The organism is Herbaspirillum sp. SJZ106 (genome assembly GCF_006715495.1).
Classification (GTDB): domain Bacteria; phylum Pseudomonadota; class Gammaproteobacteria; order Burkholderiales; family Burkholderiaceae_D; genus Herbaspirillum.
In genome coordinates, this window is sequence record NZ_VFNI01000004.1 from 1 (window position 1) to 57,221 (window position 57,221).

Annotated in this window: 48 protein-coding genes, 1 tRNA gene and 1 pseudogene (1 of these 50 running past the window's edge); 28 read left to right on the forward strand and 22 right to left on the reverse strand. The window is 58.5% G+C overall.

Going from position 1 to position 57,221, the window contains the following annotated elements; genetic code table 11:
* Window positions 1-313: 313 nt before the first annotated feature.
* Window positions 314-607, forward strand: coding sequence for a hypothetical protein (locus tag FB598_RS13105; RefSeq protein ID WP_141916013.1), 294 nt, complete (start codon window positions 314-316; stop codon window positions 605-607).
* 4 nt (window positions 608-611) lie between these two features.
* On the opposite strand, the gene FB598_RS13110 is transcribed toward FB598_RS13105, so the two are convergent.
* The 7 genes from FB598_RS13110 to FB598_RS13140 form a co-directional block, all read right to left on the reverse strand.
* On the reverse strand, window positions 612-920 hold the full coding sequence (locus FB598_RS13110; protein ID WP_141916011.1) for a hypothetical protein: 309 nt from the start codon (window positions 918-920) through the stop codon (window positions 612-614).
* A 165-nt stretch (window positions 921-1,085) separates the two neighbouring features.
* Window positions 1,086-1,343: a helix-turn-helix domain-containing protein gene (locus FB598_RS13115; protein ID WP_255464022.1), complete on the reverse strand. Its 258-nt coding sequence runs from the start codon at window positions 1,341-1,343 to the stop codon at window positions 1,086-1,088.
* 556 nt (window positions 1,344-1,899) lie between these two features.
* Complete coding sequence (locus tag FB598_RS13120; protein ID WP_141916008.1) at window positions 1,900-3,561, reverse strand: lipopolysaccharide assembly protein LapB; 1,662 nt, start codon at window positions 3,559-3,561, stop codon at window positions 1,900-1,902.
* Window positions 3,558-4,691, reverse strand: coding sequence for a protein kinase (locus FB598_RS13125; protein ID WP_141916006.1), 1,134 nt, complete (start codon window positions 4,689-4,691; stop codon window positions 3,558-3,560). Before FB598_RS13125 ends, FB598_RS13120 begins: the two co-directional genes overlap by 4 nt.
* Before the next feature lie 189 nt (window positions 4,692-4,880).
* Complete coding sequence (locus FB598_RS13130) at window positions 4,881-6,263, reverse strand: hypothetical protein (protein ID WP_141916003.1); 1,383 nt, start codon at window positions 6,261-6,263, stop codon at window positions 4,881-4,883.
* Between the two features lie 267 nt (window positions 6,264-6,530).
* The gene (locus tag FB598_RS13135; RefSeq protein WP_141916001.1) at window positions 6,531-7,943 is read right to left on the reverse strand and encodes a hypothetical protein; all 1,413 of its coding nucleotides are present in this window, start codon (window positions 7,941-7,943) and stop codon (window positions 6,531-6,533) included.
* The gene (locus tag FB598_RS13140; protein WP_141915998.1) at window positions 7,940-9,589 is read right to left on the reverse strand and encodes a VPA1262 family N-terminal domain-containing protein; all 1,650 of its coding nucleotides are present in this window, start codon (window positions 9,587-9,589) and stop codon (window positions 7,940-7,942) included. Before FB598_RS13140 ends, FB598_RS13135 begins: the two co-directional genes overlap by 4 nt.
* Window positions 9,590-9,727: 138 nt before the next feature.
* Between FB598_RS13140 and FB598_RS13145 the strand changes: the two genes are divergently transcribed.
* Entirely contained in the window at window positions 9,728-10,879 is a 1,152-nt protein-coding gene (locus FB598_RS13145) for a GNAT family N-acetyltransferase (RefSeq protein ID WP_141915996.1), read from the forward strand.
* Here the strand turns inward: FB598_RS13145 and FB598_RS13150 are convergent.
* From FB598_RS13150 to FB598_RS13170, 5 genes and pseudogenes are all read right to left on the reverse strand, one after another.
* Entirely contained in the window at window positions 10,869-12,263 is a 1,395-nt protein-coding gene (locus FB598_RS13150; RefSeq protein ID WP_141915994.1) for a hypothetical protein, read from the reverse strand. The genes FB598_RS13145 and FB598_RS13150 overlap by 11 nt on opposite strands.
* A gap of 5 nt (window positions 12,264-12,268) precedes the next feature.
* A complete protein-coding gene (locus FB598_RS13155; RefSeq protein ID WP_141915992.1) occupies window positions 12,269-12,892 on the reverse strand; it encodes a hypothetical protein in 624 nt (207 codons plus the stop codon).
* Window positions 12,889-15,231, reverse strand: a complete 2,343-nt coding sequence (locus tag FB598_RS13160) for a hypothetical protein (protein WP_141915989.1) — start codon at window positions 15,229-15,231, stop codon at window positions 12,889-12,891. Before FB598_RS13160 ends, FB598_RS13155 begins: the two co-directional genes overlap by 4 nt.
* Entirely contained in the window at window positions 15,228-17,234 is a 2,007-nt protein-coding gene (locus FB598_RS13165) for a hypothetical protein (protein WP_141915987.1), read from the reverse strand. The genes FB598_RS13160 and FB598_RS13165 overlap by 4 nt, the downstream gene beginning before the upstream one ends.
* A gap of 48 nt (window positions 17,235-17,282) precedes the next feature.
* A pseudogene (locus FB598_RS13170) lies at window positions 17,283-17,531 on the reverse strand (peptidogalycan biosysnthesis protein); the annotation flags it as partial.
* 146 nt (window positions 17,532-17,677) lie between these two features.
* Here FB598_RS13170 and FB598_RS13175 point away from each other — a divergent pair.
* The 5 genes from FB598_RS13175 (at window position 17,678) to FB598_RS13195 (ending at window position 23,925) form a co-directional block, all read left to right on the forward strand.
* Complete coding sequence (locus FB598_RS13175; protein WP_141915985.1) at window positions 17,678-19,735, forward strand: NAD(+) synthase; 2,058 nt, start codon at window positions 17,678-17,680, stop codon at window positions 19,733-19,735.
* A 262-nt stretch (window positions 19,736-19,997) separates the two neighbouring features.
* On the forward strand, window positions 19,998-20,336 hold the full coding sequence (locus FB598_RS13180) for a P-II family nitrogen regulator (protein WP_050466307.1): 339 nt from the start codon (window positions 19,998-20,000) through the stop codon (window positions 20,334-20,336).
* A 95-nt stretch (window positions 20,337-20,431) separates the two neighbouring features.
* Window positions 20,432-21,649 (forward strand): ABC transporter substrate-binding protein, encoded by a 1,218-nt coding sequence (locus tag FB598_RS13185; protein ID WP_141915983.1) that lies wholly within the window; start codon window positions 20,432-20,434, stop codon window positions 21,647-21,649.
* A gap of 302 nt (window positions 21,650-21,951) precedes the next feature.
* A complete protein-coding gene (gene adh, locus FB598_RS13190) occupies window positions 21,952-23,472 on the forward strand; it encodes an aldehyde dehydrogenase (RefSeq protein WP_141915981.1) in 1,521 nt (506 codons plus the stop codon).
* A gap of 78 nt (window positions 23,473-23,550) precedes the next feature.
* Entirely contained in the window at window positions 23,551-23,925 is a 375-nt protein-coding gene (locus FB598_RS13195; protein WP_141915979.1) for a DUF779 domain-containing protein, read from the forward strand.
* A gap of 5 nt (window positions 23,926-23,930) precedes the next feature.
* Here FB598_RS13195 and FB598_RS13200 read toward each other — a convergent pair whose 3' ends face one another.
* Window positions 23,931-25,934, reverse strand: coding sequence for a sigma-54-dependent Fis family transcriptional regulator (locus FB598_RS13200; protein WP_141915977.1), 2,004 nt, complete (start codon window positions 25,932-25,934; stop codon window positions 23,931-23,933).
* A gap of 219 nt (window positions 25,935-26,153) precedes the next feature.
* Here FB598_RS13200 and FB598_RS13205 point away from each other — a divergent pair, with 219 nt between their 5' ends.
* Window positions 26,154-27,419, forward strand: coding sequence for a PA0069 family radical SAM protein (locus FB598_RS13205; RefSeq protein WP_141915975.1), 1,266 nt, complete (start codon window positions 26,154-26,156; stop codon window positions 27,417-27,419).
* A 144-nt stretch (window positions 27,420-27,563) separates the two neighbouring features.
* Window positions 27,564-28,910 carry a leucine-rich repeat-containing protein kinase family protein gene (locus FB598_RS13210; RefSeq protein WP_141916102.1) on the forward strand — a complete coding sequence of 449 codons (1,347 nt, stop codon included), beginning with the start codon at window positions 27,564-27,566 and terminating at the stop codon, window positions 28,908-28,910.
* Here the strand turns inward: FB598_RS13210 and FB598_RS13215 are convergent.
* From FB598_RS13215 to trxB, 3 genes are all read right to left on the reverse strand, one after another.
* Window positions 28,907-29,566 carry a Smr/MutS family protein gene (locus tag FB598_RS13215; protein ID WP_141915972.1) on the reverse strand — a complete coding sequence of 220 codons (660 nt, stop codon included), beginning with the start codon at window positions 29,564-29,566 and terminating at the stop codon, window positions 28,907-28,909. The genes FB598_RS13210 and FB598_RS13215 overlap by 4 nt on opposite strands.
* Window positions 29,567-29,641: 75 nt before the next feature.
* Window positions 29,642-29,977, reverse strand: a complete 336-nt coding sequence (locus FB598_RS13220) for an I78 family peptidase inhibitor (RefSeq protein ID WP_141915971.1) — start codon at window positions 29,975-29,977, stop codon at window positions 29,642-29,644.
* A gap of 102 nt (window positions 29,978-30,079) precedes the next feature.
* A complete protein-coding gene (gene trxB, locus FB598_RS13225; RefSeq protein ID WP_141915969.1) occupies window positions 30,080-31,033 on the reverse strand; it encodes a thioredoxin-disulfide reductase in 954 nt (317 codons plus the stop codon).
* Window positions 31,034-31,382: 349 nt separating this feature from the next.
* Between trxB and FB598_RS13230 the strand changes: the two genes are divergently transcribed.
* Window positions 31,383-33,713, forward strand: coding sequence for a DNA translocase FtsK (locus FB598_RS13230; RefSeq protein WP_141915967.1), 2,331 nt, complete (start codon window positions 31,383-31,385; stop codon window positions 33,711-33,713).
* A 68-nt stretch (window positions 33,714-33,781) separates the two neighbouring features.
* Window positions 33,782-34,516 (forward strand): outer membrane lipoprotein chaperone LolA, encoded by a 735-nt coding sequence (gene lolA, locus FB598_RS13235; protein WP_141915965.1) that lies wholly within the window; start codon window positions 33,782-33,784, stop codon window positions 34,514-34,516.
* An 82-nt stretch (window positions 34,517-34,598) separates the two neighbouring features.
* On the opposite strand, the gene fdxA is transcribed toward lolA, so the two are convergent.
* Complete coding sequence (fdxA, locus tag FB598_RS13240) at window positions 34,599-34,940, reverse strand: ferredoxin FdxA (protein ID WP_141915963.1); 342 nt, start codon at window positions 34,938-34,940, stop codon at window positions 34,599-34,601.
* Between the two features lie 189 nt (window positions 34,941-35,129).
* Between fdxA and FB598_RS13245 the strand changes: the two genes are divergently transcribed.
* Complete coding sequence (locus FB598_RS13245; RefSeq protein ID WP_141915961.1) at window positions 35,130-36,422, forward strand: replication-associated recombination protein A; 1,293 nt, start codon at window positions 35,130-35,132, stop codon at window positions 36,420-36,422.
* A gap of 4 nt (window positions 36,423-36,426) precedes the next feature.
* Here the strand turns inward: FB598_RS13245 and FB598_RS13250 are convergent, their stop codons facing one another.
* Window positions 36,427-37,044: an anaphase-promoting protein gene (locus tag FB598_RS13250; RefSeq protein ID WP_141915959.1), complete on the reverse strand. Its 618-nt coding sequence runs from the start codon at window positions 37,042-37,044 to the stop codon at window positions 36,427-36,429.
* A gap of 177 nt (window positions 37,045-37,221) precedes the next feature.
* Here FB598_RS13250 and serS point away from each other — a divergent pair, with 177 nt between their 5' ends.
* Window positions 37,222-38,523, forward strand: coding sequence for a serine--tRNA ligase (serS, locus tag FB598_RS13255; RefSeq protein ID WP_141915957.1), 1,302 nt, complete (start codon window positions 37,222-37,224; stop codon window positions 38,521-38,523).
* A 120-nt stretch (window positions 38,524-38,643) separates the two neighbouring features.
* Here the strand turns inward: serS and FB598_RS13260 are convergent, their stop codons facing one another.
* Complete coding sequence (locus FB598_RS13260) at window positions 38,644-40,527, reverse strand: GGDEF domain-containing protein (protein WP_141915954.1); 1,884 nt, start codon at window positions 40,525-40,527, stop codon at window positions 38,644-38,646.
* A 457-nt stretch (window positions 40,528-40,984) separates the two neighbouring features.
* Here FB598_RS13260 and FB598_RS13265 point away from each other — a divergent pair.
* From FB598_RS13265 to FB598_RS13285, 5 genes are all read left to right on the forward strand, one after another.
* Window positions 40,985-41,074 (forward strand) — tRNA-Ser (locus FB598_RS13265).
* A gap of 315 nt (window positions 41,075-41,389) precedes the next feature.
* Window positions 41,390-43,117: a diguanylate cyclase gene (locus tag FB598_RS13270; RefSeq protein ID WP_141915952.1), complete on the forward strand. Its 1,728-nt coding sequence runs from the start codon at window positions 41,390-41,392 to the stop codon at window positions 43,115-43,117.
* Between the two features lie 196 nt (window positions 43,118-43,313).
* The gene (locus FB598_RS13275) at window positions 43,314-44,207 is read left to right on the forward strand and encodes a phytanoyl-CoA dioxygenase family protein (protein ID WP_141915949.1); all 894 of its coding nucleotides are present in this window, start codon (window positions 43,314-43,316) and stop codon (window positions 44,205-44,207) included.
* Between the two features lie 113 nt (window positions 44,208-44,320).
* Window positions 44,321-45,196, forward strand: coding sequence for a sugar phosphate isomerase/epimerase (locus tag FB598_RS13280; RefSeq protein WP_141915946.1), 876 nt, complete (start codon window positions 44,321-44,323; stop codon window positions 45,194-45,196).
* Window positions 45,197-45,363: 167 nt separating this feature from the next.
* On the forward strand, window positions 45,364-46,743 hold the full coding sequence (locus tag FB598_RS13285) for an MFS transporter (RefSeq protein WP_141915944.1): 1,380 nt from the start codon (window positions 45,364-45,366) through the stop codon (window positions 46,741-46,743).
* Between the two features lie 96 nt (window positions 46,744-46,839).
* Here FB598_RS13285 and FB598_RS13290 read toward each other — a convergent pair whose 3' ends face one another.
* Entirely contained in the window at window positions 46,840-47,871 is a 1,032-nt protein-coding gene (locus FB598_RS13290) for a LacI family DNA-binding transcriptional regulator (protein ID WP_141915942.1), read from the reverse strand.
* Between the two features lie 175 nt (window positions 47,872-48,046).
* Window positions 48,047-48,472 (reverse strand): MarR family transcriptional regulator, encoded by a 426-nt coding sequence (locus tag FB598_RS13295; protein ID WP_141915939.1) that lies wholly within the window; start codon window positions 48,470-48,472, stop codon window positions 48,047-48,049.
* A 178-nt stretch (window positions 48,473-48,650) separates the two neighbouring features.
* Here FB598_RS13295 and FB598_RS13300 point away from each other — a divergent pair, with 178 nt between their 5' ends.
* Window positions 48,651-49,856 (forward strand): HPP family protein, encoded by a 1,206-nt coding sequence (locus FB598_RS13300; RefSeq protein WP_141915936.1) that lies wholly within the window; start codon window positions 48,651-48,653, stop codon window positions 49,854-49,856.
* 518 nt (window positions 49,857-50,374) lie between these two features.
* On the forward strand, window positions 50,375-50,581 hold the full coding sequence (locus FB598_RS13305; RefSeq protein WP_141915934.1) for a DUF1289 domain-containing protein: 207 nt from the start codon (window positions 50,375-50,377) through the stop codon (window positions 50,579-50,581).
* Here FB598_RS13305 and FB598_RS13310 read toward each other — a convergent pair.
* Entirely contained in the window at window positions 50,578-51,225 is a 648-nt protein-coding gene (locus FB598_RS13310) for a Maf family nucleotide pyrophosphatase (protein ID WP_141916100.1), read from the reverse strand. The two genes, FB598_RS13305 and FB598_RS13310, sit on opposite strands and share 4 nt — an antisense overlap.
* A gap of 183 nt (window positions 51,226-51,408) precedes the next feature.
* On the opposite strand from FB598_RS13310, the gene FB598_RS13315 reads away from it, so the two are divergent.
* The 8 genes from FB598_RS13315 to fabF all read left to right on the forward strand — a co-directional run.
* Window positions 51,409-51,906, forward strand: a complete 498-nt coding sequence (locus FB598_RS13315; RefSeq protein ID WP_141915932.1) for a DUF177 domain-containing protein — start codon at window positions 51,409-51,411, stop codon at window positions 51,904-51,906.
* Window positions 51,907-52,008: 102 nt separating this feature from the next.
* Complete coding sequence (rpmF, locus tag FB598_RS13320) at window positions 52,009-52,191, forward strand: 50S ribosomal protein L32 (protein ID WP_006463510.1); 183 nt, start codon at window positions 52,009-52,011, stop codon at window positions 52,189-52,191.
* 222 nt (window positions 52,192-52,413) lie between these two features.
* Complete coding sequence (plsX, locus tag FB598_RS13325) at window positions 52,414-53,517, forward strand: phosphate acyltransferase PlsX (protein WP_141915930.1); 1,104 nt, start codon at window positions 52,414-52,416, stop codon at window positions 53,515-53,517.
* Window positions 53,518-53,533: 16 nt separating this feature from the next.
* Window positions 53,534-54,520 carry a beta-ketoacyl-ACP synthase III gene (locus tag FB598_RS13330; protein WP_141915928.1) on the forward strand — a complete coding sequence of 329 codons (987 nt, stop codon included), beginning with the start codon at window positions 53,534-53,536 and terminating at the stop codon, window positions 54,518-54,520.
* Between the two features lie 87 nt (window positions 54,521-54,607).
* Window positions 54,608-55,540 carry an ACP S-malonyltransferase gene (fabD, locus tag FB598_RS13335; protein WP_141915926.1) on the forward strand — a complete coding sequence of 311 codons (933 nt, stop codon included), beginning with the start codon at window positions 54,608-54,610 and terminating at the stop codon, window positions 55,538-55,540.
* A complete protein-coding gene (gene fabG / locus FB598_RS13340; protein ID WP_141915924.1) occupies window positions 55,537-56,292 on the forward strand; it encodes a 3-oxoacyl-ACP reductase FabG in 756 nt (251 codons plus the stop codon). The genes fabD and fabG overlap by 4 nt, the downstream gene beginning before the upstream one ends.
* A gap of 164 nt (window positions 56,293-56,456) precedes the next feature.
* Window positions 56,457-56,696, forward strand: a complete 240-nt coding sequence (gene acpP / locus FB598_RS13345; protein ID WP_006463505.1) for an acyl carrier protein — start codon at window positions 56,457-56,459, stop codon at window positions 56,694-56,696.
* Between the two features lie 34 nt (window positions 56,697-56,730).
* Window positions 56,731-57,221: the start of a beta-ketoacyl-ACP synthase II gene (gene fabF, locus FB598_RS13350; RefSeq protein WP_141915922.1), read on the forward strand. Its footprint extends 751 nt past the window's final position; the window shows 491 of its 1,242 coding nt (coding positions 1-491); its start codon is at window positions 56,731-56,733; its stop codon lies off the right edge, out of view.

The following is a 57,221-nucleotide window of genomic DNA, read 5'->3' on the forward strand; positions in this document are numbered from 1 at the left end:
TCTTCGGATGTGAATCGCTTTTTCGGCATGGTCTGACTCTCCTTTTCAATAGCATATGAAATTTCAAGTCGGACCAGTTTTTTCAGGTCAGGTCAAGCGTAGATCTCAATAAAATAATTCAGGATCAAGCTAAGAGTAAGAAAAAATAGACGGACTGACCGGAGGCACTTATAAGCGTGTTCAATACCGAAGTTGAGGGTCGGCCGGGATTACGGTTTTTTCGCAGGAATAGGCTTAACTCATTGAATTCAAGATTGATTCTCGAATTTGAAGCCGCGTTAAATACTTCAGTTTCAGACGTGCCGGCTAGAAGATGATCAGACACGTGCGCCCGGTTGACATCGGCTCCCTGTACAATTTTTATCAATTTCTTATTTTCATCAACTTCTCGTGTGTAGGGCTGGCCACAATGTCCAAATATTTTGCTATTTACGGCGGCTTCGGTTTTTACTGCCTGGCCGTCTGGACCTTCCCCAAATTCCTGATAGCCCTCAGCGGTTTATTGGTGGCCATCTTTTTGGGCTTTATCGGGTTCTCGCTCCTATCCAGCTCTTCGGGCGGCAACAAAGGCGGGTGGGAAGCGAAAGACAGTGACGGACGCGATTGATCGGTTAGTTGCTCGTCCCGATTGCCCCCTCGATGGCAGCCTCACGCTCTTTCACCAACGTCGCAAATTCCTCCGCCGTGTCGCTGCACAGACTGAAGAATAGCTCGGTGCTATCCACCCCAATCGCTGAGGCTTTTTTTCGGATGTGTTCCATAGTGGCGATCCGCTGGTGTTCCTCAAGTGGAATGCCAAGGATGTCCGCCTCTTGCTGCGTCAGGCTGGCTACGTGCCGCGCGGCATCCGCATTTTCAGGACTCTGTAGAAAACGCTTACGGCCCTTGGCCTGCTGTTCTTCGGTGAGCTTGGGCATCATGATCCAGTCAGTTATAAATCAGCTATTTTTGCCCATACCCCCAAAAAGTAAAATTAGCTGAAAGATCGGTCCACACCTGCTCGTCTTTCATTCAATAAGTTACGTTCATTCCTGCCACAATTTCCGCAATCCCGGTCGACCCTCAAGTTTGTGCGCAGCGCAGCTTTATTGAGGATTGATCAAAAGCGAGGCAGCGCTTACGTCTAGTGCGGTGGCGATGCGCTCGATGTTGTAAATGGTGACATTTTTCTCACCGCGTTCAATCATACCAACGTAGGTTCGATGAACGCCTGCGGCCTCCGCCAACGCTTCTTGAGATATGCCTAAAGCCAAGCGACGCTCTCGCACATTTCGAGCGAACGTTTGAACTAATCGACAATTCTTCGGCGGTACAGGCATTGCCGAAGTTTCATGCCATTGCATACTATAGTTCTACATACTATGATTAGCATAATATGTTGAGGGCATGTTCGTTGTTATTGCCTACGGGTGAATAGAGACCAATGAAATAGTTATAGGCAAAAATGGAAATAAGCCAGATTCGTCCTCATTCGACTTACATAGGTGACGATGGCCTTGTTAGGGAGGTGAGGTCTGTGGTGATGGCCGTGGACGGGCGGCTATATGTCGAGTGGCGCCTAGTCAAACTTACTCTTCCAGAAGCATGGGCAAAACGGAAGAACTACGAGCCTATTGATCAATTTGCTGCTTGGGCGACGACCATGACTGCGACGTTATCAGCGGATCTTCAACATCATTTGAATAGCGCGCCGCTACACCCATCTGTTTAACTATCTATCTGGGACCGTTGGTGTATTGTCGTCGGAGCCAATGAATTTTGCCTTCAGTGGATGAGGCCTGTGTGTGGATGGTGCCCTCAACGAATACTGTATCTATTCAGAAATTGCGACCATTTTTCCAACTACAATCGACACTGTGGCTGCCGACTTCAAAGAGTTCTAACGTTAGGCTCGCTATCTCACTTCTTCCCAGGTAACCAGATCGTGGCTCCAGATTTCGAAATCTCAAAATCAATCTTATTTAATTTTTTCGGCAATGAAGCGAAGGCTATCAGTTGGTTATTTTCAGCCGATGACTTCTGAAAGATTTCACGTCTTCGTGCCGGATTCTTCAGAGCGGATTCAATCTTCGCTAAATAAAACTTCAGCCCCGGGCTCGCGGCCTTTTCAATGGTTAATTTTGCATCAGCAACCACTTCGGCGGCCCAGTCGCATCCATGGATAACAGCCTCCCTTGCGTGAAACACCTTTGCCGCTGCCGCAGATAGCTCGTTATGATGGCTGTCTAACGTTGACGTTGCTTTGTCATAGAGCATGCGTCCTTCAATCGCCATTCCACGGCGATAATACAGAAGACCCAAATTGGCCAGAGCGTGCTGAGATTCCAATCGGTTCTGAATGAGGGTTCGCAACTCACGCTCTATTCGCTCCTGTTCCTCAAACACCTTTTCCTCTGGCAAGCCAGTCCAATTGGACGAAATCTCGGCAAAATACTTATTGAGTCGCAGAGTAATATCGTCTGGATTTGCACGCAGTCCCCAGTTGGCGGCTTCCAAACCTAGGTCATGGTCATCCAGTAACTCAAAGACGAAAGAGAGCATTGTTGCCGGCCTTTTTGAAAACGGCTCTTGCGCCAACCATTGACTGGCGAACTGTCTCGCACCAAGCAAATCGACACGGTAGTAGCTTGCCCAAAAATTTGCCTCAAATGCGCCATGACTCTGATCAAGATGTTGATCAGTTTCAAAGTCGGCTTTTAGATGGCGTTCGGCCCATTTCAATTGCGCCAGCGAGTTTTCAGTTGGACTCAAAAGGGCCTGGGCAAAATACTTACGGGCCCGACGATTACTGCCGCTTTCAATTTCTATTGTGCCGACGGCACAGGCTAATTCAGATAAATGAACCGGTGGAAGCCTACCTTCCAGAAGATTTTTAGCTCTCTTCCAATGCGTTGGAGATTTTCCGTTAGCTTGGGCAATAGCGATTTCCGCCGCGAGCATCCACGGATCACTTCTGGTCAGTGGATGATTAGCAATCAGATGGTGCGCCTTATCTTTCATCCCGCTGTGAACATAGAAACGCGCGGCCATTCTGCTTATCCATCTATTTTTCCCACCGTAGGCCAAAGCAGTTTGAATTGAACGATCAGCCTCTTTAAGTTTTCCTACGCTGGCATATTCGCGTGCTAAGTCCACCAAAAGCACTGAACTTTTAGGATCAATTGTTAAAAGGTGTCGAAGCCTTTTTATATTTGGGCGGCTCTTCTTAGAAAGATCTAAATCCAGTTGTTGCTCAGGCACCTCGCCCAAGATTTTTTTTGCGAGTCTACGTAAGGGGGCTGGCACATGATCGTGTTTTAAAACGAATGATGCAGCATCTATTGCTTTGTCTTTTTGACCACTGAGCACGGCGTTATTAATTGCATCGGCCGCGAGACCTATACTCGGTTTGGCCGAAAAATCCTCGAGGAGATCATTCAAATCATTGACTGCTGGCCCTAGATGCGCCCTCTGAACCTCCGTACTTGGCAAGGGCTGGATCTCAGAGCTTTTGGCGGCAGCTGCAGCTGCACGCCACAAAGGCAGTACTCTCCGTTCTGAATTTTCACTGAATCCGCTCATGACGCCTTCTTAATTTTCACCTGTGCTTGCTTAGCCAGTAAGTCGAATCTGGAGACATATCGTTCCATTCCTAGGGGATTATTTGCTTGGCGTCGTGATTCAGGGGCGCCGCGTTTCGTGAAATCCGGGGCGCACATTTGCTGAAGCATTACGGTCAGATCTTCTCTAGCCCACACAGGAAACATTGGATTAACCTCGGCTACAACCTTGGCAAAGGCGGCTTCCAAATGAGGTAACACGTCAGCGTACCTACCGTGCCAATTCATGAAATGAAATTCAGGGGCCAGATGTTGTTCGTACAACAGAGTGTTTGTAGACATGCCCGTGAAGAGATATGTCATGAGAGAGCCGAGGTGATACAGATCAGAGGCCTCCCGCCTATCTACCCAACTTGTAGGTACCTCTCCATAGGACAGTTCTGGCGGCGCATATCGGCTATCACCTGGGATGCTCACATTATCATGCGGCGCGGGAGCTTGTTTGCTTGACGCTCTGCCTAAATCACCGATCTTCGCGCCGTTATCCTTGAAAATAAGAACGTTCGCGGGTTTAAGATCTTGATGACAAATTTGATTTGTGTGAAGTTGCTGGAGACCAACGGTCACAGAGTGAAGGTGTGTGAGGCGCCAATAATCGTCTGCGATTTCCGTTTTCAAAATAAAATTGCGAATATCACCATCGTCTGCAAGCTCGAACATCAGGTAGGGCACAGGAAAAGGGGCTGCGGAAGCCACGCCTGGTGGCGGCGAGGCGTAACCGACCTGTAGAACTTTAACAATCTTGTCGAGATTGCTATTTTTGCAAAACTCAAGCAACGAGTTTTCGGACAGAAATGCGCCCGAGAGATCTGCGACCGCTAGCATCATCGTTGTTGGATCTTTACGATTTCCATTTCGCATAGTTATCGCGGCTTCGAGATCAAACGCTTTTAGGAAAGCGCGCTCCTTACCTTTTACTGCACGATAACCGACGCTAAAGAAACCAGGTGTCAATTCCTCGTTGGCTGCCTTCGGCTTTGTAAGCTTTTCAACGATTTCCCAGCCGTCTTCGACCGTTACTCCTACAAGAAGGTGAGCTGGAAAACTAGGTTCTGTTGCAGGAGTGGCCCCATTTGCTTGCGACACGGTCATTCGATCCCCTTATTTGGCAATCATTTTTTTGTCAATTAACCAAGAATTACGCTAGAGCTAGCATAGCATCTACTTTGGAAAAAATAATTGCAAAATTGGCAAATCTAATTTGATTGTCCACAGCGGTCTGCAAACTCAATATTGCATAGCTGACTTGGAGATCTCCTTTGCGGTGGGATTAGAGGCAGATCAGCGCGGATATTGAAGCTGCCGAGCTTCCGGTTTCAGTACTCCACAGTTAATAAGTCCTTCGATGTCATTGGGGCGGCCGGAAAGCGCTTGGGTAGCAGCCGCCAAGTGAACTTCTTGCCATCGCGCCAACTCAACTGGGTTATCTGCAAAATCAGTTGGAGTTTTTATGGAACGACTGCTCCAAACCTTGACTGCGGAAATAGTGAAGGGTTGTTTCAGATCCGGTGATACATAGTCCCTGCGTTCTTTGAGAATGCTAGCCAATTCATTTGCCTGTCTTTGCAGGTCGGCTGGAATGGGCTCTCCCGCCAACTGTCTCGCGTGTACCAAAGCACGTGCCTTCATCGATGTCAACCCCGGCAATATGAAGTCTCGAAGCACGAAGTAATATTTCAATTGCTCTAGCATCGCGACTTGTGCTGCTTGATAGGTCGCTTTTTCGTCATCCCTGTGTGATCTAGCCATTCCCTTGCAATAGCCGGATAGTTCAGTTATTAGCCGGTCTTCAAAATGGCGTGTCATTTCAGCGGCGATCATCGATTGGCGAAAGTCTTCGCTCATCAACTTTGAGAGACTATTTATTTCGCTCCAAGCATTTGAGTCTAGGAGTACCTCAACCTTTTCGATCTGCTTCTCGATCTTTTCCAGATTCACGCCGGCGGGCTCAATACAAGAACTCTTCAGCTTCGCCGAGAATGTGAAAATATTGTCGACGAGGAGGTTGTTGCAAGCAACATAATTGCTCCGCAGATCATCGGTGAGCTTAACGAAGGTTTGAAGCTCCTGAATTGATACGCTTGTCCGTTTGTTTTTAAGGCTCGTCTCCTGATGGAATACATAGACGCATGTAGCCCCCAGCGTCAAAGCAAGTACCCCGACCATCGCACGTATCGACCATTGCCGAAGGGAGAGTTGGCGGAACCAGTCCTTGTAAAACGAGTGCTGAATTCTTTCGTGTAGACCAATTTGGTCGGAGATTCTGTCCCATCCCCAGACATCAACCTTACATTTTCCTTCTACAGAGCGTTTCTGTGAGATGTCGATCACGTACTCGTGGAGCGATATATCGTCGCTTGCAGTCGTCAGTATGATCATCTCGTGGATGGGTACTGGCAGCGTCTCGATGCTTTTAAGCGCGTCGTCCACGTCAGATTTGGTGAGTTTCCGTCCCAGGGCGGTACTGCGCCCTTTACATTGAAGTCCAATAGTTCTGCCATCTCTGCGCATCAATATCGCATCTAGGCCGTTCTGCCGCTGACCACCTCGTCCCCATCGTTGGAATTGTTCGCCAAACACTTCGCTAAGCAACGCACGGCACAGGCGCTCAAAATGCTGCCAGTCTTTCGGTCTGAGATAGTCTACGGATTGCGGTGAAGTCATATAGATGCGAGCTAATTTCCATTGGGAAATAACATGTTGCCACTATCTCATGACAAATGGAACCTTGTGGACTTTTCATTGATGCTCTGTACGCGGGCTGATGAAGGTGAAGGTCAGCAATCGTCTAAAAATCAAAAATGGTGGCAGGCGCAGATATTCAGTCGTCTAGGACTGCCTTTTTAAGTGCTTGTAACGACCGATCAGAGACTTGGTAAGTGAAGATTGCTCGTCGTTGGCTTTGAGCTCAAGCCAACGACGATGTATATCTCAATGATTGACAGATGAATACGGGTGCCGGGCCCGGAAATATGGATGAGACTCGGGTTCGATGAGTGGCGGAAGTGCATCTGGGCAGCCATTTTGAAGCGCTAAGCCATGTCGAACCAGCCTGAGACGTGACATTAAGCGATAGCGTTCGTCTGTTAACGCAGAGGAAGAGTCAAACCATTGTTCTTCGACTGAGTTGATTGCTTGTTGAAGTCGATTCTCTTCTATGTCGAGGAATTCTTTAGTTTGGCACGCATAGTAAACTGCAACCGGAAAGTCGAAGGCGCAAGCGGCGGGCGAAAACAAGTGCGATTGATGCTCACTGTCCCTGTAGTTCCATTCGTTCCAAATCTGATATGCCAAACGAGACATTTTTGCAAGAGATTCATCGCCGCCAGCCGCTCTGAAATCAATCATCATTTGGGCGAAAGGGGCAGCGCACTTACCGAAATGGCTTAGCATTGGGGCACGGAGAAATGCTAGCCACTGCGATTCATCCATCGATGATAACTCCAGTGCTAAGGCGTTTTCAATGAGTGAATAGCCACCGGGATACCTTAAGAAGGCACGCATCCAGCTCTCCCAGTCTTTCTTCGAATTATCCGCGACTTGGTGCAAAATCTCCCCCAGCGGTGCATCCCAGCCTGCCGGTATTTGTTGTCTGTGCTCATGGACAAATGACGCCAAGCAAGCGAATTTGAATCCATTGTTTTGGACGTCTACTGCGAACCGGAGTGCTTTTTCCCGAAGAATGTAGTTCACCACGCCGGATAGATTGATGTCGTTTTTCGTCTCAATGACCCGGGCCAGGGTATCTGGAAATGACGCGTGAAGAAGTGTCACAATGGCTGAGATATCACCGCCTGGACCGAAGAAAAGATGGTGAAATCGAGGCAGAAGCATTTCGTACCTACTTTGCTGCGCATAGTCTCTTGCATCGTCATGAGCCTCGCGATGTCGCTTGTCATCTAGAAAGGGCCTAAACATAAATTCCGACAGGAGGGTTTCCAGTCCCGAGCGAACAACTTCTGTGACAATCGCAGTCGCTACATGTGCCAGGCCTCTCCCTTGGACGTCAAGTACATACGCCGCCGTGACAAGGGTACGTAGCCCTTCGTTGCTATGAGAGTTCCCGTCTGCACCCCAGCTCTTGATCTGGTTTAAGATCCCCCGAACTGCGCCCACCCATGCCTGATGAATAGACTTATTTGGAGCATAGCCGCGCTGAAGTGCTTCGGGATACGGCACTTCTACGCGAAGTTCGTCTCCCATTGAGTTCAGATCTGGAGTGAATGAAAGATCCTCCTTGAGCGCGTCTAGCACTTGAGCTGGCGCAATGAGAGGAGTGATTTCGCCATGTTCCAGTGCACACTGAAATCCATGAATTGCAGCGCTTTCTGCTTCAAGACTCATTTGCTTTTCCAAACAAGATATTCGTCGGAATCAAGAGCTTCCCACAGGTCTAGGAACGCTTGGCGGATCAACTCGCCATCCTGAACTTTCTGAAGGATATGGTGCTTGCGGCCAAGACTATTAATTGATGTGCCTAAGGACCAAGCTATGGCGCCTCCCGTGGCGCTAGGAAAAATTAAGAATCGGTCATGGAAATCCCATCCAGCGTGGCCTTTGCGAACCCGGAACTCGAGGCTTAACCCATTTTCGTTTCCTTTGGCATCTTCCAGTCTTTCATGCTGATCGTTCTTCCAGGTGCTATCTGCGTCGATATCACCTTTTTCGCATTTGCAAGTCGGGAGCGGCTTACCTGCTGAAAGTGCTCTTAAGTCTGAGTTGGCATGTTCATTGTAGAAAAGTGTTTCAAGGATATCGTCGGCGTCCAGGTAAGGGTCCCATAACCAAGCGCCGTGCTGGCCATGCACTCGGAATAAAAAGCGAATGTCTTTAATGGCCTGCTCTCTGTTCGCACCAGACTGCCCTCCGTATTGAACAAACTCTTTGCGTTCCTTCAATTCATGCAGGCTGTTACTAAAGATTCGACGTGAACGCCAAGGCTCGTGGGGCTTGAACGGGGAGCTGCCAATCTCGGATGAATGCGGTGCAGTGGTGATGGGTATCCAAGTCTCTTCCAGCTCCCCCTGTTTGGATGGAATCGAAAATTTTCTTACGTTTGATCCAAGTGTGGAGGAGTTGAAGTGGATGCCAAATGACGTGAAGAAAAAAGTCTTTGCCGATGCTCCAAGTATGAGCTTATTAGTATCGTCCCACATGACATAGCGAGGACCTTCACCAGGAGCTGTGACGGAGAATCGTGCCATACCTTCAATAACATCCTTGGAGTCGAATCCCTCAATTACGCTGTCCTCATATTTTTCGCAGGAGATGCGCAACACTCGTGGATTTACATCGGGATGCCAAACAGGCTGAACACCATACGCTCCGTCTTCGTCACGGCTATTTACTACTGAGGTGATGACGGTAACTGGAAGCTGAATAACGATATTGCCTAGCCGGTCAGAAAGGCCATCGATACTCATTTTGGCTATAGGACGAACATACTCCGCCAAGCGGCGGAGATGTCGTGGCTCTTTGAGTAGAAACTGTACATCTATTTTTGTGCGGTCGAAAAGTTCAAGTAAATGTGAGCCTTCCCAGAAATTATTCTTCAAAAGTGAATTCCACGGATGTGGATCAATGCCATCGCTCGGAACGAACTGGGGTGGAATGGCGGCCAATTCTCCAATGCCAAGAGATACGCCCTTCGGACTCCATTCGGAGCTTGAATCCAACGCCCGCAGCGCATCAAGCAACTGGTCGGGAGAAATTCGGTATCGTGCAACTCCAAAGCTCCATGGAGTGTCCCGAAGTTTCAACCTTTTAGCGAGAAATGAGAAACCTGTTTCACTAGGTGCTGCAACCGCCTCGGCGACGAGCAATGAGAAGAAATTTACCGGTGTCTTTGGGGAATCTGCGTGGAAGCCCAGAAGTTCCGTGACCTCGAAGCTACGATAAAGGCCAATGACCGTAGGTTCTAGAAGTTTCTGCAACCGTTCGATATGCTGCGCCACTCCCCAGACTGGTGGGGCGACTCCTCCATGTCGCATCACTATGCTCTCCTTATTTTAACTCCCGGATGCTATGGTAACCGGGAGTTCATACTTCTGTGACAACACGGGCCGAGAATGTATTTATAAGACATGAGATGGTCTGAAGAGCTTTTGTGGCCGTGCTACCATCTCCTGATGGCCCCAAACGAACGTACCAATGACACTTCTCGCTATGAATTGAAGGTCGCTGACTCACTCAGCGAAGTTGATAGCGAAGCCTGGCAACGATTGACTCAAGGCAACCCATTCGTAGGCTACGGGTTCCTAGATGGTCTCCAGCGAACCGGCTGTGTAGACCCTACCACTGGGTGGTATCCCAAATTCCTATTGCTGTACCGTGACGGTTCTCTCGTCGGTGGGGCGCCGTGCTATTTCAAGACTCACTCACGAGGTGAATTCGTCTTCGACCACAGCTGGGCGGAAGCCTTTCAGCGTCATGGGGTGCAGTATTACCCCAAGCTTGTAGTCGCAGCACCATTCACGCCTGTACAGGGACCACGTCTACTTGCGCTCGACGGCGAGGCCCGTGCGGCACTGGCGCAGGGAGTCCTCGCACTGACCAGGTCCGGCTCTGCGTCTTCAGCGCACGTGTTGTTTGTGGAGGATGAGGATAGGGACGCCCTGCTAGAGGCTGGCTTTATGGTGCGCGAGGCCGTCCAGTTTCACTGGACAAACGCGGGCTATGAGACGATGGAGGCTTTTCTCGCTAGTTTGAACCAAGATAAACGCAAGAAGATTCGTCAGGATAGTCGATACGTGGCTGAAGCGAATATTCAATTCAAATGGCTGGAGGACGAGGCCTTGACCAGAGAAGATATTGAGTTCTTCTACGAATGCTACTGCAATACCTATAAAGAGCACTGGTCGTCGCCGTATCTGAGTCTGGAATTCTTCCTGGAGATGCACGAGACTCGTTCGCTGCATTTCGTATTAGTGTTGGCGCAAAGGGACGGGATCCGGGTCGCTTGTGCTCTAAATATCCTGGGCACCGACGCTCTTTACGGTCGCTATTGGGGCACAACCGAGTTCTCGAAGGGACTTCACTTTGAGACGTGCTACTTGCAGGCAATCGCCTACTGCATCAAGAATGGCGTGGCAGCGTTTGAGGGCGGCGCCCAGGGCGAACACAAAATGGCCCGCGGCCTGTTGCCGACAAAGACGTATTCAGCCCACTGGATTGCGGACAAACGCTTCGCCGACGCCATCGAGGACTTCCTCGGCCGGGAGGCGGAGGCTATAGACGGGTTCGTCGACCAACTTGAAGATAGTTCGCCTTTCAGGAAATAGTGGGTATGTCCTTTTTCTTTCTGCTCGTCGTGAGACTCGGTGCTGACTGCGCTAGCTCAATGGCTTTTCTCATTTGAGAAATTACCTCTCGTTCAGCCTTCAATTGTGCACGCAGATTTGCATTCGCAGTAAGTAGTTCGTGTTTTTCAACCTTCATCTGCTGAACTTGTCGGGAAAGCTTCTCACCTTGAGAACCATTGCGCACACGAGTGATTGCGCGAAGATAGGATTTTTGCGACCCCATGCTCAAATGCCCCGCCTTTTCTTGTACAGCAGCAGCAACTTCTTGGTATGTGATAGGAAAATTTATGGCAAGACGATACTCGAGCTCCGCCACAAACTGATCATCTAAAAATTTTCGCCGAATTGAATGGGATGCTGCTCCTATTGGAGCTCCAGCCGCCTTGAACGCTTTGGAAAAAATGCGTACCCAAGTGTGTGTGCTTAACGGTGCGCCGGTTTTTAAGCTTAAGAACACAGCATGTTTTGCAATCGATTCGTTGGCGCCAGTTTTCCGCAAAATAGCCTTTCTGCCGGATGAATCATCCTCGCAGTACGCACGAATGGCATGAGCAAGCTCCCACGGCACTGGAAACGGGAAGTCGAGCTCGCCTTTTTGAAAAGGAGGGACAACTATATAAGTGTCAGAATCTTCCCGCCTAGCCAGGGCTTCTGCCGAAAACTGATTTGTGGTGAGAGAATTCGTGCTACTTATTCTTAAGCCTAGAGTATCCATGATCGTCAACATCATCGAGTTTCTCGTTGAGATGGTGACGTTTTCTCTTGACCAGAAGTGATCATCAATGGCAATCAGCTCATCATCCGTAGCCCAATGCTGAAGGGCTTTTGTCTTTCCTGCAGCTTTTCTTTTGTATCTAAGTGGGTATTTTCTGACGGCTGTGTTATCAGTATTAGTGCCGCCTGTGATCAATCTGGGTAGCGTACTAGTTATTAGGGCGACGTCGGCATTGCCAATCGTGTACGGTGGCAGCAGTGCTTCTGATTGGCTCCAGTTGAGGAATTCGTAAATGATAGTAAGCTGTCGATTGACCGTTTGGTACCAACTTGTTTGTTGAGCACGGCTTCTAGGATTGTTCTTAACCACCTCAAACTGGTTGTCTCTGAATCGCTCCAAAGCCGAGTCATTGAATTTCGCGAGCGGCAATTTTTCTTCAAATAAAAACTGAGCAAGGGCGTTTAGGACGTAGACGCACGGTTCCATTTCAGATTTTGATGCGGAGGTAGATTTGCGCCCTTTGAAGTGTGTCTCGACAAGGTAGTCAAGATAATCAGTGAATACGGGAATTGTCTTGCCGGCACCATCTCGAACCGTCGCCGTAAGGTAGCCCTGATATTTTCCCCAATGGACAGTGGTTAAGCTCATGGTTGTTATTTTTTTCTTTGAACGGTTTTCAACGGCGAAACTTTATTTAGGCTTTTCGTTAGATTGATATTATCTTCAACAACAGCCTCAAAGTCCCTACGTAACTGTTCTTCATTGTTTTTATATCGCCGTTCATCTCTCTTTATTTCACTATTTAGGTGTCTCACTTGCATCCGCAATTCCCGAATTTCTTCTTCCTGAATTGAATTGATGCTTTCTAAGTGAGAAAGCCTCTGCATGAGTTTGGCAATGTTGTTACTTTTGTTGGTCTCTGCTAATTGGAACTGAGCCTTTTCCTTAAGTTTGTCAATAAGGAGTAAGCAGATGTTGCGCGTCGTAACGTGATATGCCTTATCTTGCGTAGAACGGCTCACTTTCTTTAGGTCAGAGAGAAGGAAAGAATCTTTTTCAAACTCAAACTTCGTGTCGGCCAACGCAGCGCCATACTCTGTGCCAGTCCATTCAGCCAATGCCTTGGTATCTTTAGGAAAGTAAACTAACGATATTTCTCCATCAGAATCGCGTATTAGCTCGCCATCATCCGTTGTGTTCCAAGGTATACCGTCACGCAGCCACGATTTAAGAATCGCTTCTCGTGCCTGCATCTGTCTTGTGGCTGGCAGGGTCATTCCGTTTCTCCCAAATCTTTATTAAAGTACTGCGAGTACGATTCAATAAGCTTTTGAGTTTCTTCAGAAATCAAACAATCTTTCCTATAAAGCTCCTCATATTCTTCAGCCTCGCGCAAAAGTTCCAGAGCTAATGCTGGAGGGGTGGTGTCAGAGGCAGCCTCGGTCCGCATGTTTGCTGCTTCGTCGAGGATGTTTTTTTGATAGTTAGCGGTGGTCCATGAGTGAATGCATCCGTGGCAGACATGAGGTGTCGCATCTTGTCTTCGAAGTTTCCCATGTCTTGCACAATTAGCGGAGGACACAGTCTGTTTGGCGTCGCCAGCGGCGCAGGCGACATGCGGTAGCGGTGTAATAGCGTACCCGTCTTTTTCCAATTTCTCAGCAAGCCGATGCGATTGACGCTCTAGGGAAAGGGCCGAAAAGCTGGCTCTTGAGGACAATCGTTGCGCTAATTTAATCACTGTCCTCGGGAATAGGCCACCTACGCTTTTCCCTCTAAATAGGTCTTCAATTAGTTCGGCGAGATACCTTGTCCCTTCATTTTTTATGTTTTTCAAGAGACCGGTGGCGTCGACGTCCAAATTGCGAGGATGAATCTCGATGACTGATTCTCCAGGCGTCCGCGAATGCTTGTCGGTGCCGTAGTGAAGTAGCTGCGCGAAGCCTTGATGGCCTAATTGACGAGCTGCTGCCGGAAGCTCAGGCATGTCGTAGCGACGTAAGAAGACCTGCACGTACATTCTACGAAAAGGACTGCTCTTTCCATCAAATTTTGTGGGATGGACACCGGCACGCGAAAACAAATGTTTGGAGTATTCCGAATATGGAACGGTTATACGAGTATTGGCTTGAAGACCCGTGGACGTGAGGTGACGACGGGTAAATAGTTGCATTTTGCGAAGTTTGTTTTTCTCATCGATAGAAGGAGGGAATTCTTCTCCGATAGCGCTGAAGATTCTATAGAACCTCTCTAGCAACGAAACCGCGTCAGCTACAAGACCATTAGCAGGAAAATTCCTCCAGGTTCGAATGCCTTTTTCCACCCAGAACTCAGAACTATAGGCTATAGCCTCGTCGTCAATAACACGAACACATCCATAATATGCGCCATACGGAAGGCGATTTCCGCCATAAATTTCTTTTGCTCGACGAGCGTGGTTGATTCCAATCAACTGACCACAGGAGACCATGGAGAAAAAGACATATGACATATAGTCGGCTTCCTCAAGTCCCGGGCCTCCGCTAGGAATTACTCCTTCAGCGACAAGCGCCTGTATGCGGTCGCTGCGGATCTGCCTTATTTTTGTGTCGCCATGTTCTCGATCATAATGGCCGGTCTCAATAAGTTCGCGTACTTCTTCAAGAACAGTTGCAATTTTTGGCCCATAGTCAAACAACCAAGCAAAGCATTCACGGATTATCAGGATAGTATCTCGTGGCTCAATGTTCGGAGTCTGCTCGTGGCGGTTGTCGATGCGGCTTGATGTTGAGGCAGACGCGCTTGCAAATGGCTTGAAGTGGAGGCCATCAATTTCACCTCTTGGATTTGCCATCAAATTTAGGGTGGTGGCAGTTTGCAGCGTCTCCGTACTGGATGGATGACGTCCCTTTGTGACTATCTGGCCTGTCGACCTTTTGTCACCTGCTCGGAGAGCAATTTCATTTCTGAACCAATCAGGAATAAATTGAGGATTTATGGGAATTACAAGCGCTTTGTTAAGTTCTTCTAGATTCAGGCAAAAGGTCTTGCTCAAGCCAGTGCCGACGAATTTGGTCGCAAGCGTTGGATAAGTGTCAATTTGCTGAAGAATTCCTCGAAGCTTTTCTTCTACTTTGTTAATTTTGAACCAAGAATGTTGAGCGACGTCGTCAAGCAATTGGGCTGCGTCTGATTTTTCTATGTCTCGAAGCCAATAGATTCCGCTGTTGACTAGCCAATTCAAAATGTTGTGTGAACTCCGCCAAATGGCGCCAAGATTCTGCGATAGTTGACCAGTGTGGTATCTCTCGCAGCAGAGATTGAGGTTTCGCTTTAATGCACCAACTAAATTTGGAAAATGGGTGAGCGGAGTTGGGCCTTGGTAAATTCCGCCTAGTTCTTTGGTGCAGTCTAGTTTGATTCTATCAATGTCAAATGTTCGGAAAAATTTTCCGGGTTCGGAAAAATTCCCAGTGTCAATTACGACTTGATTCGAAGCCCACGAGGATATATACCGTGCATGACGATTAAGCTCACGCGGAAAATCATCGACTAGCGTGATCGTCGGTAATGCGTTATTGGGAGGTGAGATCTGAATTTCAACATTGGAGTGATGAAGACGTTCCGAATTTCTCACGCAAGTTTCCTTTCGTATTTCTCAAGCAGTCGACCGTGGGGGCTGGCTAAGATGACATTTCGAAGTGCGCTGCAAAATGCAAGGCGTGGAAAGTGAACTCGCAGAAAACGCAGCGGATTCTCTTGCAAGAGTTTCTGGTAATTTTTCCTGTAAAAGCGATATTGGTAGGCGCAAAACTGGAGTTCGGCTACGCCTACCTCAAACTTTTCGATGGTTTCTTCGAGCCATTGATCGGCAACAGAAGGTGCATTTGAATTGGGGGATGCGGGGAATAACGCTGCTTGGACATCCTTTTCAGATAGGCCGCGGTTAGCTAATTCGCTGCCTCGGCCGCACACGAAGAGCGCCGTGGCCTCCAATTTTTTCATAAAGCGCCGAGTGTTAGCTTCCAACAGTTCGACAAAGTGCGCGCTTTCTAAGTAAATTCTAGTAATTTCAGGCGATGAGTGGTCAAGCAGTGCTTGCACAGTGAAGATATTTCCGCCTTCAGATAGATAGTCGATTCGGGCCCCAAGCTTTCGCAATGCTGATAACTGAAAACGCTCGTAATGGAACTTTTTAAAAAATGCTATTAAGGTCTTGGCAATGGGAAGTCTTTTGACTTCTGTTTTGCCAACTTTCTTTCTGTGTACCACAGAAAATAGCGGGTTATCGGGAATGCCCGAGGTGAGTGATATTTGCACATCATTTGCGAGCAGCAGCTTGATAGCGGTTACCGCAGTTTTGTCCTTAATACAAATATCCTTGGAAACACCACTTATTTGGGCCTCATTCTTAGAGTTATATGTGGAGGTATCATCGTCAATTTCTGCTTTCATCAATGAATCAGTTTTTCGCTTTACACCGACAAGGTAATATTTGTGGCCGCGCACGACGATATTCCGGGCTGTCAAGCTAAGGGCTGTTTCAGAATTCCAAGAAGTCTCAGCCAGAATGGAAAATAAGCATGTGAGTACCACCATGCTGGGTAAGTAGTGTGTAGAAATCAGAATTTCGTACATGCATTCCAGCGTCTCTCTTTCCGCATTTGTGCGGAGGAGTGGAATTCCGGTTACATCAACGCCCTCGGGCTTCGAAAATGCAAATTCCTCTTTTCGACTGAGCGTGGCAAAAATCCGAAGTTGCTCTTCTGTGGACAACTTTCGCAAGTCTCGGCTAAAGCGAACAAGGGTATTTACTGTAAGCGGTCGTCGAACCATCTGGTGTAGTCGACTATCGGTTAGGTCTGGAAAGCCAAGATCTGCTGCGGCATTTATGGCATTCTTCGTGTTCTCATAGTCTGCAAAAATTTTGTCGCATACTGCGTTAAAACCCTCCCGTGTTTCGAGCAAATTTTTCAGAATTTCCCCATTACGTTCTCTGAACGAATCAAAGTTTTTCAAAAAAGGCTTGTCCAACAGGTTTTCCTTGCCCTTGTCTGCAAGTTTCATCGACTCCCTGTTATCGTCAGTTGGACGGGAAGGGAATCGGCTGTTGAAGCCAAGGACGGCTATGGGTGTTCCATTTGGATATAGCGCCTGCGTTTGGATGAAGGCAGTTCTGGCGATGAAGGATATTGCGCCCTTCCACTTTGCAGGTAATGAGGCCACATAGTCCTCGATAAGATACATAAGCTTTGGAATTTCCCAGCCTTTGCAATCATGAACCGACATCCGAACAATTTCCAAAACCTCCGGATGTTGCTCGCGCAATTTGAGAAACCTTCGCAGACCTGCCGCGCATGCATAGGTGAATGGACAGGGTAGGCCGTCTAAAACATGAAGCAAGAGCGAGTCCGTATTAATGTTGAACGGCACAAGGTCAAACTCGACAACGCTAATCCATTCCTCCGCGTGAACTTGTCTTGTTGTTATTAATGCAGCACTTGTACATGTGCAAGCATGCGATTGGTGACTTTTGAGTTTTTTCTTCCGTTCTAACAGGCCACTTGGTGATTTGGAAAGCCTCTTAAAGTCCCTTTTAATCGACTCTAAAATCAATTTCTTGTTTTCTTCTGTATTCACTCAATTACCTATCAAAACTCATACAATATTTTTGATGGTACATAACTTCACGTATTCGCCGTAGGAGTGCGATTTCAGGTACAGGGGCAGGGCGCCGGCCAATTGCTCTTCATGCCAGACGGTCAGGAAATGCGGTTGCCAGCCGGTTTCGGCGCAGGCTGCGCCACTTTCGTGCAGCGCGTGCAGGAAAGCGTAGGAAAGGAAGGGATTGGCTTCATCCTGGACGGCAACCAGGCCGTCCCATGCCGCTTGGCCGATCTCGGCCAGAGAAGAAACGATTCGCGTGCGATAATCCATTGACTGCAATTGAGGTAGCGTTGCCTGTTTCTTCGGTTGCCATTTGCGCTTGCCGCAGCAAGGCATCGAACAGGCATTCTACGCAAAATGAAAAAACGCGTCGCAGGCGCGGCAAACGGATGCCATCAGGCAGCGGAAAATACGACATGCAAAGCGAATTCTTCAATCTGTACAGCCACGGCTTCGCCCGCGTCGCGGTGGCAGTGCCCCAGTGCAAGGTGGCCGATCCCGGCTACAACGCCGCGCGCACCATCGAGCTGGCCGAGCAGGCCGCCGCCGCAGGGGCGGTGCTGGTTTCCTTCCCGGAGCTTGGGCTGTCGGCCTATAGCTGCGAAGACCTGTTCCAGCAGCGCGCCTTGCTGGACGCCTCGCTGCAGGCCTTGCAATCGGTGCTGGACGCCTCGCTGCGCGTGCCGGCCGTGCTGATTGTGGGCATGCCGCTGAAGGTCGACCACCAGTTGTACAACTGCGCGGTGGTGGTGGCGGCCGGCCGTATCCAGGGCGTGGTGCCCAAGAGTTACCTGCCCAACTACAGCGAATTTTACGAGGCGCGCCAGTTCAGCAGCGCCGATTGCGCCATTACCCGTCGCGTGCACCTGCTGGGCCAGGACGTCGCATTCGGCAGCCAGTTGCTGTTCGACATCCGCAATATCCCCGATTTCCGCTTCCATATCGAAATCTGCGAAGACGTCTGGGTGCCGATCCCGCCGTCTTCCTTTGCCGCGCTGGCGGGCGCGACGGTGCTGGTGAACCTGTCGGCGTCGAACATCGTGGTCGGCAAGTCCGGCTATCGCCACCAATTGGTTTCGCAGCAGTCGGCGCGTTGCCTGGCGGCTTACCTGTATTCCTCGGCCGGCAACGGCGAATCGACCACCGACCTGGCCTGGGACGGCCAGGCGCTGATTTATGAAAACGGCGAACTGCAGGCCGAGTCCGAGCGGTTTGCCGAGCAGGCCCACGTGATCTATGCCGACATCGACCTGGAACGCCTGTCGCGCGAGCGCTTCCACCAGACCACGTTCGGCCAGTCGGTGCGCCGCCATGCCGATGAAGTGCGCAAGTTCGAGGTGGTCGGTTTCGAGGTTGACGTGCCGCAACAGAAGTCCCTGCCGCTCAAGCGCCGCGTGGCGCGCTTCCCCTACGTGCCGGCCAATAATGCGCAGCGCGACGAGCGTTGCCGCGAGGTCTACAGCATCCAGGTGCAGGCGCTGGTGCAGCGCTTGTCTTCCAGCAATATCAAGAAGGTGGTGATCGGCGTGTCCGGCGGGCTCGACTCCACCCATGCGTTGCTGGTGTGCGCCAAGGCGATGGACAAGCTGGGCCTGCCGCGCACCCATATCCTGGCCTATACCATGCCCGGCTTCGCCACCAGCAGCCGCACGCTGGTGCAGGCGCACAAGCTGATGGAGCAGGTCGGCTGCACGGCGCAGGAAATCGACATCCGCCCCAGTTGCGAACAGATGCTGAAAGACCTGGACCATCCGTATTCGCGCGGCGAGCCGGTGTACGACATCACCTTCGAAAACGTGCAGGCGGGCGAGCGCACCAACCACCTGTTCCGGCTGGCCAACCATAATGGCGCCATTGTGATCGGCACCGGCGACCTGTCCGAGCTGGCGCTGGGCTGGTGCACCTATGGCGTGGGCGACCACATGTCGCATTACAACGTCAACGCCAGCGTACCCAAGACCCTGATCACCCATCTGGTGCGCTGGGTGGCCGAATCGGCGTCGCTGGGGTTGAAGCACCCGGAAGTGCTGATGCAGATCCTGGAAACCGAGATCAGCCCCGAACTGGTGCCGGGCGCCTCGGCCGGCGAGCCCGGCCAGCGCACCCAGGATTTCATCGGCCCCTATGAGCTGCAGGACTTCAACCTGTACTACATCCTGCGCTACGGTTTCACCCCGGCGAAGGTTGCCTTCCTGGCGCATACGGCCTGGCGGGATCGCGAGGCAGGGCACTGGCCTGACGGGCTGCATGGCGCGCACAACGAATACACGCTGGCGCAGATCAAGAAAAACCTGGGCATCTTCCTGTTCCGGTTCTTCAAGACCAGCCAGTTCAAGCGCTCTTGCGTGCCCAACGCGCCCAAGGTCGGCACCGGCGGCTCGCTCTCGCCGCGCGGCGACTGGCGCGCTCCCAGCGATTCCGAGGCAACGGTCTGGATGGATGGACTGGAGCGGATACCGGACGCGGACGCCTGAGCGCCGGTTGCCGCGCATCGGGGGCGCGAGCGATTTTCAGGCGGCCTCCTGCCACCGGAGGTTGAAAGCCGGATGCTCCTGATTGACAATGCAAATGGATGCTGGCCGCCCGCGGTTGCCGGCAGGATGCATGGGGCAGGCATCGGTCAATTAAGCAGAATGTGCGTGCCGCGCAGGTAAGTGCCGATAAAAGTTAACCATCTACTTATAGTTTTTTAGTTAACAATCGATTTTTTTGGACATGTCAAGAGAGGAAATTATCATGAAACAAGTGACCGCTATTATCAAACCGTTCAAGCTGGACGAGGTTCGGGAGTCTCTGGCCGAGGTGGGAGTCACGGGGTTGACGGTCACCGAAGTCAAGGGTTTCGGCCGCCAGAAGGGCCATACCGAGCTTTACCGCGGCGCAGAGTACGTGGTGGACTTCCTCCCCAAGGTGAAGATCGAAGTGGTGGTCGACGATGGCGTGGTCGAACCGGCAGTGGATGCCATCATCAAGGCCGCCCGCACCGGCAAGATCGGCGACGGCAAGATTTTCGTACAGGAAGTCGAGCAGGTGATCCGCATCCGGACCGGGGAAACCGGCGCTGACGCCGTCTGACCGAAACCGGCCGCAGGCCGGTTTTTTCTTGCCTCCCTCCCGTTCCGGCATGAGGACTGGCTGCTGATGCAGCGATTCTTGTAATAGGAGGGATCATGCCGGGTGCGGCCATTCATGTTGTCGGCATTGCCATCGCAGCGCTTTGGCGGCGGCCGGCATCCGGGCGCGAGGCTGCGCCGGGGCGCCGCTGGCGCATCCTGCTGCTGTGGCTGGCGGCAGCGGCCTGTTGGCCGGCGCAGGCCGAACCGGGCGTCTATCCAAACCGCATCGTCATTGGCCAATCCATCGGCATGACAGGGCCGTTGTCGTCATTGGCAAGGCAATGTGCGATTGGCGCCAAGGCTTATTTTTCCGAGATCAATGCCCAGGGCGGCATATACGGCCGCAAGATAGAAATGGTGAGCCGCGATGACGGTTACCAGGCCGATGTCGCGCGGGCCAATACCGAACGGCTGCTCAATGTGGATCGGGTGTTTGCGCTGTTCGGCCATGCCGGCTGGCCGGGGATCGACGCTTCCTTGCCGGCGATCACCCGGGCGCGCGTGCCGTTCCTGTTTCCCTGCACCGGCGCTCCTTCCTTGTACCGCAATGTCAATCGCTACGTTTTCACGATGCGGGCCAGTTATACCCGCGAATACCGTTACCTGCTGGAGCGCTTCGGCCGCTTCGGCGTCAAGAGCGTGGCGCTGGTCTACCAGAACAATAGTTTCGGCCGGCAACTGTTGTCCGGGTTGGAAGAAGAGGCCGCAGCGCGCTCGATTGCCCTGTCCCCGATCGAAGGCAGCACCGAGGGAAATTTCCCGGCCCTGATACGGCGCATGATGGCCTTGCGTCCCGATGCCGTGCTGCTGGTCAACGGCGACCCGGCGATCAATTCCGCCGTGGTGCGCGGCATGCAGGAAGCCGGCTACCAAGGCCGTTTCTTCGGCGCATCCGTCATTGGGGTGCGGGCGCTGGCCGATGCGCTGGGACCGTTGTCGCGCGGCGTGATCATCGCGCAGGTCGTGCCTTCGCCGTGGCAGGTATCCATGCCGCTGGTGGCCGACTATCGCAAGACGATGCTGGGCAGCGGCGTATCTGAATTCTCTTTCGGCAGTATGGAAGGTTTCATCTCGGCGCGCGTATTCGTCGAGGCCTTGCGCCGCGCCGGCCGCAATCCGACGCGCGAGAAGCTCATCAATGCGCTGGAAAGCATCAACGAGTACAACTTCGACCACCGCGGTTTTCCGCTCAATTTTTCCCCCAACCGGCACGGCGGGTCGGACTATGTCGATACCACCGTCATGGCCGGCGACGCCGTTTTCGTCAATTGAATCCATGTTGAATCCGTCAGGAGTGTTGCAGACTTGTTCCAGATTGGAACAAGTCTGGCACACGGCTGCAACACAGCTGCAACATGCGGCGCAAATGGCGCCACATGCCGCCATGGCGCAGGCCCGATGCCAAGAGGGTTTGGCCGGTGGGCGGGCAATGCCGGCGCTGCGGCATCGCGCTGGCATGCGGTTTGCCCCATGTCCGCTTGAACCCCAGGCTGGGCGCTTGTCCGGTCATCCGCGCACCTGCGCGGCAAGCGATCCCGTCCGGGCTTTCATTCCTATAAACCCATGGAGACAACATGAATCTGGCAGACATCAGCAAGCTCGGCGTACGCGACCCGTTCAAGCAACGCTACGACAATTTCATCGGCGGCAAATTCGTGCCGCCGGTCAAGGGCGAATACTTCGAGAACATCAGCCCCGTGATTGGCCGCGCCTTCTGCGAAGTGGCGCGCTCCAGCGCGGAAGACATCGAACTGGCGCTGGATGCCGCGCATGCGGCCAGGAAAGCCTGGGGCAAGACTTCCCCCGCCGAGCGCGCCAACCTGCTGCTCAAAATCGCCGACCGCATGGAGGCCAACCTGGAGTTGCTGGCCACGGCCGAGACGATCGACAACGGCAAGCCCATCCGTGAAACCCTGGCCGCCGACATCCCGCTGGCGATCGACCACTTCCGCTACTTCGCCGGCGCCATCCGCGCCCAGGAAGGCGGCATTTCACCCATCGACAACGACACCTACGCCTACCACTTCCATGAGCCGCTGGGCGTGGTCGGGCAGATCATCCCGTGGAATTTCCCGATCCTGATGGCGGTGTGGAAACTGGCGCCGGCGCTGGCTGCCGGCAACTGCGTGGTATTGAAGCCGGCCGAACAGACGCCGGCCTCGATCATGGTGCTGCTGGAACTGATACAGGACCTGATCCCGCCGGGCGTGCTCAACGTGGTGCAGGGCTTCGGCGTGGAAGCCGGCAAGCCGCTGGCCTCCAGCAAGCGCATCGCCAAGATCGCCTTCACCGGCGAAACCACCACCGGCCGCCTGATCATGCAATACGCTTCGCAAAACCTGATCCCGGTGACGCTGGAACTGGGCGGCAAGTCGCCCAATATCTTCTTCGCCGACGTGCTGGACAAGGACGACGAGTTCTTCGACAAGGCGCTGGAAGGTTTCGCCATGTTCGCGTTGAACCAGGGCGAAGTCTGCACCTGCCCCTCGCGCGTGCTGGTGCAGGAGTCGATCTATGAGCGCTTCATCGAACGGGCCCTCAAACGCGTGGCCGCCATCAAGCAGGGCAATCCGCTCGACAAGGGCACCATGATCGGCGCGCAGGCGTCGCAAGAGCAACTGGAGAAGATCCTTTCCTATATCGACATCGGCAAACAAGAAGGCGCCAAGGTGCTGGCCGGCGGCGGGCGCGAAGAACTGGGCGGGGACCTGGGCGCGGGCTATTACGTCAAGCCCACCGTGTTCCAGGGCCATAACAAGATGCGCATCTTCCAGGAAGAGATCTTCGGCCCGGTGGTGTCGGTGACGACCTTCAAGGACGAGGAGGAGGCGCTGGCGATCGCCAACGACACGCTCTATGGCCTGGGCGCCGGCCTGTGGACGCGCGACGGTACGCGCGCTTTCCGTATGGGCCGCGAGATCCAGGCCGGCCGCGTGTGGACCAATTGCTACCACCTGTACCCGGCGCATGCCGCGTTCGGCGGCTACAAGCAGTCCGGCATCGGCCGCGAGAACCACAAGATGATGCTCGACCATTACCAGCAAACCAAGAACCTGCTGGTGAGCTACAGCCCGAAGGCGCTCGGCTTCTTCTGACGCGGACGATATGGGCGACGGCGCCGGGCTGAGGCCGGCGCCGTTTTTCACGGCAGGGACAAGAACATGGAGACGGCCATGCAGGTACCGGAACGCGTGAAGGCGACCGAGGCGGCGATCGGGTTGCTGCGCGACCTGAAGCGGCGCCACGGCGAGCTGATTTTTTTCCAGTCCGGCGGCTGCTGCGACGGCAGCGCGCCGATGTGCTACCCCGCCGGCGAGTTCACGCTGGGCGACACCGACGTGCATCTGGGCGAGCTTGACGGCGTGCCGTTCTACATCGGCGCCGACCAGTACGAATATTGGAAGCACACCCAACTGATCATCGACGTGGTCAACGGCAACGGCGGCATGTTCTCGCTGGACAATGGCAGCGGCAAGCGCTTCCTGACCCGCTCGCGGCTATTTACCGACGAGGAGTTCGACGCCTTGCCGCCGTTGGCCAGCCGTTGACCGATTCAACCGCCGCGCGCCTTGATGCGCCGGTAGATGGTGTTGCGCGAGATGCCCAGCGCCTTGGCCGCGGCGCTGACGTTGCCGGCATGCGCCTGCAGGGCGCGCTCGATGGCCGACCATTCGTTGTCTTGCAATGACAAGGCAGCCGGCGCCGACATGGGCATTGGCGTGGCGCGGCCGGGAAGGGCGCCGGCCTCTTCGAGGAAGTCGTCAGGCAGGTGCTGCAGCGTGATGCATCGTTCGCCGTCTGCCATGGCCAGTGCGGTGCGGATCAGGTTGCTCAATTGGCGCAGGTTGCCCGGCCACCGGTGGGACAGCAGCAGATGCCGCACCTCGGTAGCCAGTTGCGGCGCTTGCCCTGCGGATTCGCGCGCGAGGATATGGTCGACGAGCTGCGCCAGGTCGCTGCGCTCGCGCAAGGCCGGTAACCGCACCTGCAAGCCGTTGATGCGGTAGTACAGGTCTTCGCGGAAGGCATGGCTGGCCGCCATGTCGCGCAAGGGGCGGTTGGTGGCGCAGACCAGCGCGAACGCCACCGGAATCAGGCGGCTGCTGCCCAGCGGCATCACCGCGCGTTCCTGCAGCACGCGCAGCAGGCGTGCCTGCAGCGCCAGCGGCATGTCGCCGATCTCATCCAGGAACAGCGTGCCGCCATGCGCCTGCGCGATCTTGCCCACGGCCCCTTTGCGCCGCGCGCCGGTGAAGGCGCCGTCGTCGTAGCCGAACAGCTCGGCCTCGATCAGGTGCTCGGGGATGGCCGAACAGTTCACCGCCACGAAGGGGGCGATGCCCGCATGCGCGCCATGCGCCGGTTGCCGGCGCAGCATCTCCTGATGGATGGCCTGGGCCAGCCATTCCTTGCCGGTGCCGGTCTGGCCGGTAATGAGGATGGGGATGTCGCGGCCGATCGCCTTGCGCAGCTTGTCGATGACATTGCGCATCTGCGCGTCGCCGGTGTCGAGCGACTGCAAGTCCGGCCCCGGCGCGGCCGGCGTTATCCGTTGCGCAGGCGGCGCGGATGTTGCCGTTCGCGCCGGCTCGGCGAGCGCATCGCGCGCGCTCTGGAAGTGCTGTTCCTGCAGCCGCATCTCGGCGCGCGCATGGATCTGGATGCCGTTGTGCAGATACAGCGCCAACAAGCCCGGCATGGCCTTGCGGTAGTGGTCGGAGAGCATCGACACCGGCACGCCGAACAGCGAGCTGAAGGTATGCGATTGCAACGCCCCCAGCGGCAGCCCGAGCTGGAACAGCGCGCTGCGGTTGGCCGCCAGGAAGCGCCCGCCCGGGGTGAAGCTGGCGATGCCTTCGACCAGCGTGCCGACGAATTCCGGGCGGCTGTGGAAATGCACGGTGATGCAATCGGGGAAGCTGCCGGTCAGCAGGTGGTTTTCGATCATCTGCGCCGACATGCGCACCAGTGCCATGGTGTGCTTGTGGAAGCTGCCGCATTCGCCGGAGACGTCCAGTACGCCCAGCACCTTGCCCTGGTGGTCGAAGATAGGCGCTGCCGAGCAGGTCAGGAAGCGGTTGGCGTCGAGGTAATGCTCTTGCGCATGCACGGTGGTCGGCTTCTGTTCGAACAAGGCGGTGCCGATGGCATTGGTGCCGCGCAACTGTTCCGACCAGCGTCCGCCGGCGCCCAGCGCCACCCGGTCGGCCTTGGCCAGGAAGTCGCTGTCGCCCAGCGTATGAAGGATGGTGCCGCTGGCATCCGAGAGGATCACCATGCTGTGGGTATTGCGGATCTGGTCGTAGAGCGTTTCCATCACCGGCCGCGCATGGCCGAACAGGGTATGGTTGGACTCCAGCGTGAGCGCCAGGTCGGGGCGCGAGAGCGTCTCCAGGTCGGGGCGCTGCTGGCGGGTGATGCCATAAGCGGAACTGCGCTGGTGCGAACGCGCGATGGTTTGCAGGTCGAGAAATTGATTGTCGGCCGCAGGCTGCAGCACAGGGGTATTGCTCAGCAGGGACGTGCCGGCATCCGGCCGGTTTGCCTGGTGTTGCATCGTTGTCTCCTTTGGGACCCGAGGTCCTGATCCTCCCTGTTCGATTTCTTATGGATTGGGAAGCGAGGTGGGCCAAGCATAACCGATTAATTCGCGCTTGCCTCCCCCCTTGCGGCGCCGATATGGCCGGCCGGCAAGGGAAAATTGAAACAGGGTTTGCAGGCCGGGATGGCAGGGTGCAAAATACTGTATATAAACACAGTATCTCATGCCTCCATCATGTCCAAATCCTCCAGGTTTCCCAGGTTTCCAGAAGGCATCGCCGCTCCCTTCCCGGAACAACCCCAGGCGCCGGCCGACGACGATCCGACGTTGACGCCCGAGTCCTACATCCACCCCAGCCAGGTTGCGCGCAAGGGCCGCGGCGCCGTGACCAATTTGCGCGGGCGCTATGAATCGGTCAGCCGGGAGGCGTTCGACGACGGCTGGCAGGCGCTGGCGCAGGCAAGGGAGCGGGAAGGGGCTGACGATATGGACGACGCGGACGAACCTGCGCCCCTGAAAACCATTGTCACCGAAGAAACGGCGAAGTCCATCATCAGCCGCAACAGCTCGCCCGATTTGCCGTTCAGCCTGTCGCTCAATCCCTATCGCGGCTGCGAGCACGGCTGCATCTATTGCTTCGCGCGCCCGTCGCACAGCTATCTGGGCCTGTCGCCGGGGCTGGACTTCGAAAGCCGCCTGTTTGCCAAGACCAACGCGCCGGAGCTGCTGCTGCGCGAACTGGCGCGGCCATCCTATGTACCCGACACCATCACGGTCGGCATCAATACCGACGCCTACCAGCCGATCGAGCGTGAACTGAAACTGACGCGGCGCGTGCTGCAGGTGCTGCATGACTGCGGCAATCCGGTGGCGCTGATCACCAAGTCTTCGCTCATCGAGCGCGACATCGACTTGCTGGCCGCGATGGCGGCCAAGCGCCAGGCCATCGCCGCCGTCACCATCACCACGCTGGACCCGGCCATCGCGCGCACGCTGGAACCGCGGGCGGCTAGCCCCATGCGGCGCCTGCGGGTGATCCGGACGCTGGCCGCGGCGGGCATTCCGGTCAGCGTCTCGATCGCGCCGGTGATCCCGTTCATTACCGAACCGGACCTTGAACGCGTGATGGAAGCGGCCATCGAGGCCGGCGCCGGGCAGGCCGGCTACATCGTGCTGCGCCTGCCGTGGGAGGTGAGCCCGTTGTTCCGGCAATGGTTGCAGGCGCACTTCCCGGAGCGCGCCGCGCGCGTGATGAACCGTATCCAGGACATGCGCGGCGGCAAGGATTATGACGCCAATTTCGCCACCCGCATGCGCGGCGTCGGCGCCTGGGCCGACCTGCTGCAACAACGTTTCGAGAAAGCCAGCCGGCGGCTGGGTTTGACGCACCGTAACCGCGCCTTCGCCACGCTCGACGCCAGCCAGTTCCGGCGGCCGCTGGTGGCGCCGACGGCGCGGCAGCAGGCCGCTACAGGTTCGGGGCAGTTGGATTTGTTCTAGCGCGCATTTCGCTTCTATTGGCCTATTGGTCCATTGGCTGATTGACCTGGTGATGGCATGCGTTCCAAGGACCTGCATGGCCCGGGGGCCGGGATGTTCGCCGTCCCTGATACACTGCGCGCTTTCTTTTGGCGGGCAGGCGGCATGCATACCCTTGAACAATTACGCAGCGGGGCGCTGGCCGGCATCAAACGGCTTTCGCTGTCTTGCGGGCTGCGCGAATTTCCGCGCGAGATTTTCAATCTCGCCGATACGCTTGAGATTCTCGACCTCAGCGGCAACCAGCTCAGTGCCTTGCCGGACGACTTGCCGCGCTTGCATCAGCTGCGCATCATCTTTTGCTCCGACAATGCGTTCACCGAACTGCCTGCCGTGCTGGGCCGCTGCGCGCGCCTGGAGATGATCGGTTTCAAGGCCAACCGCATCGGCCGCGTGCCGGGAGCGGCGTTGCCCGCGGCGTTGCGCTGGCTGGTGCTGACCGACAATCGCATCGAGGCCTTGCCCCCTGAAATCGGCCATTGCACGCGGCTGCAGAAGTTGATGCTGGCGGGCAATCGCCTGCGTTCTCTGCCATCGGAGATGGCGAACTGCCGCCGCCTTGAACTGCTGCGCCTGGCGGTCAACCGGTTCGAGGCGTTTCCCGAGGTGCTGGCGGCATTGCCGCGATTGAGCTGGCTTGCCGTGGCCGGCAATCCATTTTGCGCGGAGTTTGAGGCCGCCGTGGATGGCGCCGCCCAGGCGCCTCCGGTTGAGTGGCGCGATCTTGAATTGCTGCGCAAGCTGGGCGAAGGGGCTTCCGGCGTGATCCACGAGGCGCGTTGGCGCACCGGGAGCGAGGCGCGCGCGGTTGCCGTGAAACTGTTCAAGGGGGAAGTCACCAGCGATGGTTTGCCCCGGCGAGAGATGGCTGCGGCCATCGCGGCCGGCGATCATCAAGGGCTGATTCCCGTGCTGGGGCGGTTGCGGGGGCATCCGGACAGCGCTCACGGTCTGGTGATGCCATTGATTGCGCCCAGCTTCGTCAATCTTGCCGGCCCGCCCAGCCTCGTATCGTGCACGCGCGACGTGTACGCCGAGGAGACCGTCTTTGAATGGCGCCACGCCTTGGGGGTAGCCCGCGATGTGGCCGCCGCAGTGGCCCATCTGCACCGCCGCGGCGTGGTGCACGGCGACCTGTACGCGCACAACATTTTGCATCGGGCGCCGGGCAGCGCATTGCTGGGCGACTTCGGCGCCGCATCCTTGTGCGACCCGGCCGCTCCTTATGCGGCGGCCTTGCAGGCGATGGAGGCAAGGGCGTTCGGCTGTCTGCTGGAAGAATTGCTGCAGCGTTGCGCGCTGCCCGGCCTGGAACCCGTTATTGAGCGGCTGGGCCGCTTGCGCGACCGATGCCGTTCCGAAGCGCCTGGCGATCGGCCGGATTTCGACGGCATCGCACGGGAACTGGCGGCGGCGGTGGCCTCACTCGAGCGCTCCAGCTGCGCGGCTTAGCCGGAGACGCGCTCGCTGGACTTGAGCAGCACCACCAGTGCGCCGGCGCCGCCGTCGGCCGCGCGCGCCTGGCAGAAGGCCATCACTTCATCCTTTTGCGCCAGCCAGTTGCGCACCTTGTGCTTCAGCACCGGCTCCTTGTTGACCGAACCCAGGCCCTTGCCGTGGATCACGCGCACGCAGCGCAGGCCGCGTTTCCTGGATTGGCGCAGGAATTCGCCCAGGGCCTCGCGCGCCTGGTCGCGCCGGTAGCCGTGCAGGTCGAGCTGGGCCTGGATCACCCAGTTGCCGCGCCGCAGCTTGCTGAGTACGTCGGGGCCGATGCCGGGACGGGCGAAGCTGAGGTTTTCATCGCTGTCCATCAGGGTGTCGACGGTGAATTCGTCGGACAGCGACTCCAGCAGCGCGGCCTGCTCGTCGGCCAGATGCTGGCGTGGAATGGGCGGCGGCAGCTCCGGCAGATGGTGCGTTTTGTCGGCCGCCTTGGCGCGCAGCGGCGCCACCTGGCCGATGCTGTTGCGGAAGATATCGGTGTCTTCCCTGAGTTTAGCCTCGTTGCGCAGGCGTTCTGCCTGCGCTTCGGCGCGCGCCTGCTCCTGGGCCTGCAATTGCTTGCGCAGCCCCTTGAGTGCGGAAAAATCCTTGATTGTTGCCATGATGCAGCCCGGTCAAACTTCCCAGCGGGCTACTTTATCAGAACCTGAACAGGTTCTCGGAACGACACCCGCGGTTCAGCCGCAGGCCAGCTTGATGATGACCTTGCCGGGGTCGGTGTGGATATTGAGACGCCTGGGGTTGAAGTCCATGGTGGCGGCGTCGCCGGGACGCAGGACACGCACATCGGATGCGCCCGACTCTTGCATGGCTTGGCGTTCGATATAGCCGCTGATATTCTGGCCGATCAGATAGTCGACCTTGGCGGCATCGCAGCCGGCACTGCTGTCGGCGTCATGCGGCTTGGGCTCCTGGGAGGCGCTGCAGGCAGCCAGCAAGGCGGCCAGCGCGAGCGGGGAAAGCAGGGAAAGCAGGGAAAGCAGGAAAAGCCGGGCGGCACGGGGAAAGGCCATGTTTTTCCTTTCTGTTGATAAAAAGCAAAGCCGGTAGAAGCACTGGGCTCCTACCGGCTTTTGGATGAGCGGCCGCTCCGCTAGTTCAGCGCTGGCGAAAGTTTATTCCAGGCCTTCGAGATAACGCTGGGCATCGAGCGCGGCCATGCAGCCGGTGCCGGCGCTGGTGATGGCCTGGCGATAGACGTGGTCTTGCACGTCGCCGGCGGCGAACACGCCTTCGACGCTGGTGGCGGTGGCAAAGCCTTCGGTGCCGGTGCGGGTCTTGAGGTAGCCGTTATGCATCTCCAGCTGGCCTTCGAAGATGCTGGTGTTGGGCTTGTGGCCGATGGCGATGAACAGGCCATGCACCGGGATATCGGTGATGGCGCCGTCCTGGGTGGACTTGATCCTGATGCCGGTCACGCCGCTGTCGTCGCCGACCACTTCATCGAGCGTATGGTGCCACTGGATGACGATCTTGCCTTCGGTGACCTTGTGCAGCAGGCGGTCGATCAGGATCGGTTCGGCGCGGAACTTGTCGCGGCGGTGGATGATGGTGACCTTGCTGGCGATGTTGGACAGGTACAGCGCTTCCTCGACCGCGGTATTGCCGCCGCCGACCACGGCCACTTCGCGGCCGCGATAGAAGAAGCCGTCGCAGGTGGCGCAGGCGGAAACGCCCTTGCCCATGAACGCCTGCTCGGACGGCAAGCCCAGGTACTGGGCCGAGGCGCCGGTGGCGATGATGAGCGAGTCGCAGGTGTATTCGCCGGAGTCGCCGATCAGGCGGAACGGGCGTTCGGACAGCTTGGTGGTGTGAATGTGGTCGAAGATGATTTCCGTGTTGAAACGTTCGGCGTGCTGCAGCAGGCGCTGCATCAGTTCCGGACCTTGTACGCCCAGCGGGTCGCCCGGCCAGTTCTCGACGTCGGTGGTGGTCATCAGCTGGCCGCCTTGCTCGACCCCGGTGATCATCACCGGATTGAGGTTGGCGCGTGCGGCATACACGGCGGCGCTGTAGCCGGCGGGGCCGGAACCGAGGATCAGGACCTTGGCATGTTTGGGCGTGCTCATAAGATACTCTTTGTCTGTTTAATGGGATCGCTCAACCTAGCTTGAGACGAATTCCGGGATTTCAATTCAGGGCCGCAGGGCGGCGGTGCGAACGCGCGAGCGGGAGGCTCGTCAATACTGCGCTGCAAAACGGGTAAGATTATAGACGAAGGCCCCTGTCCAGCTGATGGAATTACGCTATTCATCCGATAGGCCGCGCGAGCCCGGCCGCACCTGCCGTTTGCCGCGCGGGAACTTGTAGAAACGATAATGCCGCCGCGCCCGGAATCCTGTGCGCGAGCCCCCAAAAGCGCATGACGCCAATCTAATGCCGTTACAATGACGGCTACGCTTTTTTTGCACGGAAGTTATGTCGAAGACGAGTCAAGCCCATATCCGCAACACCAAAGCGCCGGCCCCGCCGATGCCCAACCGCCTGGTGCGGCTGATTTCCGAAGCGCGCTGGCTGGCGCTGACCGCGCTGCTGGTCTATCTGGTCTTGATCCTCCTGACGTACTCCAAGACCGATCCGGGCTGGTCGGTGGCCAGTTCGGTGCCGCGCGCGGCCAACTGGGGCGGCCGCGTGGGCGCCTGGGTGGCCGACCTGATGCTGTACATCTTCGGCCTGTCGGCCTGGTGGTGGTGCGTGCTCCTGGGGCGCTCGGTCTGGAGCGGCTATCGCCGCCTGTCCAACCGCTTCCTGGTGGAAAAGGAAGCCGAGCCCGAACACCGGCAGGAACCGCTGATCCGCGCTATCGGCTTCGTCTTCATGATGACCGGCAGCCTCGGCATCGAATTCACCCGCATGCATCGCCTGGCGCCCAAGCTGCCGCATTCCCCCGGCGGCGTGCTGGGCGAGATGATCGGCACGGCGGTGCAGCCGACCTTCGGCTTCACCGGCGCCACCTTGCTGCTGCTGTTGCTGTTCGGGCTGGGCTTTTCCCTGTTCTTCCATGTGTCGTGGCTGGCGGCGGTGGAGCGCATCGGCGGCGCCATCGAGGATGGCTTGCTATGGGTGCGCAATTTCTTCGCCGCGCGGGCCGACCGCAAGGCCGGCGCCGAAGCCGCCGTCAAGCGCGAGGAAGTGGTGGTGCAGGAGCGCGCCAAGATCGTCGAGGCGCCGCCGATCCGCATCGAGCCGCAGATCGTCGAGGTGCAGAAATCGGATCGCGTGCAGAAGGAAAAGCAGACCAGCCTGTTCGACGACAGCAATACCGACCTGCCGCCGCTCTCCCTGCTGGATGAAGCGCCGCCGGCGCAGCAGACAGTGTCGGTCGAGACGCTGGAATTCACTAGCCGCCTGATCGAGAAGAAGCTCTCGGACTTTGGCGTCGAGGTCAAGGTGGTCGCGGCCTATCCGGGCCCGGTGATCACCCGCTACGAGATCGAACCGGCCACCGGCGTCAAGGGCAGCCAGATCGTCAACCTGGCGCGCGACCTGGCGCGTTCGCTGTCGCTGACCTCGATTCGCGTGGTGGAAGTCATCCAGGGCAAGAATTACATGGGCCTGGAGCTGCCCAATCCCAAGCGCCAGATCGTGCGCCTGACCGAGATCCTCGGCTCCAAGGTCTACAACGACAGCCACTCCAGCCTGACCGTGGCGCTGGGCAAGGACATCGCCGGCAACCCGGTGGTGGCCGACCTGGCCAAGATGCCGCACTTGCTGGTGGCCGGCACCACCGGCTCGGGCAAGTCGGTGGGCATCAACGCCACCATCCTGTCGCTGCTGTACAAGTCCACGCCCAAGCAGGTGCGCCTGATCCTGATCGACCCCAAGATGCTGGAACTGTCGATCTACGAAGGCATCCCGCACCTGCTGGCGCCGGTGGTGACCGACATGCGCCAGGCCGGCCACGCACTGAACTGGGCGGTGGAGGAAATGGAGCGCCGCTACAAGAAGATGTCCAAGCTGGGCGTGCGCAACCTGGCCGGCTACAACCAGAAGATCATCGATGCCGACAAGCGCGGCGAGAAGATCCCCAATCCGTTCAGCCTGACCCCGGACGCGCCGGAGCCGCTGGAGCAGCTGGAAACCATCGTCATCATCATCGACGAACTGGCCGACCTGATGATGGTGGTGGGCAAGAAGGTGGAAGAACTGATCGCCCGCATTGCACAGAAGGCGCGCGCGGCCGGCATCCACCTGATCCTGGCCACCCAGCGCCCGTCGGTGGACGTGATCACCGGCCTGATCAAGGCCAACGTGCCGACCCGCATCGCCTTCCAGGTATCGTCCAAGATCGACTCGCGCACAATCCTCGACCAGATGGGCGCGGAAACCCTGCTGGGCATGGGCGACATGCTGTACATGCCGCCCGGCACCGGTTTGCCGGTGCGCGTGCACGGCGCTTTCGTTTCCGACGATGAAGTCCACCGCGTGGTGGATCACCTCAAGGCCCAGGGGGAACCGAATTACATCGAAGGCATCCTAGAGGGCGGCGTGCTGGAAGATGCCGAGGGCGGCAGCGGCGCCGGAGCGGGCGCCGGCGGCGGCGAGAGCGATGAACTCTACGACCAGGCCGTGGCGGTGGTGCTGAAGAACCGCCGCGCCTCGATCTCGCTGGTGCAGCGCCACTTGCGCATCGGCTACAACCGCGCCGCGCGCCTGCTGGAGCAGATGGAGCAAAGCGGCGTGGTATCGACCATGCAGTCCAACGGCAACCGCGAGATCCTGGTGCCGGCGGGCAATGACGCCGACTAAGCGGGGACAAGGCGGCGGGCCAAGAGTGGCCGCCTACCTTGTTGCGCAACTGTAAGAACGGAAACGATATGAACAATCCCAGGCATCCCTTGTTTGAAGGAATCGAACGCCGCGGCCGGGCACCAGCCCGGGCGCGCGCCATCAACCTGCGCCGCATCCTCGTGGCGGTTTCGCTGTCGGCGCTGGCCGTGGCCGGCGCCATCGTCTTTACCGCGCTGACGCCGGGCCGGGCCTCGGCGGCCGCGCTGGAGCAGTTCAAGCAATTCGTCGCCAGCACCCAATCGGCCAAGGGCGATTTCACCCAGCGCCTGGTGCGGAACGACAATGGCGCGGCCAAGGTGGTGAACACGTCCAGCGGCGCTTTCGTGTTCTCGCGCCCGGGGAAATTCATCTGGACTTACCAGAAGCCCTATGAGCAGGTGATCCAGGCCGACGGCGAAAAGCTGTTCATCTACGACAAGGACCTGAACCAGGTCACCACCAAGAAACTGGGCAATGCGCTGGGCTCTTCGCCGGCGGCGATCCTGTTCGGCAGCAACGACCTGGAAAAGAATTTCACCCTGAAGGAATCGGGCGTCAAGGATGGCGTGGAGTGGCTGGAGGCGGTGCCCAAGAGCCGCGACACCACTTTCGACCGCATCGGCATCGGCTTCAGGAACGGCATGCCGGTGGCGATGGAGCTGCACGACTCCTTTGGGCAAGTCTCGGTGCTCAGTTTCGACAGCTTCGAGAAGAATCCGCCGCTGAAGGTCAACAGCTTCACCTTCACCATCCCCAAGGGGGCGGACGTATTCAACAACTGAGCAACGACCGGATTGTCGCAGCTCCATGAAAAAGCCCCGCAAGTGTGAACTTGCGGGGCTTTTCCGTGCATGGCCGGGAGGCTTAGTCGCCGTCGGCCATTTTCAGCAGCGGCAGCTTGTCCTTCACGTCCTTCCACTGCGCGTGGTCGGCCATCGGCGCCTGTACCTTGGTAATGGGCTTCCAGCCGGGATGCTTGGCCAGCCTAGCATTGAGGTCTTCGAAATGCGCCAGCGCCACCGGCAGGTCGGTGGCGTTATAGATGGCGCCGACCGGGCATTCCGGCACGCACATCGAGCAGTCGATGCAGCCATCCGGGTCGATGGCCAGGAAGTTCGGCCCTTCGACGAAGCAGTCCATCGGGCAGACGCTGACGCAATCGGTGTACTTGCACTGGATGCAGGAATCGGTAACGACAAAAGGCATGGGATTCTGGAGCGGGCAGGGTGACAACTTGCGCGGACCGGCCGCGCGGCGAACCGGTATTTTAACCGCTAAGCGGAAACGCGCGCCCGGCGCCTGTCGGGGCCACGTCGCGGTGCGCGTACTTGACTCTGCGTTAGACTACTGCCTTTGGCGGCCGATCTACCTGCCGCCGCACCGACTGATTTCAAGATGAACCTGATCCCCCTGGCCGAGCGCATGCGGCCGCAATCCTTCGATGACGTGATCGGCCAGCAGCATGTGCTGGGGCCGGGCAAGCCCTTGCGCGTGGCGTTCGAATCGGGCGAGCCGCATTCGATGATCCTGTGGGGGCCGCCGGGCGTGGGCAAGACGACGCTGGCGCGGCTCATGGCGGACTCCTTCAACGCCGAATTCATGGCGTTGTCGGCAGTGCTGTCGGGCGTGAAGGACATCCGCGAGGCGGTTGAACGGGCCCAGTTGATCCGCGCCAATTCCGGCCGCCGCACCATCCTCTTCGTCGACGAGGTGCACCGTTTCAACAAGAGCCAGCAGGATGCCTTCCTGCCGCACGTGGAAAGCGGGCTGTTCACCTTCATCGGCGCCACCACCGAGAATCCCTCGTTCGAGGTCAACAGTGCGCTGCTCTCGCGCGCTGCCGTGTACGTGCTCAAGTCGCTGACCGAGGACGACCTCGGCGCCATGGTCGAACGCGCCTGCCACGAGGAGCTGGACGGCTTGCAGTTCCAGCCGGAAGCCAGGGAGATGCTGGTCGCCAGCGCCGATGGCGACGGCCGCAAGCTGCTCAATAATCTGGAAATCGTGGCCCGCTCGGCGCAGGCCAAAGGGCTGGCCACGGTGACCGCCGAAGTCCTGGCCGAATGCCTGGGCGATGCGCTGCGCCGCTTCGACAAGGGCGGCGACGCCTTCTACGACCAGATCTCGGCGTTGCACAAGTCGGTGCGCGGTTCCAACCCCGATGGCGCCTTGTACTGGCTCACGCGCATGCTCGACGGCGGCACCGACCCGCGTTACCTGGCGCGCCGCATCGTGCGCATGGCATGGGAAGACATCGGCCTGGCCGATCCGCGCGCGATGACCATCGCCAATGACGCCGCCGCTACCTATGAGCGCCTGGGCTCGCCCGAAGGCGAACTGGCGCTGGCGCAGGCGGTGATCTATCTGGCGGTGGCGGCCAAGAGCAACGCCGGCTACATGGCCTACAACCAGGCGCGCGCCTTCGTCGCCAAGGACAAGTCGCGCCCGGTGCCGGAACACCTGCGCAACGCGCCGACCAAGCTGATGAAGGAACTGGGCTACGGCAAGCTGTACCGCTACGCCCATGACGAACCGGAAGGCTATGCCGCCGGCGAGACCTACCTGCCGGACGGCATTCGCGAACCCAACTGGTACCAGCCGGTGCCGCGCGGGCTGGAAGCCAAGATCGGCGACAAGCTGGCGTACTTGCGCGAGCTGGATCGCCAGGCGCGCAAGAGTTCCAAGTAAGTCCCTAGGCCGGCTTCCTGTTCCAAACCGGGAAATGGCCTTCGATGGTCGCCATGGCGGAAATGATGGCCTGGTAGGTGGCGTCGTTGTCGAAGCCCGGCAGGCGCGCCTTCATGGCGTCCATCAATGCATCCAGCCCTTCGGCGTCATTGGGGACGATGATGCCCTTGGCGCCTGCGCCGCCGTCGCCGCCGATGATCCATTGCGGCAGCGGCAGGAATTCGTCGCTGATGACGATATCGACCCGGTTGACAGCGCTCCAGGCCACGCCTTCGCGCTTGAGGCCATTGACGGTGGTGCGGATTTCCTCGTCGTCGAACTCCACGCTGATCTTGCGCGCCTGCTGCGCGGCCAGCTTGGCCGGGCTGAGTTCGGCCGCTCCTGGCGCGTGCACTTTCCAGCCGGTCTTGCGCTGTTTCGACGGCGCGACGCGATGCTTGATCTGCTGGCCGAACGCGAAGGCGGCGCCGAACGACAGGCCGGCCAGCAAGCCGTAGAACAGGCTGGCGTCATGCGTCATGTAGTGGATACCGGCCCACAGGGCCAGGCCGAAGGCGGCTACCAGGCCGAGGATGGAAAGCGGCAGGGGCGTGGTTTTGGGGGCGTCGTCGGCGTCGGACATGATTGGAATCGGCAAGAGTGGCGGGAAATGGGGCGAATGGTAACCCGTCCCGGCCGCTGTGCGCCATGCGGCGATGCGCATTTATTCCCGGAAACGTTCGGGGAAGCCCCCGGTAAAGCCGCCTGGCTTGGTACAATCCCGTTTTTGAGCGCCAATCCTTATTTGCTATTTGTTCCCATGATCGACATCCAACTTCTCCGTAAAGACATCGACAATGTGGCTGCCCGTCTGGCGGCACGCAAGTTCGTCCTCGACGTCGCCGGTTTTAACGCGCTGGAGGCCGAGCGCAAGCAGATCCAGACCCGCACTGAAGAATTGCAGGGCAAGCGTAACAGCCTGTCCAAGCAGATCGGCATGTTGAAGGGCAAGGGCGAAGACGCCTCGGCGGTGATGGCGGAAGTCAACGGCATCGGCGACGAACTGAAGGCTTCGGCGGCGCGCCTGGACGAGGTGCAGCAGCAGATGAACGCCTTCTTGCAAGCCGTGCCCAACCTGCCGCACGAGTCGGTGCCGGTGGGCAATGACGAATCCGGCAACGTGGAGGTGCGCAAGGTCGGAACGCCGCGCGCCTTCGACTTCGAGGTCAAGGACCATGTCGATGTCGGCGCGCCGCTGGGCCTGGATTTCGATACCGCGGTCAAGCTGACCGGTTCGCGCTTCTCGGTGATGAAGGGCGGCATCGCGCGCCTGCATCGTGCGCTGGCGCAGTTCATGCTCAACACCCACACCGGCGAGCACGGCTACACCGAGTGCTATACGCCTTACATCGTCAATGCCGATTCGCTGCGCGGCACCGGCCAGTTGCCCAAGTTCGAGGCCGACCTGTTCGCCGTCAAGAAGGGCGGCCAGGAAGGCGAGGCGGAAAACGCCGCGCTGTACCTGATCCCGACCGCCGAAGTGCCGCTGACCAACCTGGTGCGCGAGGAGATCGTGGCCGGCGACACGCTGCCGCTGAAGTTCACCGCGCATTCGCCATGCTTCCGTTCCGAGGCCGGCTCCTACGGCCGCGACACCCGCGGCATGATCCGCCAGCACCAGTTCGACAAGGTGGAAATGGTGCAGATCGTGCATCCGGAGAAGTCGTACGAGGCGCTGGAAGAGATGCTGGGCCATGCCGAGGCCATCCTCAAGAAGCTCGGCCTGCCGTACCGCGTGATCACGCTGTGCACCGGCGACATGGGCTTTGGCGCGGCCAAGACCTATGACATCGAAGTCTGGCTGCCGGCGCAGAATACCTATCGGGAGATCTCGTCGGTGTCGAACTGCGAGGCTTTCCAGGCGCGCCGTATGCAAGCCCGTTTCCGCAATGCCCAGGGCAAGCCTGAGCTGCTGCACACCTTGAACGGCTCCGGCCTGGCGGTCGGCCGTACCCTGGTGGCGGTGCTGGAGAACTACCAGCAAGCCGACGGCAGTGTGGAGATTCCGGAGGCGCTGCAGCCTTACATGGGCGGCATCACCAGGCTGGCGCCGGGCGCCTGACCGGGACTGGTGGGATATCGATGGAGCACGGCCGACCTGTAATGGGTCGGCCGTTTTTACATTGGCGTTGCCGTCATGGCGGGTGCAGGGCCGGTGAAAACGTTCTCGCCGGCGGCGTGGCTAGCCGCCGTCATTGAGTGCCCAGGAGAACGCCATCGGGATGCGGCGTTCGATGAACAGGCTGTTGCCGGGCGTCTTCTTGGCCTGTTTCTTGGCCCGGGTCGCTGCCGAGGCGATCTGGTGCGGCGAGGAGTACTGGGCGGGTTCGATCTTCACCGCCCCCAGGGAAATGCTCACCAGCGGATGCAGCACGCGGTTGCCCTGGCGGTCTTCGCTGAAATAGCCGCCGCGTTCGCGGTCTTCGTCGTAATAGAAGGCGCCGGATTCGGCGGTGAAGTTGTCCAGCATGGCGCGGCAGCGCCTTTCCCAGTCCTCGCTTTGGAACATGATCAGGAAGTCGTCGCCGCCGATATGGCCGATGAAGTCATGCTGCGGGTCGCAGCCTTGCTGCAGGATGCGGCCGGTGAGCTGGATCATGTCGTCGCCCTTGCGATAGCCGTAGACGTCGTTGAAGGGCTTGAAGTGGTCCAGGTCGCAATAGCAGATGCAGAACTCGACCCCGCTTTGCAGCAGGTATTCGATGTGGTCGTTGATCGGCACGTTGCCCGGCAACTGGGTCAGCGGGTTGGCGTGGCGTGCGGCGTCGATCTGCATCTGGGTGATTTCGCGCAGCAGGTCGTGGCCGGTGCCCAGGCCCACGTACTGGCCGCGGTCGGTGATGATGAAGCCGTTGGACAGGTGGTGCGACTCGGCCTGCACCAGCAGGTTGGACAGGTCCTGCAGGCTGGTGTCCTGCTCGGTCAGGATGGGGTTGGGATCCATGAAGAAGGCGCAGGACTTCTTGCCGTAGAGCTCGCGGCCGTACAGGCGGGCGAAGCGCTCGACCATGCTGTAGCGGTTGATCAGGCCGATCGGCAGGCCGTTGCTGACCACCGGCAGCGCCTGCAGTTGCGGATCGTTGACGAACATGTCGTAGGCGTGGTCGTTGGTGATTTCCGGCGTGACGTAGCGGGTTTCGCGCAGCAGCTTGAAGACGGTGGCGCTGCGCTTGCCGGGACCGTATTTGTTGGCCGCCAGCGGCACCTTGTCGCGGCGCAGGGTCTTGGTGACATCTTCCGAGATCGATACCGGCGGCTCGGCCATCGGGCGGGCAATGTGGTAGCCCTGGCCGCAGGCGATGCCGAGGTCGCGGATGGTCAGCAATTCGGCCTGCGACTCGATGCCTTCGGCGATGACGATGGAGCCGGATTTCTCGGCGATCTCCTGGATCGAGCGCACGAATTGCAGCTTCATCGGGTCGTGGTTGATGCCTTGCACGAAGTGCATGTCGATTTTGACGTACTCGGGCTGCAGCTCGGACCACAAGCGCAGGCTGGAGAATCCTTCTCCGAGATCGTCGATGGCGATCTGGAATCCCATGTCGCGGTAATGCATGGCGGCATTGCGCAGCAGGGCGTAGTCATAGGTCGGTTCGTTTTCGGTCAGCTCGATGATGATGCGCTGCGGGTTGACGCCCAGGTTCTCGAGGTAGCGCAGGGTTTCGCCCTGGATCGCCTCGGGCTGCATCAAAGCCCCGGGGGTGACGTTGAGGAACAGGTTGCCGGGCAGGCCGGATTGGGCGAAGCGGGTCAGCACGATATGCCGGCACAGGTATTCCATCTGTACCGAGAGGTTGTGCGTGCGCGCCACCTTGAACAGGGCCAGCGGGGAGTGCAGCGGGGTGTTCGAGGGCCCGCGGATCAGGCCTTCGTAGCCGAGGATCTCGCCATTGCGCATGCGTACGATCGGCTGGAACAAGGCCGTCAGCTTGCGCTGGGCGATGATTTCATGCAGCAGCGACAGCATCTGGTCGTCGGCGTTCGGCGGCAGGCTGCCGGCGGCGCGGGCGATCAGCTCGGCCGCTTCGGCGTCGAGCGGAAAAGAGGCATTGGAAAGAGGCGCCATTTGGCTGATCCCGGTATGAAATTGTTCCTGAGAACCTGTCCGGAACCTCGTCGGCTGCCGCAATGCCCCCTCAGGCGGTTTGCGGCGCCGCAAAGCCGCGCCGTGCCGCCGGCCGGGCTGGGTTTTGCGCCTTGCCCCCCATCCTGACACGGCATCGGTTCGACTTCCGTGAGATCCCGAAAAATTTCTAGTTGTGGAAAATAATTTACGGATGCTAGAAGCGATTTATGACAAGACGATGATATGGAAGCGCAAGGGCAACGTTTTTGCATGAAAAAAACTGAGGCTTGGCGTTTGACGCGGCGCTAGTCCTGCGCGCCGGGAGAAGGTGGGGCGAAAATGACGGAGCGGCAATACGCTGGGGGAAATAATTTTAGAGGGATGTTCCTTTCTTAAAAAACTTCTGCTATAGTTGCGAGCTTTGCTGCTTCACGCAGTAAATCGACCGAAGTTAACCGGAGAGGTGGCAGAGTGGTCGAATGTACCTGACTCGAAATCAGGCGTACGGTTTCCCGTACCGTGGGTTCGAATCCCACCCTCTCCGCCAGTTAGCTTGCAGGTTGGAAGCAAAAGTAAGGCCCTGACATCCTCAGGGCTTTATTTTTATGTGCGCCGGTTGCGCTGTTGCCGCCGTCGGCGCGATGGCATTCCGATATGCCGGTATCGCAGCCCTCAAGGGGGATGGACTGCGGCGCCGGCTTTCAGCATCGCCTCCGGTGCGCCGGCGTCTCGAATCGGGCTCCATGCATCGGCGCCTGCCTGCGATGTGTTTTTATCCCCGCTCATACGATCTTTTGTTTATTGCTTGATCGGCCTTGTTGTATTCCTGAAAAATCGCAAGCCTTTGAAGCAGGCCAAAGAAATGTCCTTGACTCGACTGTTCCGGCTGATCTCCATCGCGTTGCTGATGTTGTTTTTGGCGTTGGCGGTATCGCTGGTATGGATTGAGTGGAACATCTACCGGAGCAGCACCAATACCATCCCGGCCTTGAAGCGGTTTCGTCTGGGCCTGATTGCGATGGAGCAGGTATCGATCGAGCGCGGGCCCTCCAATGCCTTCATGGGCGCACGGGACGACGAGCGCGCGTTGCTTTACCGGCGCCTGCAGGCGGCACGGTCGGCCAGCGATGCGGCCCTGGCCGATCTGCGCACCGCCCTGGAAAAGGATCCGGCGCAACATAATTCCAGCATTCTGAAGAAGATCGGGAGGGTGCAGCAGGCCATGGGCCCGGCCCGCGCCGCAGTCGACCGCATCGGCCGGCAACCGCAGGAAAGGCGCAGCCATCCCGAGATCGTGTCCGCAGTCAAGGGCATGGTGGATGTGATCCCGATGCTGGTGCGGATAACGGGGGAACTGGTCGATACCGTCGACCTGGCCGATCCCGATTTGCGCGACGGCCTGTCGGGGGTACGCGCGGCAGCCAGCTTGCGCGAATATGCCGGGCAGGTGGGGTCTTGTTTCACTGCTGCGCTGATCACCCATCGCAGGCTCAACCCGGATGAGGTCATCGAGATCGGCCGGCTTTACGGGCGGATCGAATTGCTGCGTTCGCTGCTGGGCGCGCGGCTGGCTTCTTATTCGTCGCAGCCGCAATTCGTGCAGGGACTGGCCAATCTGGACAGGCAATATTTCGACGACGGCTTCCAGTTCATCGACCACCTTTTGCAGGTGGGCCTGAAGTCCGGGGATTACGGCATTACGCCGGCCGAACTGGCGGCGCGCTACGTGCCGCGGATGAAGGCCATCTTCGATTTGCGCGATATCATCCTGGACGACCTGATGGCCCGGGCCGAGCACCGCAACCTGCAAGCGCGTAATTTGCTGGCCCTGGTCATCGGATTGACCATCGTTGCCTGCCTGTTCTTCCAGTTATTGATGTACATGATCCGCAAGCGCGTGGTGAGCCCGTTGGTCGCTGCCACCGACCTGGTGGTGGGGCTGGCCGATGGCAAGCTGGGGCTGGAGATTCCCGCTGCCAGGCATGATGACGAGATCGGCGGCATGATGCGGGCATTGCGCGTGCTGAAAGAACGTATTCTTGAGCGCAACAGCCTGGCGCGCGAACGCGAAGCGCTGATCAGCCAGTTGCAGACGTCATCCAACACCGATTTCTTGACCGGTCTGTTGAACCGGCGCGCCTTTTTTTCCGATGGCGAGCAGCAGATGCGCGCGGCGCAACGTTATCGGCGCAACTTGTCGGTGGTGCTGTTCGATATCGACCATTTCAAGCGCATCAACGACAGCTACGGTCATTTGTCCGGCGACGCCGTCTTGCGTGGTGTGGCGCAAATCGCCGCGCAATTGCTGCGCAAGGTGGATGTGCTGGCGCGTTATGGCGGAGAAGAGTTCATCGTGCTGTTGCCGGAGGCGGATATCGGCAAGGCTGAAACGGTGGCGCAGAAGTTGCGCGCGGCGCTGGAGGCGAAGGAGTTCGATCTCGATGGCGGCCAGCGCATCAGCATCAGCGCCAGTTTCGGCGTGGCGGCATTGGGTGCGGGACATAGCCTGGAGCAATTGATCAAGCTGGCCGATACCGCGCTGTATTTGGCCAAGGAGCGCGGCCGCAACCGGGTGGAAGTCAGTATTTGATGGCGGACCGGGACGCGGGCGGCCACGGGCGCTGATCTCACGAGGGGCGCAAAATATTTGGCGGGCCGGAGTTGACTCCGGTTTTTTTGCGGCATATTATGTTCGCGCGAACATTGATTTTGGACGGCAGGGCGCAAGCATTCAAGAAAACCCCGCCGCGGCGGGTAGAACACGATTCCGATCAAAGGAGACAGCCATGATCACGCTAGGGCAGGTTTCGCAATATCAGGACGAAGGTTGGCTGGTGGTGCCCGGCCTTCTCAACGACATCATGCGGCAGCGGATGAAGGATGCGCTGGCGCAGTGGGTGGAGCAATCGCGCAAGGTCAGCGACCATACCGACGTATTCGATCTGGAGCGAGGCCATACCGCCGCCGATCCGCGTTTGCGCCGCATCAAGCAGCCGCACAAGAACCATCCGGTGTTTGAGGAGTTCATCCGTTCCAAGCCGGTGCTGGAAGTGCTGGAAGCCTTGTTGGGGCCGGCTTTCCGGCTGCAAAACTCCAAGCTCAACCTGAAGTCGCCGCGTTTTGGCTCGCCGGTGGAGTGGCATCAGGACTGGGCTTTTTATCCGGCCACCAACGATGACATCCTGGCCGTGGGCGTGATGCTGGACGATACCTCGCTGGAAAACGGCGCCATGTTGGTGGTGCCGGGGTCGCACAAGGGGCCGACCTACGACCACCATGATGCCGATGGCCGTTTCTGCGGCGCGCTCGACCCTAACCAACCCGGGCTGAATCTCGACCGGGCGGTGCCTATCGTCGGCAAGGCGGGTTCGGTCTCTTTCCACCATGTGCGGGCGATACACGGTTCGGCGCAGAATCGTTCGTCCATGTCGCGCAATTTCCTGCTCTATGAAGTTTGCGCGGCCGATGCCTTTCCGCTGATGGGCGTGCCCGATTTCGACGATTTCAACAGCCGGCTGCTGCAGGGCGAGCCGACCATCGTGCCGCGCTTTCGCGATGTGCCGGTGCGCATGCCGTTGCCGCCGGCACTGAACCAGGGGTCGATCTACGAAAACCAGTCGGCCAGCGGCAAGCGTTTCTTCGAACAGGTGGAGGTGCCGCAGCAGGCGGCCGGTACCTGAACCGGCCCTTGCGTTTCATTCCGGGGCGGCACATCGTCCCGGCACGAACCTGGCGCAGCCGATCCAAGCCGGCTGCGCCGGAGGGACGAACTTTTTTGCAGAGGCAAACACCCATGCAAACGTTTCGCGTGTACCAATCGTTATGGGCCATGGAGCGCCGTCGCCCGGATGGGCAGGAATGGACGCTGGAACAAAAGCTGTCCATGATCCGCGACGCCGGTTTCGACGGCGCCGGCGTGCGCTTTGCCGATATCCAATACGCCCGCACCGTCACCGCGTTCCTGCGCGAACATGGCATGAGCTGGCAGGCCCAATGCTATCCGCGCACGGTCGATGAATTGAAGCCCATCATCGAACATGTGCAGGAGCTGGGCGCCGACCACATCAACCTGCAGGCCGATGTGCGGCCCTACACGCTGCAGGAATGCATTCCCTACATCGAAGGCTGGCGCCGGCTGGCCGAGGACGCCGGTATCGCGCTGCATATCGAGACGCACCGCGACCGCATGACCACCGACCTGCTGTTCACCCTGCATCTGCTGGACCGCTTCCCGGACCTGCGGTTGACGGCGGATCTTTCCCACTATGTGGTGGGGCGCGAGTTCGCCTGGCCGATTTCCGCGGAAAACCATGCGCTGATGCACCGGATCATCGATAACGCCTGGGGCTTCCACGGCCGCGTCGCCAGCCGCGAGCAAATCCAGTTGCAGCTGGAATTCAAGCAGCACCGGCAATGGCTGGAGTTGTTCATGGGCTGGTGGGAATACGGTTTCAGGAGCTGGATGGCGCGCGCCGGCGACGACGCGGTACTGACCTTCCTGTGCGAACTCGGCCCGCCCGAATATGCGATGACCGGCGCCGACGGCTATGAGCTGTCGGACCGTTGGGAAGAGGCGCAATTGATGATGCGCATGGTGCGCGAACGATGGGCGCGCTGCGTTTCGGAGCAGGCCAGCGCGCCAGCCATGAACATGCGCAGGCGCGCCTGACGCGCCACTGAGCAAAGCGAATTTACCCAGGAAGCAGCAGGAAGGAGCAACGACGGCGCAGTACATCCCATCGCAGGAAAGACAGGGCCAGTGCCGGACACACGATAAAACAGCCGGCCGGCGCGTCAAGCGCCGCATGCGCCCGTCACCCAACAGGAGACAGACACATGAATACAATCGCAGGTACCCGGGCGCACCCGGTGAACCCCGGCCATGCGCAGGCGCCCGGCCAGGCCTCGACATCGGCGGAGAACCTGAGCGCGGCAGAGATCCGGCAACGCAAGATGGCGCTGCGTTCGTCGGTCATCGGCACCGCGCTCGAGTGGTACGACTTTTTCCTTTACGGCACGGCGGCGGCGATCGTCTTCAATGTGCTGTTTTTCACCAAGCTGGATCCGATGATCGGCACGCTGGCCGCTTTCGGCTCTTACGCGCTGGGGTTCGTGGTGCGCCCGCTGGGCGGATTCGTGTTCGGCCACATCGGCGACAAGATAGGACGCAAGAACGTATTGGTGGTCACGCTCATGATGATGGGCTTGTCCACCACGCTCATCGGCATCCTGCCGACCTATGCCAGCATCGGCATCGCCGCGCCGATTCTGCTGACCTTGCTGCGGCTGGTGCAGGGCTTCGCCGCAGGCGCCGAGTTCGGCGGGGCGGTGACCATGTCGGCCGAATATGCCCCGCCCGACAAGCGCGGCTATTACGCCAGCTGGCCGGGCGTCGGCGTGGCGCTGGGCGTGGTGCTCTCGGCGGGTGCCTTCGCGCTGGTGCGCATGATGCCGGAGGCCGACTTCATGAGCTACGGATGGCGCATTCCTTTCCTGCTTTCCGCGGTCGGCCTGGCGGTGGGGATCTATATCCGCCTGTTCGTGCAGGAGTCGCCCACCTTCGAAAAGATGAAGCAGCGCAAGGCGGTGGCGAAGGCGCCCATCAAGGCGGTCTGGCAGGAGCAGAAGCGCAGCCTGCTGATTGCCATCGGCGCGCGCTTTTCGGAGAACACGGCGGGCTATATCTTCCAGGTGTGGGCCTTGTCGTATCTCACCGCCCAGCTCAAGGTCGAGGCCAGCGTCGGCCTGATGGCGGTGCTGATCGGCGCGGGCATCGGAGCCTTGCTCAATCCGTTTTGGGGAGCGCTGTCGGACCGTGTCGGCCGGCGACCAGTGTATATCCTCGGTATCCTCGTGATGATACTGGGCGCCTTCCCGTTTTTCTGGATGCTGGAGACGCGGGAAACCCCGATGATCATCGGCGCTTTCGTGATGATGATCGTGTTCGGGCTGTATCCGATGTTTTCGGTGCAGGCGGCTTTCTTCGCCGAGTTGTTCCCGCCGCGCATGCGCATGAGCGGCATCTGCTGCGCGCGCGAGCTGTCTTCGGTCATCACCGGCGGCATGGCGCCGGTGATCGCCACGGGCCTGCTGGCGTATTACGGCGGCAGCTATTACCCGATCATCGGCTACATCATGTTCATGGGCGGGGTGGCGCTGGTGGCCTTGCTGGTCGCGCCGGAGACGCGCGGCATCGTGTATGACGAGGAGCAATAGCGCGCGCAAACCGGCAGGGCAATGGAAGCGGCCGGTGCGGTCAAACGTTGGCCGCACCGGCCGTTTTGCCTGAATGGCAATGGCACTGGCAGTGGATCAGGCGCTTTCGCGTTCGACGATGGAATAGCCCAGATCGCATATCGGCTGGGCTACGCCCTGGCCGTTCAAGCGCGCCAGCAGCATTTGTCCTGTGGTCAGGCCGATCTGGTGGCCGCTGATTTGTACCGTAGTCAGCGCCGGCGTGACTTCGGGGGCGATCTCAAGATTGGCGAAGCCGGCCAGCGCAATCTGCCCGGGCACCTGGATGCCGCGCCGGATGCATTCCATCGCGGCGCCGGCGGCGATGACGTCGTTGCTGAAGAAGACAGCATCGACATCGGGGTGCTCCCTCAGCAGCAAGCCGATCGCTTCGCGCCCGGCATGGAGGAAGGAGCCCAGCGGGATCTTGATATGTATCGGCTCCTGCGCGCCCTGCGCCAGCACGGCCTCGCGCATTCCCGAAAAGCGCGCCATGCCGCGCGGATCTTCGCCGCCGATGAAGGCCATGCGGCGGTATCCCTTGCCGGTGAGGTAGTCGCCCATGGCGCGCCCGGCGGCATGGTTGTCGAAGCCGACCAGCATGTCGATGGGGCGTTTGGTCAGGTCCCAGGTTTCCACTACCGGGATGCCGGCTGCCTTCAGGCGCTGGCGCGTACGGGCGGTATGCTGCACACCGGTCAGCACCAGGCCGTCGACGCGGCGGCCGATGAAGGCTTCCACCAGGGCCGTCTCGGCCGTTTCAGAATAATTGGTCTGCCCCAGCAGCAACTGGTAACCCTGTTCGCTGAGCTTTTCCGACAGTCCGCGCACGGTCTCCGCGAAGATCGAGTGGCTGATGGTGGGGACGATGGCGGCGACGATGCGGGTGCGGCGCGAGGCCAGTCCGCCGGCCAGCATGTTGGGGATGTAGCCCATGCTGGCGATGAAGGATTCGACCTTGGCGCGAGTCTCGGGAGAAACCTTTTCCGGCGTATTGATCACGCGCGATACCGTGATGTGCGACACGCCGGCGGCGCGGGCAACGTCTTCCTTGGTGATGGCGCGCACTGGCGCGGGGGCGGCTGTCTCGGTATTCGGTTTTCTTGTCATTGGCTGGATTCGATTGCAGATCCGGATGGCGGGATATCACGCCTCTTTACACACCTTGTTGTCACGCCTATTTGTCGCGTCTGTCTTGCGCCTATCGATGAAACGGATTCCAGCATAACAGCATGGCTTGCCGGAATCAGTTGCGGAAAACCGCAGTTTGCCGCCAGCCGCAATGTCAGTCGCGGTCGTTGAAGGCCGAGATGTGCGACACCTGGAACACGCCGGACAGCGATTGCAGTTCGTTGCGGTGCAACTGCGCCAGCCGTTGCAGGTATTGCTCTCCCAGGTCGGTCAGGCGCACCTGCACCAGGCGTTTGTCGCGGTCATCCGGCGCGCGCGTGACCAGGCCGGCTTTCACGCAACGGGTCACCAGCGCCACCACGCCATGATGCTGGGCCTGCAACCGTTCTGCCAGCTCGCTGATGCTGGCCCATTCGCGGCCGGGGAATCCTTTGATGTGCAGCAGCAGCAGGTATTGCAGCGGCGTGAGGCCTTCGCTTTGGGCGGCATCTTCGGAAAATCGCAGGAAGCGGCGCAATTGGTAGCGGAAGTCGGAGAGCGCTTCGAAGTCTTCCTTCTGCAGGCGGGATGCGCTTTTCATCGGCGGCGCCCATGTCCTGCGGGCATGGAGTCTGTGGTGCGCATGCGCGGCAAGGTAGCCGCATGGCAGGTAGGATCAGACATAAATATCATCTTATGATGTAATTGCGGTTTGGCTGCGCTTCGCCGGTGCGCCGCCGTTGAATGTATGAAAAGACAAAAGACGCCGAAAATCAGATATGCCCGATTCTATCTTGCTGTGGCTTAAAAGTTTCATTCCTCCCAGAAACAACGTTGACCGCTTCGAACGCATGCGCTCCTGCGCGGGGAGCCTGTTCGGCATCCTGCTGGTGGGCTTGGCGAGTTATGCCATCCTGCCGCATGAAGCGCGGACCATTTGGCTGATCGCGCCCATGGGGGCATCGGCGGTGCTGCTGTTTGCGGTGCCATCCAGCCCGCTGGCGCAGCCGTGGTCCATCATCGGCGGCAATCTCAGCGCCGCGCTCATTGGGATCAGTTGCGCCAAATTGGTCCAGGAGCCGGCATTGGCTGCAGCGCTGGCCATTTCGTTGGCCATCGGCGCGATGTTTTTGTTGCGCTGCCTGCATCCGCCCAGCGGCGCCGTCGCCCTGACTGCGGTGCTGGGCGGGCCGGTGGTGCACGAGATGGGCTATCAGTTCGTATTGGCGCCGGTCGGTTTGAATTCGGTGCTGCTGTTGCTGGCGGCATTGTTCTTCAACAACGCCAGCGGCCGCCGCTATCCGCATGCCCAGCAGAGTGCCGCGCCGCATCCGCACCAGACCAGGGACGAATTGCCGATCACCCGGCTGGGTTTTTCGCATGAGGACCTGGACGAGGTGCTCAAGAGCTATAACCAGGTGATCGACATCGGCCGCGACGACCTGGAAGAGATTTTCATGCAAACCGAGATGCGCGCCTATCACCGCCGTTTCGGCGAGACGCGCTGCGCGGCGGTGATGTCGCGCGATGTCGTGGCGGTGGAGTTCGCCACCAGCCTGGACAACGCCTGGCGACTGTTGCAGAAGCATCGTCTGCGGGCGTTGCCCGTGATCGACCGGGGGCGGCATGTGATCGGCATCGTCAGCCGCAGCGATTTTCTTGAGCACGCCGGCGCGCAAGTGCATACCGGCCTGGCTGAGCAATTGCGCAAGCTGTTGCATCGCGTGCCGTTTTCCCATTCGGACAAGCCGGAAGTGGTCGGCCAGATCATGAGCCGGCCGGTGATTTCCGCCGGGGTGGATACGCCGCTGCTGGAGCTGGTGCCGCGCATGGCCGATGGCTTGCACCAGATCCCGGTGCTCGACGCCGAAGGCAAGCTGGCGGGCATGCTGACCCAGTCCGACATGATCGCCGCGTTGTATGAGAAGAATCTGGCGGCCGCGCGTGCGGCATCTGCCGGCGCCGGCTTGCGCAGTGCGGCTTGACAGGGTGGCCGGGGAGGGCGATTCTGCCCGGAACGGTTCCCAGCGATGCGTTGTTGTCGATGCGATATTCTTGAGGGAGGTGTGGTGAGAAAGTGTGCTTTGGCGGTTGCTATCGCCACGATGCTGGTTCTATCCGCTTGCGAGCGTAAGGGGGTTAATCCGCCCAAGCCGACGACATCGACGTACGTCATGCCTGTGACGGCCTGAAAGGCGCGCCTGGCGGGAGTTATTGGAAAGGTGAATATCTGCTATTGCCACAATAAAGCAGACTCGACGGTGGCGCATCGCTATAGTTGCACCTGTCTCCTCCAATCTCCTCCTTAAGAAATTGGATTCAAGCCCGCAGCCGATTGGTTCGCGGGCTTTTTTTTGCCCGTTTCCCTTGGCGCGGACAGGCGATTTGATGGCGTCCGCGGCGAGCGGGCGCTTCTTGGTAAGATGGCGGCTGTTGCGCGGTCAGTCTGACGCGCTGCGCGCCGACCGGCTGCGCCTTGTGTTTTTCGTTTCAGAACCGTCCAATGTCCCCAACATCTCCGTCTTCCCCGCTTCCTGAGCGGCCCGATACGCCTTGTGTGGCGGTCTGTTCCACCACCTTTGACGACGTCTGCCGCGGTTGCGGGCGCACGGTCGATGAGGTGGCGCAATGGGTTTTCATGAATCCCGAGGAGCGCGAAGTGGTGTGGCAACGCATCCTGGCGCAGGGATATCCGCGCCGCAATTATTAAGTTGCCGGATTGAGTGCCGCGGGGTGGCCGAAAAAGCCGACGCCGGCCTGGCGCAGCATGTCGGTCAGCGCGATCAGCGGCAGCCCGGTAAGGGCGGTGGGGTCGTCGCTTTGTATGCTTTGCAGGATGGCAATGCCCAGGCCTTCGTTTTTTGCGCTGCCGGCGCAATCGTAGGGTTGCTCGATGCGCAGGTAGGCGTCGAGTTCGGCGTCCGGCAAGTCGCGGAATGTCACCAGGGTTTGCACGTTGCGTACTTGCGCGGCGGAGGCGGCATCGGATTGGCGGCCATCCCACAGGCACAATGCGGTGTGGAAGATGACCTGGCGGCCGCGCATTTTCTGCAGTTGTTTCAGTGCGTTGGCATGGTTGCCGGGCTTGCCGATCTGTTCGCCGTCCAGGGTCGCCACCTGGTCCGACCCGATCACCAGCGCCGCGCCGGCCCTGGCCGCGACCGCCGCCGCTTTTTCACGCGCCAGGCGCAAGGCGGTGGCATCGGGCGTTTCACCGGGATGCGGCGTTTCGTCGATATCCGGCACCATGGTGTCGAAGGGCAGGCCGAGGCGGCTGAGCAATTCTTTGCGATAGATCGAGCTGGATCCGAGGATCAGGCGTGTCGGTGTGGCGATAGGGGTGTCTTGCGGCATGGCGGCGGTGTTGTTGTGCGGATATTGATGTGGTCGGAAAGGCAAGATTGCCATCCAAATCCGGCCGAAAAGACGTTGCGCGGCGACAGCCAGGCGACAAATTCGCAGAAAGCGCGCTAACGCTTTGACTGGTAAGGAAATTTTCTGTTATTATCGCAGGTTTTCCGGATTGCAGCTTTGGATATGAATGCACTTGTGATCGACGCGTTCGAGTTTTGCCGGCTGAAACAGCAGGCCCAGGGCGAGATTCCGGTGGCTGAATTAGGTCGTCTGGCGCAAGAGACGGTTGACCGTTCCGGCACGATAAAGTGGGCTCTGGCCGGCGATATCGACAAGCTGGGACAGGCTCGACTTAGTCTGGCAGTGTCGGGTGCGGTTAATCTGATCTGTCAGCGTTGCCTGACGGCATTGCATTTCGAGATTGATTCGAAGTCGCTGCTGGTACTGGCAAAAGATGAGGCACAGGCCGACGCGATCGAGGAACTGGTCGACGATGACGAGATTGATGTCATCGTCGGTTCGGCAACCTTCGACGTAGCCAACCTGGTCGAGGATGAGGCGTTGCTTGCGCTGCCTGTGGCGCCCAAGCACGATGCCTGTCCCGGGGATGGTGTGGCGGCTGAAGCCAAAGGTACTGAGCGGGCCTCCCCGTTTGCAGTGCTGAAGAAGTTGAAGCAGTAATTGTTAGGGGATGTCCGGCAGGTGCCGGGCAGCAGCAGCCGGGTTGATGGAAACCTGAACCCGGTGTGTTAAAATTTTCAATCTTAAGGTTTAGGAGTAATCATGGCCGTTCAACAGAACAAAAAGACCCCGTCCAAGCGCGGTATGCATCGTGCACACGACTTTCTGACTGCACCCCCGCTGGCTGTCGAGCCGACGACTGGTGAAACCCACCTGCGTCACCACATCAGCCCGAACGGTTTCTACCGCGGTCGCAAAGTGCTGAAGACCAAGAACGACGAGTAATCTCATTTATTGAGCTTGCTGTTTTTGGAGAAAAGCGGCGCAATGAGCTTCCATTCCAGGAGGTTCATTTTGCGCCGCTTTTTTATGCCTGCGGCATTCGTGTTTGCGGGCAGGCCTGTCTGCTTGCCGGTACGTCAATTGCGTCCTGGCTTATGCGCGCCATTTTGAATGGTGCCCGATCTTGCCTCATAATGTGGGCTGGCAAGGCTCAGAATCAAATCGATGACCATCAAAATTTCAATTGACTGCATGGGTGGCGATCATGGCCCGTCAGTCACTCTCCCAGCCGCTGCCTCTTTCATCCGTCGTCAATCCGATGCGGAATTGATCCTGGTTGGCCAGGAAAGCGTACTGCAACCGCTGTTGAAAAAGTACAAGCTGGCCGGTGAGCCGCGCGTACAAATCCGCAATGCTTCCGAGGTGGTCACGATGGAAGACCCGATCGAAGTGGCTTTGCGCCGCAAAAAGGATTCTTCCATGCGCGTGGCAGTGACCCTGGTCAAGGAAGGCCAGGCGCATGCCGCGGTGTCGGCCGGCAATACCGGCGCGCTGATGGCGGTATCCCGCTACGTACTCAAAACCCTGCCGGGCGTGGACCGGCCCGCCATCTGCACCATCCTGCCGAACCAGAAGGATGGCCCTACCTACATGCTCGACCTGGGCGCCAACGTCGATTGCGAGCCCCAGCATTTACATCAATTTGCCTTGATGGGTTCGGCCCTGGTGTCGGTGATGGAGGGCAAGCCCAAGCCGACGATCGGCTTGCTCAATGTCGGCGAAGAGGACATCAAGGGCAATGAACTGGTCAAGGAAACCGCAGGATTGCTGCGGGCGGATCATGAGAAGGGTATCCTCAACTTCTACGGCAACGTGGAAGGCAATGACATTTTCGAAGGCACGACCGACCTGGTCGTCTGCGACGGTTTCGTCGGCAACGTCACGCTGAAGGCTTCGGAAGGCCTGGGGCGTTTCGTCAAGTCCGTGCTGACATCTGAATTCAAGAAGGGCCTGATCAACAAGCTCGGCGCGCTTATCGCCTATGGCGCGATCAAGGCGCTGTCGCGCCGCCTCAATCCTTCCCGTTACAATGGCGCCAGCCTGCTGGGACTGAGGGGGCTGGTGTTCAAGAGTCATGGCGGCGCCGACGTGTATGCCTTTGAATGGGCCATCCGCCGCGCGTATGATGCCGCCAAGTACGACGTGCTCTCGCGCATCGGCGCGAGCATGGCGGAATTGATGCCCCAGGGACAGGGGCTCCCGGCCGGGACGGCCGTCGCGGCTGCGGAGCCCGCGGTGGTGCAGGCCTCGCTGCAACAACCGAACTAACAGAGCAAAAAACGGTATGACTATTTATAGCAAAATCGTCGGGACAGGAAGTTACCTGCCGGCCAAGCGCGTGACCAACAACGAACTGGCCGCGCAACTGGCGCAGCAGGGCATCGAGACTTCGGATGAATGGATCGTCACGCGCAGCGGCATTTCCGCGCGCCACTATGCGGAGCCAACCCAGCTTTCCAGCGACCTTGCGCTGGCGGCGGCGCAGCGTGCGCTGGAAGCGGCCGGCATGCAGGCCAACGACATCGACCTGATCATCCTGGCGACATCGACGCCGGACCACCTGGGCGGTTTCCCCAGCACGGCCTGTGTGGTGCAGCACAAGCTCGGCATCACCAACGGCTCGCCGGCGATGGACGTGCAGGCGGTGTGCAGCGGCTTCGTCTACGCGATGTCGGTGGCCGACAGCTTCATCAAGTCCGGCGCGCACAAGAACGTGCTGGTGATCGGCACGGAAGTGTTTTCGCGCATCCTCGACTTCAAGGACCGCACCACCTGCGTGCTGTTCGGCGACGGCGCCGGCGCGGTAGTGATGAGCGCATCGGGCGAGCTGGGCGTGCTGGCATCCAAGTTGCATGCCGATGGCAGCCATGGCCACATCCTGTGCGTGCCGGGCAGCGTCGACAATGGCGCCGTGGCCGGCAGCGCTTACCTGTACATGGACGGCCCGGCGGTGTTCAAGCTGGCGGTGTCGGTGCTGGACAAGGTCGCCCGCGAGACGCTGGCGGCTGCCAAGGTCGATGCTTCCGAGATCGACTGGCTGATTCCGCACCAGGCCAATATCCGCATCATGCAAGGCACCGCCAAGAAACTGGGGCTGCCGCTTGAGAAGATGGTGGTCACCGTCGGCGAGCACGGGAACACCTCGGCCGCTTCGATCCCGCTGGCGCTGGACCAGGCGGTGCGCGATGGCCGCATCAAGCCGGGCCATACCGTCATGATGGAAGGCGTGGGCGGCGGTTTCACCTGGGGCGCCGTGCTTGCCCGAATGTAAGGCGGAAGCGCTGCCCGGGCCGTCGCATGGCGGTTTCATGGGTGGCGTTTCGTTTTCTGTTTCATCCAACCTCAATCAAATCCAAGCATGACAAAATTTGCTTTTGTTTTCCCGGGGCAAGGTTCTCAGGCGATCGGGATGCTCAATGGTTTCGCCGATAACGAAGCCGTTCGCCAGACCGTGGCCGAAGCGTCCGATGCATTGCAGTTCGACCTGGGCAAGCTGATCGCCGAAGGTCCCAAGGAAGACCTCGACCTGACCACCAATACGCAGCCGGTCATGCTGACCGCCGCCGTGGCGTTCTACCGCGCCTGGCTGGCCGCCGGCGGCCAGGCCCCGGCGCTGGTGGCCGGCCACAGCCTGGGCGAATACTCCGCGCTGGTAGCCGCTGGCGTGATCCAGTTCAAGGATGCGGTGCCGCTGGTGCGCTTTCGCGCCCAGGCCATGCAGGAAGCCGTGCCGGTCGGGCAGGGCGGCATGGCGGCCATTCTCGGCTTGTCCGACGACGACGTGCGCGCCGCCTGTGCGGAAGCGGCGCAGTCGGAGGTGGTCGAGGCCGTCAACTTCAACGCGCCGGCGCAAGTCGTGATCGCCGGCCACAAGGGCGCTGTCGAGCGCGCCTGCGAGATTGCCAAGGCCAAAGGCGCCAAGCGTGCGCTGGCGTTGCCGGTGTCGGCGCCGTTCCACTCGTCGCTGCTCAAGCCGGCATCGGATCGGCTGCAGGCCTACCTGGCCAATGTGGTATTCGCCGCGCCGCAGATTCCGGTCATCAACAACGTCGACGTGGCGGTGCTCAATGAGCCCACCGCCATCAAGGATGCGCTGGTGCGCCAGGCGGCCAGCGCGGTGCGCTGGGTCGAGACCATCCAGAAGATGGGCTCCGACGGCATCACCCATGTCATCGAATGCGGTCCGGGCAAGGTGCTGACCGGCCTGACCAAGCGTATCAACGGCGAACTGATCGGCGAAGCCATCGTCGACCGGGCGTCCCTCGAAAAAGTATTGGAGCTGCTCAAGTGAGTGCACAGAATCTGCAAGGACAAGTCGCGCTGGTCACCGGCGCATCGCGCGGCATCGGCCGCGCCATCGCGGTGGAGTTGGCACGGCAGGGCGCCAAGGTGGTGGGTACCGCCACGTCGGAAGCCGGCGCTGCGGCCATCAGCGAATATCTCAACGCCCTGCAGCCGGAGTGCGGCAAGGGTTTGGTGCTCAATGTCAACGATGCCGCCGCTTGTACCGCCATCGTCGAGCAGGTGCAGAAGGATTACGGTTCGCTGTCGATCCTGGTCAACAATGCCGGCATTACCCAGGACCAGTTGGCCATGCGCATGAAAGACGAGGAGTGGGACAGCGTGATCGCCACCAACCTGACCGCCGTGGGCCGCCTGTCGCGCGCGGTGCTGCGCGGTATGATGAAGGCCAGGCACGGCCGCATCATCAGCATCACTTCGGTGGTGGGCGAGGCCGGCAACCCCGGCCAGATGAATTATGCCGCCGCCAAGGCCGGCGTGGCGGGCATGAGCCGTGCATTGGCGCGCGAGATCGGCAGTCGTAACATCACCGTCAACTGCGTGGCGCCCGGTTTTATCGATACCGACATGACCAAGGCGCTGAACGAGCAACAGTCGGCCGCGATCCTGCAGCAGATCCCGCTGGGCCGCCTGGGCGCTGCCGAAGAAGTGGCGGCGGCGGTGGCCTTCCTGGCTTCGCCGCAGGCTGGCTACATCACCGGCAGCACGCTGAATGTGAATGGCGGTATGTACATGGGTTAATCCTGTGCCAAGGGATTGATCTGAATCCTTTTGGCGCATTTTGTTTGAAGTTAAGCTGGACTTGGCGCAATCTTGCCGAGAATAGTTAAAAGTAAATTTTCCCCGCGCAAACCTGCTAAAATGCGCGCACTTTTGTAACCTATCTATCCCTCTGGAGGAACAATATGTCCGATATCGAACAACGCGTTAAGAAGATCGTCGCTGAGCAACTGGGCGTCGCTGAAGCCGACATCAAGAACGAATCGTCGTTCGTTGACGACCTGGGCGCTGACTCCCTCGACACCGTCGAGCTGGTCATGGCCCTGGAAGATGAGTTCGAAATGGAAATCCCTGACGAGCAGGCAGAGAAGATCACCACCGTGCAACAGGCGATCGACTACGCCAAGTCGCAAGTCAAGGCCTGATAAGGGCTTTGGACCCAGTTTGTAGGAGAATTGCTTGAGCCGCACTCGTGAACGTCGTGTAGTCATTACCGGCCTGGGGTGCATTTCACCTGTCGGCAACAATATCGCCGATACGTGGAGTGCCATCAAGGAAGGCAAGTCCGGCATCGCCACCATCACCAAGTTCGACGCTTCGCCATTCACCACGCACTTTGCGGGTGAGGTGAAGGGCTTCAATATCGAGGATTACATCCCCGCCAAAGAAGCGCGTCACATGGATACATTCATCCATTATGGGATGGCAGCCGGTATCCAGGCCATTGAAAACAGTGGTTTGACGGTAACGGACGAGAATGCCGAGCGTATCGGCGTCATGATCGGTTCCGGTATCGGTGGCCTGCCCCTGATCGAAGAAACCCATGCGGAGCTGACCAACCGCGGCCCGCGCCGCATCAGCCCGTTCTTCATCCCGGCCTCGATCATCAACATGATCTCCGGCAACCTGTCGATCAAGTACGGCATGAAGGGCCCCAACCTGGCCATCGT

What these genes read in the sequence shown, in the direction of transcription:
- FB598_RS13105 (WP_141916013.1), top strand. Translation starts at nt 314, where the DNA reads ATGATCAGACACGTGCGCCCGGTTGACATCGGCTCCCTGTACAATTTT.
- FB598_RS13110 (WP_141916011.1), bottom strand. Translation starts at nt 920, where the DNA reads ATGATGCCCAAGCTCACCGAAGAACAGCAGGCCAAGGGCCGTAAGCGT.
- FB598_RS13115 (WP_255464022.1), bottom strand. Translation starts at nt 1,343, where the DNA reads ATGCAATGGCATGAAACTTCGGCAATGCCTGTACCGCCGAAGAATTGT.
- FB598_RS13120 (WP_141916008.1), bottom strand. Translation starts at nt 3,561, where the DNA reads ATGAGCGGATTCAGTGAAAATTCAGAACGGAGAGTACTGCCTTTGTGG.
- FB598_RS13125 (WP_141916006.1), bottom strand. Translation starts at nt 4,691, where the DNA reads ATGACCGTGTCGCAAGCAAATGGGGCCACTCCTGCAACAGAACCTAGT.
- FB598_RS13130 (WP_141916003.1), bottom strand. Translation starts at nt 6,263, where the DNA reads ATGACTTCACCGCAATCCGTAGACTATCTCAGACCGAAAGACTGGCAG.
- FB598_RS13135 (WP_141916001.1), bottom strand. Translation starts at nt 7,943, where the DNA reads ATGAGTCTTGAAGCAGAAAGCGCTGCAATTCATGGATTTCAGTGTGCA.
- FB598_RS13140 (WP_141915998.1), bottom strand. Translation starts at nt 9,589, where the DNA reads ATGCGACATGGAGGAGTCGCCCCACCAGTCTGGGGAGTGGCGCAGCAT.
- FB598_RS13145 (WP_141915996.1), top strand. Translation starts at nt 9,728, where the DNA reads ATGGCCCCAAACGAACGTACCAATGACACTTCTCGCTATGAATTGAAG.
- FB598_RS13150 (WP_141915994.1), bottom strand. Translation starts at nt 12,263, where the DNA reads ATGAGCTTAACCACTGTCCATTGGGGAAAATATCAGGGCTACCTTACG.
- FB598_RS13155 (WP_141915992.1), bottom strand. Translation starts at nt 12,892, where the DNA reads ATGACCCTGCCAGCCACAAGACAGATGCAGGCACGAGAAGCGATTCTT.
- FB598_RS13175 (WP_141915985.1), top strand. Translation starts at nt 17,678, where the DNA reads ATGCAAAGCGAATTCTTCAATCTGTACAGCCACGGCTTCGCCCGCGTC.
- FB598_RS13180 (WP_050466307.1), top strand. Translation starts at nt 19,998, where the DNA reads ATGAAACAAGTGACCGCTATTATCAAACCGTTCAAGCTGGACGAGGTT.
- FB598_RS13185 (WP_141915983.1), top strand. Translation starts at nt 20,432, where the DNA reads ATGCCGGGTGCGGCCATTCATGTTGTCGGCATTGCCATCGCAGCGCTT.
- adh (WP_141915981.1), top strand. Translation starts at nt 21,952, where the DNA reads ATGAATCTGGCAGACATCAGCAAGCTCGGCGTACGCGACCCGTTCAAG.
- FB598_RS13195 (WP_141915979.1), top strand. Translation starts at nt 23,551, where the DNA reads ATGCAGGTACCGGAACGCGTGAAGGCGACCGAGGCGGCGATCGGGTTG.
- FB598_RS13200 (WP_141915977.1), bottom strand. Translation starts at nt 25,934, where the DNA reads ATGCAACACCAGGCAAACCGGCCGGATGCCGGCACGTCCCTGCTGAGC.
- FB598_RS13205 (WP_141915975.1), top strand. Translation starts at nt 26,154, where the DNA reads ATGTCCAAATCCTCCAGGTTTCCCAGGTTTCCAGAAGGCATCGCCGCT.
- FB598_RS13210 (WP_141916102.1), top strand. Translation starts at nt 27,564, where the DNA reads ATGCATACCCTTGAACAATTACGCAGCGGGGCGCTGGCCGGCATCAAA.
- FB598_RS13215 (WP_141915972.1), bottom strand. Translation starts at nt 29,566, where the DNA reads ATGGCAACAATCAAGGATTTTTCCGCACTCAAGGGGCTGCGCAAGCAA.
- FB598_RS13220 (WP_141915971.1), bottom strand. Translation starts at nt 29,977, where the DNA reads ATGGCCTTTCCCCGTGCCGCCCGGCTTTTCCTGCTTTCCCTGCTTTCC.
- trxB (WP_141915969.1), bottom strand. Translation starts at nt 31,033, where the DNA reads ATGAGCACGCCCAAACATGCCAAGGTCCTGATCCTCGGTTCCGGCCCC.
- FB598_RS13230 (WP_141915967.1), top strand. Translation starts at nt 31,383, where the DNA reads ATGTCGAAGACGAGTCAAGCCCATATCCGCAACACCAAAGCGCCGGCC.
- lolA (WP_141915965.1), top strand. Translation starts at nt 33,782, where the DNA reads ATGAACAATCCCAGGCATCCCTTGTTTGAAGGAATCGAACGCCGCGGC.
- fdxA (WP_141915963.1), bottom strand. Translation starts at nt 34,940, where the DNA reads ATGCCTTTTGTCGTTACCGATTCCTGCATCCAGTGCAAGTACACCGAT.
- FB598_RS13245 (WP_141915961.1), top strand. Translation starts at nt 35,130, where the DNA reads ATGAACCTGATCCCCCTGGCCGAGCGCATGCGGCCGCAATCCTTCGAT.
- FB598_RS13250 (WP_141915959.1), bottom strand. Translation starts at nt 37,044, where the DNA reads ATGTCCGACGCCGACGACGCCCCCAAAACCACGCCCCTGCCGCTTTCC.
- serS (WP_141915957.1), top strand. Translation starts at nt 37,222, where the DNA reads ATGATCGACATCCAACTTCTCCGTAAAGACATCGACAATGTGGCTGCC.
- FB598_RS13260 (WP_141915954.1), bottom strand. Translation starts at nt 40,527, where the DNA reads ATGGCGCCTCTTTCCAATGCCTCTTTTCCGCTCGACGCCGAAGCGGCC.
- FB598_RS13270 (WP_141915952.1), top strand. Translation starts at nt 41,390, where the DNA reads ATGTCCTTGACTCGACTGTTCCGGCTGATCTCCATCGCGTTGCTGATG.
- FB598_RS13275 (WP_141915949.1), top strand. Translation starts at nt 43,314, where the DNA reads ATGATCACGCTAGGGCAGGTTTCGCAATATCAGGACGAAGGTTGGCTG.
- FB598_RS13280 (WP_141915946.1), top strand. Translation starts at nt 44,321, where the DNA reads ATGCAAACGTTTCGCGTGTACCAATCGTTATGGGCCATGGAGCGCCGT.
- FB598_RS13285 (WP_141915944.1), top strand. Translation starts at nt 45,364, where the DNA reads ATGAATACAATCGCAGGTACCCGGGCGCACCCGGTGAACCCCGGCCAT.
- FB598_RS13290 (WP_141915942.1), bottom strand. Translation starts at nt 47,871, where the DNA reads ATGACAAGAAAACCGAATACCGAGACAGCCGCCCCCGCGCCAGTGCGC.
- FB598_RS13295 (WP_141915939.1), bottom strand. Translation starts at nt 48,472, where the DNA reads ATGAAAAGCGCATCCCGCCTGCAGAAGGAAGACTTCGAAGCGCTCTCC.
- FB598_RS13300 (WP_141915936.1), top strand. Translation starts at nt 48,651, where the DNA reads ATGCCCGATTCTATCTTGCTGTGGCTTAAAAGTTTCATTCCTCCCAGA.
- FB598_RS13305 (WP_141915934.1), top strand. Translation starts at nt 50,375, where the DNA reads ATGTCCCCAACATCTCCGTCTTCCCCGCTTCCTGAGCGGCCCGATACG.
- FB598_RS13310 (WP_141916100.1), bottom strand. Translation starts at nt 51,225, where the DNA reads ATGCCGCAAGACACCCCTATCGCCACACCGACACGCCTGATCCTCGGA.
- FB598_RS13315 (WP_141915932.1), top strand. Translation starts at nt 51,409, where the DNA reads ATGAATGCACTTGTGATCGACGCGTTCGAGTTTTGCCGGCTGAAACAG.
- rpmF (WP_006463510.1), top strand. Translation starts at nt 52,009, where the DNA reads ATGGCCGTTCAACAGAACAAAAAGACCCCGTCCAAGCGCGGTATGCAT.
- plsX (WP_141915930.1), top strand. Translation starts at nt 52,414, where the DNA reads ATGACCATCAAAATTTCAATTGACTGCATGGGTGGCGATCATGGCCCG.
- FB598_RS13330 (WP_141915928.1), top strand. Translation starts at nt 53,534, where the DNA reads ATGACTATTTATAGCAAAATCGTCGGGACAGGAAGTTACCTGCCGGCC.
- fabD (WP_141915926.1), top strand. Translation starts at nt 54,608, where the DNA reads ATGACAAAATTTGCTTTTGTTTTCCCGGGGCAAGGTTCTCAGGCGATC.
- acpP (WP_006463505.1), top strand. Translation starts at nt 56,457, where the DNA reads ATGTCCGATATCGAACAACGCGTTAAGAAGATCGTCGCTGAGCAACTG.